This is a genomic window from Microbacterium petrolearium (assembly GCF_054782875.1).
The window spans coordinates 1-55,767 of sequence record NZ_BAAGRQ010000014.1 but is presented as its reverse complement, the minus strand read 5'-3'; the positions used below and the strand labels follow the sequence as shown (position 1 = coordinate 55,767).

51 protein-coding genes and 2 tRNA genes (1 of these 53 only partly in view) are annotated in these 55,767 nt (G+C 73.7%); 31 read left to right on the top strand and 22 right to left on the bottom strand.

What is annotated here, in order from left to right; translation table 11 throughout:
- A protein-coding gene (locus tag ACYVJ0_RS11185) for a DUF3027 domain-containing protein (protein WP_460817883.1) crosses the window boundary here: on the top strand, positions 1-67 show its 3' portion. It extends 707 nt beyond the left edge of the window; the window shows 67 of its 774 coding nt (coding positions 708-774); the start codon falls outside the window, past its left edge; its stop codon occupies positions 65-67.
- A 195-nt stretch (positions 68-262) separates the two neighbouring features.
- Here the strand turns inward: ACYVJ0_RS11185 and serC are convergent, their stop codons facing one another.
- Positions 263-1,372 (bottom strand): phosphoserine transaminase, encoded by a 1,110-nt coding sequence (gene serC / locus ACYVJ0_RS11180; RefSeq protein ID WP_460817881.1) that lies wholly within the window; start codon positions 1,370-1,372, stop codon positions 263-265.
- Between the two features lie 108 nt (positions 1,373-1,480).
- Here serC and ACYVJ0_RS11175 point away from each other — a divergent pair, with 108 nt between their 5' ends.
- From ACYVJ0_RS11175 to ACYVJ0_RS11155, 5 genes are all read left to right on the top strand, one after another.
- The gene (locus ACYVJ0_RS11175; RefSeq protein ID WP_449854783.1) at positions 1,481-2,179 is read left to right on the top strand and encodes a metal-dependent transcriptional regulator; all 699 of its coding nucleotides are present in this window, start codon (positions 1,481-1,483) and stop codon (positions 2,177-2,179) included.
- Between the two features lie 210 nt (positions 2,180-2,389).
- Positions 2,390-3,250: a M23 family metallopeptidase gene (locus tag ACYVJ0_RS11170; RefSeq protein WP_449854784.1), complete on the top strand. Its 861-nt coding sequence runs from the start codon at positions 2,390-2,392 to the stop codon at positions 3,248-3,250.
- 402 nt (positions 3,251-3,652) lie between these two features.
- Positions 3,653-4,150: an HNH endonuclease gene (locus ACYVJ0_RS11165; protein WP_460817878.1), complete on the top strand. Its 498-nt coding sequence runs from the start codon at positions 3,653-3,655 to the stop codon at positions 4,148-4,150.
- Between the two features lie 83 nt (positions 4,151-4,233).
- Positions 4,234-8,178 carry a Pls/PosA family non-ribosomal peptide synthetase gene (locus ACYVJ0_RS11160; RefSeq protein WP_460817877.1) on the top strand — a complete coding sequence of 1,315 codons (3,945 nt, stop codon included), beginning with the start codon at positions 4,234-4,236 and terminating at the stop codon, positions 8,176-8,178.
- The gene (locus ACYVJ0_RS11155; RefSeq protein ID WP_460817875.1) at positions 8,175-9,533 is read left to right on the top strand and encodes a M1 family metallopeptidase; all 1,359 of its coding nucleotides are present in this window, start codon (positions 8,175-8,177) and stop codon (positions 9,531-9,533) included. Before ACYVJ0_RS11160 ends, ACYVJ0_RS11155 begins: the two co-directional genes overlap by 4 nt.
- Here the strand turns inward: ACYVJ0_RS11155 and ACYVJ0_RS11150 are convergent.
- From ACYVJ0_RS11150 to ACYVJ0_RS11135, 4 genes are all read right to left on the bottom strand, one after another.
- Positions 9,490-10,029 (bottom strand): hypothetical protein, encoded by a 540-nt coding sequence (locus tag ACYVJ0_RS11150; protein WP_460817873.1) that lies wholly within the window; start codon positions 10,027-10,029, stop codon positions 9,490-9,492. The genes ACYVJ0_RS11155 and ACYVJ0_RS11150 overlap by 44 nt on opposite strands.
- An 18-nt stretch (positions 10,030-10,047) precedes the next feature.
- Positions 10,048-10,120, bottom strand: a tRNA-Arg gene (locus ACYVJ0_RS11145).
- A gap of 96 nt (positions 10,121-10,216) precedes the next feature.
- On the bottom strand, positions 10,217-10,561 hold the full coding sequence (locus tag ACYVJ0_RS11140) for a histone-like nucleoid-structuring protein Lsr2 (RefSeq protein WP_449854789.1): 345 nt from the start codon (positions 10,559-10,561) through the stop codon (positions 10,217-10,219).
- A gap of 137 nt (positions 10,562-10,698) precedes the next feature.
- The gene (locus ACYVJ0_RS11135) at positions 10,699-11,559 is read right to left on the bottom strand and encodes a LuxR C-terminal-related transcriptional regulator (RefSeq protein WP_460817871.1); all 861 of its coding nucleotides are present in this window, start codon (positions 11,557-11,559) and stop codon (positions 10,699-10,701) included.
- A gap of 199 nt (positions 11,560-11,758) precedes the next feature.
- Here ACYVJ0_RS11135 and ACYVJ0_RS11130 point away from each other — a divergent pair, with 199 nt between their 5' ends.
- Entirely contained in the window at positions 11,759-12,103 is a 345-nt protein-coding gene (locus ACYVJ0_RS11130; protein ID WP_449854791.1) for a DUF485 domain-containing protein, read from the top strand.
- On the top strand, positions 12,100-13,707 hold the full coding sequence (locus ACYVJ0_RS11125) for a solute symporter family protein (RefSeq protein ID WP_449854792.1): 1,608 nt from the start codon (positions 12,100-12,102) through the stop codon (positions 13,705-13,707). Before ACYVJ0_RS11130 ends, ACYVJ0_RS11125 begins: the two co-directional genes overlap by 4 nt.
- 124 nt (positions 13,708-13,831) lie before the next feature.
- Here the strand turns inward: ACYVJ0_RS11125 and ACYVJ0_RS11120 are convergent, their stop codons facing one another.
- Entirely contained in the window at positions 13,832-14,419 is a 588-nt protein-coding gene (locus tag ACYVJ0_RS11120) for a DNA-3-methyladenine glycosylase I (protein WP_460817868.1), read from the bottom strand.
- Entirely contained in the window at positions 14,416-14,943 is a 528-nt protein-coding gene (locus ACYVJ0_RS11115) for a methylated-DNA--[protein]-cysteine S-methyltransferase (RefSeq protein ID WP_460817867.1), read from the bottom strand. The genes ACYVJ0_RS11120 and ACYVJ0_RS11115 overlap by 4 nt, the downstream gene beginning before the upstream one ends.
- Positions 14,944-15,131: 188 nt before the next feature.
- On the opposite strand from ACYVJ0_RS11115, the gene ACYVJ0_RS11110 reads away from it, so the two are divergent.
- Together ACYVJ0_RS11110 and ACYVJ0_RS11105 are read left to right on the top strand one after the other, a co-directional pair.
- A complete protein-coding gene (locus tag ACYVJ0_RS11110; protein ID WP_460817865.1) occupies positions 15,132-18,827 on the top strand; it encodes an AAA family ATPase in 3,696 nt (1,231 codons plus the stop codon).
- Between the two features lie 4 nt (positions 18,828-18,831).
- Entirely contained in the window at positions 18,832-19,038 is a 207-nt protein-coding gene (locus ACYVJ0_RS11105) for a hypothetical protein (RefSeq protein ID WP_460817864.1), read from the top strand.
- Between the two features lie 69 nt (positions 19,039-19,107).
- Here ACYVJ0_RS11105 and mscL read toward each other — a convergent pair whose 3' ends face one another.
- Genes mscL through ACYVJ0_RS11090 form a run of 3 tightly spaced genes read right to left on the bottom strand, consistent with a single transcriptional unit; the run spans position 19,108 to position 20,434 of the window.
- The gene (gene mscL, locus ACYVJ0_RS11100; RefSeq protein ID WP_460817862.1) at positions 19,108-19,512 is read right to left on the bottom strand and encodes a large conductance mechanosensitive channel protein MscL; all 405 of its coding nucleotides are present in this window, start codon (positions 19,510-19,512) and stop codon (positions 19,108-19,110) included.
- 50 nt (positions 19,513-19,562) lie between these two features.
- Positions 19,563-19,814, bottom strand: coding sequence for an FmdB family zinc ribbon protein (locus ACYVJ0_RS11095; RefSeq protein ID WP_449854798.1), 252 nt, complete (start codon positions 19,812-19,814; stop codon positions 19,563-19,565).
- A 23-nt stretch (positions 19,815-19,837) separates the two neighbouring features.
- Entirely contained in the window at positions 19,838-20,434 is a 597-nt protein-coding gene (locus tag ACYVJ0_RS11090) for a 5-formyltetrahydrofolate cyclo-ligase (protein WP_460817860.1), read from the bottom strand.
- A 98-nt stretch (positions 20,435-20,532) separates the two neighbouring features.
- Here ACYVJ0_RS11090 and galU point away from each other — a divergent pair, with 98 nt between their 5' ends.
- The 4 genes from galU (at position 20,533) to ACYVJ0_RS11070 (ending at position 23,281) form a co-directional block, all read left to right on the top strand.
- Positions 20,533-21,420: a UTP--glucose-1-phosphate uridylyltransferase GalU gene (gene galU / locus ACYVJ0_RS11085; RefSeq protein WP_460817858.1), complete on the top strand. Its 888-nt coding sequence runs from the start codon at positions 20,533-20,535 to the stop codon at positions 21,418-21,420.
- Positions 21,421-21,443: 23 nt separating this feature from the next.
- On the top strand, positions 21,444-22,073 hold the full coding sequence (locus tag ACYVJ0_RS11080; RefSeq protein WP_449854801.1) for a GNAT family N-acetyltransferase: 630 nt from the start codon (positions 21,444-21,446) through the stop codon (positions 22,071-22,073).
- A gap of 100 nt (positions 22,074-22,173) precedes the next feature.
- Positions 22,174-23,124: a large exoprotein gene (locus tag ACYVJ0_RS11075; RefSeq protein WP_460817857.1), complete on the top strand. Its 951-nt coding sequence runs from the start codon at positions 22,174-22,176 to the stop codon at positions 23,122-23,124.
- Between the two features lie 81 nt (positions 23,125-23,205).
- Positions 23,206-23,281, top strand: a tRNA-Ala gene (locus ACYVJ0_RS11070).
- Between the two features lie 177 nt (positions 23,282-23,458).
- On the opposite strand, the gene ACYVJ0_RS11065 is transcribed toward ACYVJ0_RS11070, so the two are convergent.
- Positions 23,459-24,130 carry a type 1 glutamine amidotransferase domain-containing protein gene (locus ACYVJ0_RS11065; protein ID WP_460817855.1) on the bottom strand — a complete coding sequence of 224 codons (672 nt, stop codon included), beginning with the start codon at positions 24,128-24,130 and terminating at the stop codon, positions 23,459-23,461.
- A 155-nt stretch (positions 24,131-24,285) separates the two neighbouring features.
- Between ACYVJ0_RS11065 and ACYVJ0_RS11060 the strand changes: the two genes are divergently transcribed.
- On the top strand, positions 24,286-24,729 hold the full coding sequence (locus ACYVJ0_RS11060; RefSeq protein ID WP_449854767.1) for a DUF7832 domain-containing protein: 444 nt from the start codon (positions 24,286-24,288) through the stop codon (positions 24,727-24,729).
- Between the two features lie 4 nt (positions 24,730-24,733).
- Positions 24,734-25,339, top strand: a complete 606-nt coding sequence (locus ACYVJ0_RS11055; protein ID WP_449854766.1) for a class I SAM-dependent methyltransferase — start codon at positions 24,734-24,736, stop codon at positions 25,337-25,339.
- 10 nt (positions 25,340-25,349) lie between these two features.
- Here the strand turns inward: ACYVJ0_RS11055 and ACYVJ0_RS11050 are convergent, their stop codons facing one another.
- Positions 25,350-26,324 (bottom strand): LacI family DNA-binding transcriptional regulator, encoded by a 975-nt coding sequence (locus ACYVJ0_RS11050; protein WP_449854765.1) that lies wholly within the window; start codon positions 26,322-26,324, stop codon positions 25,350-25,352.
- Between the two features lie 121 nt (positions 26,325-26,445).
- Here ACYVJ0_RS11050 and ACYVJ0_RS11045 point away from each other — a divergent pair, with 121 nt between their 5' ends.
- From ACYVJ0_RS11045 to ACYVJ0_RS11030, 4 genes are read left to right on the top strand one after another with little or no spacing between them, the layout of a single operon-like run.
- Positions 26,446-28,071 carry an HAD family hydrolase gene (locus ACYVJ0_RS11045; RefSeq protein ID WP_460817853.1) on the top strand — a complete coding sequence of 542 codons (1,626 nt, stop codon included), beginning with the start codon at positions 26,446-26,448 and terminating at the stop codon, positions 28,069-28,071.
- A 36-nt stretch (positions 28,072-28,107) separates the two neighbouring features.
- On the top strand, positions 28,108-28,995 hold the full coding sequence (locus ACYVJ0_RS11040; protein ID WP_460817852.1) for a cell division protein FtsQ: 888 nt from the start codon (positions 28,108-28,110) through the stop codon (positions 28,993-28,995).
- Positions 28,996-28,998: 3 nt separating this feature from the next.
- Positions 28,999-30,726, top strand: coding sequence for an ABC transporter ATP-binding protein (locus tag ACYVJ0_RS11035; protein ID WP_460817850.1), 1,728 nt, complete (start codon positions 28,999-29,001; stop codon positions 30,724-30,726).
- Positions 30,723-31,556 carry an energy-coupling factor transporter transmembrane component T family protein gene (locus tag ACYVJ0_RS11030; protein WP_460817848.1) on the top strand — a complete coding sequence of 278 codons (834 nt, stop codon included), beginning with the start codon at positions 30,723-30,725 and terminating at the stop codon, positions 31,554-31,556. The genes ACYVJ0_RS11035 and ACYVJ0_RS11030 overlap by 4 nt, the downstream gene beginning before the upstream one ends.
- Before the next feature lie 19 nt (positions 31,557-31,575).
- On the opposite strand, the gene xylB is transcribed toward ACYVJ0_RS11030, so the two are convergent.
- From xylB to ACYVJ0_RS11010, 4 genes are all read right to left on the bottom strand, one after another.
- Positions 31,576-32,991 (bottom strand): xylulokinase, encoded by a 1,416-nt coding sequence (gene xylB / locus ACYVJ0_RS11025; protein WP_460817846.1) that lies wholly within the window; start codon positions 32,989-32,991, stop codon positions 31,576-31,578.
- Position 32,992: 1 nt separating this feature from the next.
- Positions 32,993-34,183: a xylose isomerase gene (gene xylA / locus ACYVJ0_RS11020; RefSeq protein WP_449854759.1), complete on the bottom strand. Its 1,191-nt coding sequence runs from the start codon at positions 34,181-34,183 to the stop codon at positions 32,993-32,995.
- 135 nt (positions 34,184-34,318) lie between these two features.
- Positions 34,319-35,542 (bottom strand): endo-1,4-beta-xylanase, encoded by a 1,224-nt coding sequence (locus tag ACYVJ0_RS11015; protein ID WP_460817844.1) that lies wholly within the window; start codon positions 35,540-35,542, stop codon positions 34,319-34,321.
- Between the two features lie 31 nt (positions 35,543-35,573).
- Entirely contained in the window at positions 35,574-36,599 is a 1,026-nt protein-coding gene (locus tag ACYVJ0_RS11010; RefSeq protein WP_460817842.1) for a LacI family DNA-binding transcriptional regulator, read from the bottom strand.
- 214 nt (positions 36,600-36,813) lie between these two features.
- Between ACYVJ0_RS11010 and ACYVJ0_RS11005 the strand changes: the two genes are divergently transcribed.
- The 5 genes from ACYVJ0_RS11005 to ACYVJ0_RS10985 all read left to right on the top strand — a co-directional run bounded on the left by ACYVJ0_RS11005 (position 36,814) and on the right by ACYVJ0_RS10985 (position 43,782).
- On the top strand, positions 36,814-38,106 hold the full coding sequence (locus ACYVJ0_RS11005) for an extracellular solute-binding protein (RefSeq protein ID WP_460817840.1): 1,293 nt from the start codon (positions 36,814-36,816) through the stop codon (positions 38,104-38,106).
- A 9-nt stretch (positions 38,107-38,115) separates the two neighbouring features.
- Positions 38,116-39,129 carry a carbohydrate ABC transporter permease gene (locus tag ACYVJ0_RS11000; protein WP_460817838.1) on the top strand — a complete coding sequence of 338 codons (1,014 nt, stop codon included), beginning with the start codon at positions 38,116-38,118 and terminating at the stop codon, positions 39,127-39,129.
- Entirely contained in the window at positions 39,126-40,004 is an 879-nt protein-coding gene (locus ACYVJ0_RS10995) for a carbohydrate ABC transporter permease (protein ID WP_449854754.1), read from the top strand. Before ACYVJ0_RS11000 ends, ACYVJ0_RS10995 begins: the two co-directional genes overlap by 4 nt.
- The gene (locus tag ACYVJ0_RS10990) at positions 40,001-42,481 is read left to right on the top strand and encodes a beta-xylosidase/alpha-l-arabinosidase (protein ID WP_460817836.1); all 2,481 of its coding nucleotides are present in this window, start codon (positions 40,001-40,003) and stop codon (positions 42,479-42,481) included. The genes ACYVJ0_RS10995 and ACYVJ0_RS10990 overlap by 4 nt, the downstream gene beginning before the upstream one ends.
- Positions 42,482-42,618: 137 nt before the next feature.
- Complete coding sequence (locus tag ACYVJ0_RS10985; RefSeq protein ID WP_460817834.1) at positions 42,619-43,782, top strand: ROK family transcriptional regulator; 1,164 nt, start codon at positions 42,619-42,621, stop codon at positions 43,780-43,782.
- A 24-nt stretch (positions 43,783-43,806) separates the two neighbouring features.
- Here ACYVJ0_RS10985 and ACYVJ0_RS10980 read toward each other — a convergent pair whose 3' ends face one another.
- Positions 43,807-44,721, bottom strand: a complete 915-nt coding sequence (locus tag ACYVJ0_RS10980) for an aldose epimerase family protein (RefSeq protein WP_460817832.1) — start codon at positions 44,719-44,721, stop codon at positions 43,807-43,809.
- An 86-nt stretch (positions 44,722-44,807) separates the two neighbouring features.
- Here ACYVJ0_RS10980 and ACYVJ0_RS10975 point away from each other — a divergent pair, with 86 nt between their 5' ends.
- The 5 genes from ACYVJ0_RS10975 (at position 44,808) to ACYVJ0_RS10955 (ending at position 51,028) form a co-directional block, all read left to right on the top strand.
- Positions 44,808-45,842: a LacI family DNA-binding transcriptional regulator gene (locus ACYVJ0_RS10975; protein ID WP_449854751.1), complete on the top strand. Its 1,035-nt coding sequence runs from the start codon at positions 44,808-44,810 to the stop codon at positions 45,840-45,842.
- A 61-nt stretch (positions 45,843-45,903) separates the two neighbouring features.
- Complete coding sequence (locus ACYVJ0_RS10970; protein WP_460817830.1) at positions 45,904-47,517, top strand: FGGY-family carbohydrate kinase; 1,614 nt, start codon at positions 45,904-45,906, stop codon at positions 47,515-47,517.
- An 11-nt stretch (positions 47,518-47,528) separates the two neighbouring features.
- Positions 47,529-48,230: an L-ribulose-5-phosphate 4-epimerase gene (locus ACYVJ0_RS10965; protein WP_460817828.1), complete on the top strand. Its 702-nt coding sequence runs from the start codon at positions 47,529-47,531 to the stop codon at positions 48,228-48,230.
- 27 nt (positions 48,231-48,257) lie between these two features.
- On the top strand, positions 48,258-49,763 hold the full coding sequence (araA, locus tag ACYVJ0_RS10960) for an L-arabinose isomerase (RefSeq protein ID WP_460817826.1): 1,506 nt from the start codon (positions 48,258-48,260) through the stop codon (positions 49,761-49,763).
- 2 nt (positions 49,764-49,765) lie between these two features.
- Positions 49,766-51,028 carry a D-arabinono-1,4-lactone oxidase gene (locus ACYVJ0_RS10955; protein ID WP_460817825.1) on the top strand — a complete coding sequence of 421 codons (1,263 nt, stop codon included), beginning with the start codon at positions 49,766-49,768 and terminating at the stop codon, positions 51,026-51,028.
- Positions 51,029-51,056: 28 nt separating this feature from the next.
- On the opposite strand, the gene ACYVJ0_RS10950 is transcribed toward ACYVJ0_RS10955, so the two are convergent.
- From ACYVJ0_RS10950 to ACYVJ0_RS10940, 3 genes are read right to left on the bottom strand one after another with little or no spacing between them, the layout of a single operon-like run.
- A complete protein-coding gene (locus tag ACYVJ0_RS10950) occupies positions 51,057-51,746 on the bottom strand; it encodes a glycosyltransferase family 2 protein (RefSeq protein ID WP_449854746.1) in 690 nt (229 codons plus the stop codon).
- Between the two features lie 36 nt (positions 51,747-51,782).
- Complete coding sequence (gene rfaE2, locus ACYVJ0_RS10945; RefSeq protein WP_460817822.1) at positions 51,783-52,589, bottom strand: D-glycero-beta-D-manno-heptose 1-phosphate adenylyltransferase; 807 nt, start codon at positions 52,587-52,589, stop codon at positions 51,783-51,785.
- Entirely contained in the window at positions 52,532-53,245 is a 714-nt protein-coding gene (locus tag ACYVJ0_RS10940) for a bifunctional heptose 7-phosphate kinase/heptose 1-phosphate adenyltransferase (protein WP_460817820.1), read from the bottom strand. Before ACYVJ0_RS10940 ends, rfaE2 (ACYVJ0_RS10945) begins: the two co-directional genes overlap by 58 nt.
- A 149-nt stretch (positions 53,246-53,394) precedes the next feature.
- Between ACYVJ0_RS10940 and ACYVJ0_RS10935 the strand changes: the two genes are divergently transcribed.
- Complete coding sequence (locus ACYVJ0_RS10935; protein WP_460817818.1) at positions 53,395-54,549, top strand: glycosyltransferase family 9 protein; 1,155 nt, start codon at positions 53,395-53,397, stop codon at positions 54,547-54,549.
- Here ACYVJ0_RS10935 and ACYVJ0_RS10930 read toward each other — a convergent pair.
- A complete protein-coding gene (locus ACYVJ0_RS10930) occupies positions 54,515-55,213 on the bottom strand; it encodes an SDR family oxidoreductase (RefSeq protein ID WP_460817816.1) in 699 nt (232 codons plus the stop codon). The two genes, ACYVJ0_RS10935 and ACYVJ0_RS10930, sit on opposite strands and share 35 nt — an antisense overlap.
- Positions 55,214-55,268: 55 nt before the next feature.
- Positions 55,269-55,767: D-glycero-beta-D-manno-heptose 1-phosphate adenylyltransferase (gene rfaE2 / locus ACYVJ0_RS10925; protein WP_460817814.1), on the bottom strand; the 499-nt coding region annotated here is incomplete at its 5' end.

Sequence of the window (55,767 nt, the reverse complement as noted above, 5' to 3'; positions counted from 1 at the left end):
CGAGGACGACCCGGACGAGGACTCCGGCGAGGCCGACGACTCCGACGAGGACGACGAAGAGGACTGACGTCGCCGCGTTGATGAGTCGCGGCCTCGGCTCGCTGCGCTCGCTCGGCCCGTCTCGGCGGCGGCCGCGTTGCGGCCTCCGCTCGACGAGCGGGGGCCGGTCGCGCTCGTCGACCGGAGCGCGCGCAGCGCGCGGAGCGGAGACGTGTCGAGCGGAGCGCCGCAGGCGCGGAGTCGAGACCCGCGGCGGCCCGCCTCAGCCCTGTGCGAGCACGTAGTCGAGCGAGCGGATCAGCTGACGCACGTCATCCGGCTCCACCGACACGAAGGTCGCGATGCGCAGCTGGTTGCGGCCGAGCTTGCGGTACGGCTCGGTGTCGACGATGCCGTTGGCGCGCAGCGTCTTGGCGACGGCCGCCGCGTCGACCGTCTCGTCGAAGTCGATCGTGACGACGACGGGGGAGCGGTGCGCGGGGTCGGCGACGAACGGCGTGGCCACGGCCGAGGCCTCGGCCCACGCGTAGAGCGCCTGCGACGACTCGCGCGTGCGGGCGTCGGCCCACGCGAGGCCCCCGCGGCCGAGGATCCACTCGAGCTGGCTGTCGAGCAGGTGCAGCGTCGCGAGCGCCGGGGTGTTGTACGTCTGGTTCTTGCGGGAGTTGTCCAGCGCGGTGGCCAGGCTCAGCGACTCGGGGATGTACCGGCCGCTCGCCGCGACCCGCTCGATCCGCTCGATCGCGGCGGGCGACACCGCGGCCAGCCACAGGCCGCCGTCCGATCCGAGGTTCTTCTGCGGCGCGAAGTAGTAGACGTCCGCCTGCGCGACGTCGAAGTCGATCCCGCCCGCCGCGCTCGTGGCGTCGATCACCGTGAGCGCCCCGTCGTCGCCGGCCACGCGGGCGATCGGGGCGGTGGCGCCCGTGGACGTCTCGTTGTGCGGCCACGCGTACACGTCGACACCCGCCACGGGCTCGGGCAGCGCGATCGATCCCGGTTCCGCCTTGCGCACATCGGGCGCCTCGAGCCACGGTGCCGCCGCGGCCGCGGCGAACTTGCCGCCGAACTCGCCGAAGGTGAGGTTCTGGCTGCGCTTCTCGATGAGCCCGAACGCCGCCGCGTCCCAGAACGCCGTGGATCCGCCGTTGCCGAGGATGATCTCGTAGCCCTCGGGCAGGCGGAACAGCGATGCGAGGCGCTCCCGCACGCTGCCGACGAGGTCCTTCACGGGTGCCTGGCGATGCGACGTGCCCAGCAGCGACCGCCCGGCGGCCGCGAGGGCGGCGACCTGCTCGTCCCTCACCTTGGACGGGCCGCAGCCGAATCGTCCGTCGGCGGGCAGGAGATCGGCGGGGATCGTGAGCGTCATGCGTCCATGGTAGGACCGGCCGCGCCGTGGCTCCGCGCGGGATGGGGTCCAGGGGAACCCACATGCCGCGCCGCATAGGATTGCCGGAGGAACCCCACGGAGGCCCGGATGACCGACCTGATCGACACCACGGAGATGTACCTTCGCACCATCCTCGAGCTCGAGGAGGAGAACATCGTGCCGCTGCGCGCGCGCATCTCCGAGCGGCTCGGCCACTCCGGTCCCACGGTGTCGCAGACGGTCGGCCGCATGGAGCGCGACGGGCTCGTGCACGTGGGCGAGGACCGTCGCCTCGAGCTGTCGGAGGCCGGCCGGCAGAAGGCCGTCGACGTGATGCGCAAGCACCGCCTCGCCGAGCGGCTGCTGTCGGACGTCATCGGCCTGGACTGGGCGTACGTCCACGAGGAGGCGTGCCGCTGGGAGCACGTCATGAGCGAGCAGGTGGAGCGCCGCCTCATCGAGTTGCTCGGCAGCCCCACCGAGTCGCCGTACGGCAACCCGATCCCGGGCCTCGATCTCATCGGGGGCGAGCCGGGCCGCGACTTCGACGAGGGCGTGATCGGCCTCGTGAAGGCGCTCGACGCGCAGGGCGGCCCGCTGCAGGGCACGGTGCGCCGCCTGGCCGAGCCGGCGCAGGTCGACCCCGAGCTGCTGCAGCAGCTGCGCGTGGCCGGCGTGGTCCCCGGCGCCTCGGGCGACTTCCGCTACAGCGAGGGGTACGTGCTCGTGCACATGGACGGCAGCGACGAGGCGCTCGAGCTGCCCGTCGAGATCGCCTCGCACGTCTTCCTCGTCGCTCCGCGCTGACCGGTCGAGGGCGCGCGGGCGCTCTCAGAATCGGAGCGTGACATTTTCGTTATCTTCCCGTAGGGTGGGGAAATCCCGAGGCCGGAAGGCCCCGAACCCGTTCTGCAAGCAATCGCCTCTCCGGCTCGTCCTTCTTGCAGGATGCACTGTCCGACGACGAGTGCTGACGAGCCGGCGCTGCCCGAGCGCGAGGCGACGGAGGAACACGTCTTGACCCAGAACCCCACGCCCGCAGGCTCACCCGAGGCCTCGGACACCCCCGAGAACGGCGCGATCGCGCCCGCGAAGATCAGTCGGCGCGACATCCGCCGCGCCGAGCGCACGCTGCGCGCGGAGAGCACCCCGAAGGTGCGCCCGCTGCGCGCGGCCGGCACGATGGCCGCGGTCCTCGCGCTCATCGCCGGCGTCGCCATCCCCGCCTACGCCGCCACCCAGGGTGGCGACGCGGAGCAGGTGACGGCCCACGACATCGCCGAGGCCGACGCGCAGTCGCTCACGGTGGAGGGCGGCGCGGCCGCCTCGCAGCTGAGCGCCTCGAGCTACTCGGCCACGACGGCGAGCGAGATCGAGAAGAAGAAGGCGGCGGCCGAGGCCGCCGAGCGCGCCAAGGAGATGGCCGCGGCGGCCGCCGCCGCGGCGTCCGCGCCCGCCTCCGTCTACTCCGGCAACGTCATGCCGTCCGCCCCGAGCGAGGGTGTCGTCTTCCCGCTCCCCGCCGGCTCGTGGACCTCCGGTCGCGGCCTCGGCGACTCGGGCTACCACATGGGCTGGGACCTGCTCGCCGCGACCGGCACGCCGATCTTCGCGGCCGCCGACGGCGTGGTCTCGCAGGCCGGCTGGAGCGGCGGCTACGGCAACGCCGTCGTGATCGAGAGCAACGTGGGCGGCAGCGCCACCAAGACCCGCTACGGCCACATGTCGTCGATCGCGGCCTCGGCGGGCCAGTCCGTCACCGCCGGCCAGGTCATCGGCTACGTCGGATCGACCGGTCGCTCCACCGCACCGCACCTCCACTTCGAGGTCTACGTCAACGGCGGCGTCGTCAACCCGCAGGGCTGGCTGCCGTACTGATCCGCGGCCTCGCAGGGCCCCGTCGGCAGCCGCCGGCGGGGCCCTCGTCGTCTCGGCGGCACCACCGGGCGAGCCGGGGCCGTCGACACGCCCGGGAATGTTCACCTCGCGGATGGCCCCGCGCGGCCCCGGCTGGGCTACTCTGATCCCGTCGCCGCGCGAAGCGGAGGGAGAAGCCGATGTCACGAACACCTCGCATCCGAACCACGGATGCGCTCGGGCGTTACGTGCTTCGGCATCGTGTGCACACGATGCGCGGGTCGTCCGCGTGCAGAAGGCGCTGTCTGTGAGACAGCGCCTTTTTTCGTCCCTGCGCGCCCTCGCATCGCTCTCCACCGCAGAGCGCGACGTCGCTGGATCGAGAGCCCGGAAGCCGTCCGGGACCCGTCGAAAGGACACGGCATGCGCACTCTGGTGTTGAACGCGGGCTATGAGCCCCTTGCGGTCGTCTCGTTCAAGCGCGCCCTCGTGCTCGTCATGAACGAGAAGGCGAGCATCGTCGAGCGGATCGAGGAGGAACCGATCTGGGGCACCCACGGGTCGTACGAGCGACCGGCGGTGATCGTGCTCACCCGCTACGTGCGCGTGCCGGGCGGCCGCCGCGTGCCCGTGACGCGCCGCGGGGTGCTGCGCCGCGACGGCCACCGCTGCGGCTACTGCGGCAAGCCGGCGTCGACCATCGACCACATCCTGCCGCGCTCGCGCGGCGGTGCGGACTCGTGGGAGAACCTCGTCGCGGCCTGCCTGCGCTGCAACAACGTCAAGAGCGACCGCACGCCGCAGGAGATGGGCTGGGAGCTGCGCGTCACGCCGCGCCCGCCCCGCGGCGGCGCGTGGACCGTGCGCGGCGTGGAGCGCAGCGACCCGCGCTGGGAGCCGTACCTGGCGCTCGCGGCCTGATCCGCGTTCACCCGCGCCCGGTAGAGTCGGCACGCGCGCCGTGCGGGCGCCCCCGCGGACGAGAACGAGTGAGGCCGGATCCCTTGAGCATCGACGACCCCGGCCCCTTCGACCGCGGCGCGCTCGCGCCGGACGAGCGGACGCTGATCGACATCCTCACGGAGACCACGGCCCGCCACCCCGACGCATCGGCGCTCGAGGACGAGGTCGGCGCGCTGAGCTACCGCGAGCTGCTTGCGCTCGTCTGGCGCACGGCCGCCCGGCTGCACGAGCAGGGTGTGGGGCGCGGCGACCGGGTGGGCGTCCGGATGCCGTCGGGCGACCGCGAGCTCTACATCGCGATCCTCGGGATCCTCGCCGCCGGGGCGGCGTACGTGCCCGTCGACGCCGACGATCCGCAGGAGCGGGCCGATCTCGTCTTCGGCGAGGCGGGGGTCCGCGGCGTCGTCGCGCCGGGCGGCTACGCCGCGGTCGACGCGCGGCCGGCCCCGCTGTTCGACGGCGACGACCCGCATCCCGCGACGAACGCGCTGCCCCTCGTGCCGCCGCCAGGTCCCGGCGACGACGCGTGGATCATCTTCACCTCCGGCTCCACGGGCGTGCCGAAGGGCGTGGCGGTGACGCATCGCTCGGCCGCTGCCTTCGTCGACGCCGAGGCGCGGCTGTTCCTGCAGGACGCGCCGCTCGGACCCGGCGACCGCGTGCTCGCCGGCCTCTCGGTCGCCTTCGACGCGTCGTGCGAGGAGATGTGGCTCGCGTGGCGCCACGGCGCGTGCCTCGTGCCCGCGCCGCGAGCCCTCGTCCGCTCGGGCGAGGACCTCGGCCCGTGGCTCGTGGGGCACGGGATCACCGTGGTCTCGACGGTCCCCACGCTCGCGTCGCTGTGGCCACAGGACGCGATCGAGAACCTCCGGCTGCTGATCTTCGGGGGCGAGGCGCTGCCGGCCGAGCTGGCCGCACGCCTCGCGAGCGAGGAGCGCGAGGTCTGGAACACCTACGGGCCGACCGAGGCCACCGTCGTCGCGTGCGCGGCGCGCATGGACGGCGACGCGCTCCGGGCGGGCGAGCCCGTGCGGATCGGCCTGCCGCTGGACGGCTGGGCGCTCGCGGTCGTGGACGGCGAGGGCGCGCCGGTCGCGGAGGGCGAGGTCGGCGAGCTCATCATCGGCGGCGTGGGACTGGCCCGCTATCTCGACCCCGCGAAGGATGCGGAGAAGTACGCGCCGATGCCGCGGCTGGGCTGGGAGCGGGCGTACCGATCCGGCGACCTCGTGCGCGCGGACGCCGCGGGGCTCGTCTTCCAGGGACGGGCCGACGACCAGGTGAAGATCGGCGGGCGGCGGATCGAGCTCGGCGAGGTGGAGGCGGCGCTGCAGGCGCTCACCGCCGTCTCCGCGGCCACCGTCGCGGTGCAGCGGTCGGAGGGCGGCGTGCCCCTGCTCGTCGGCTACGTCGTTCCCGACGCCGGGTTCGACCGGCAGACGGCGCGCGCCGAGCTGGCCGAGACCCTGCCGGCGCCGCTCATCCCGCTGCTCGCCGTCATGGACGAGCTGCCGGTGCGCACCTCCGGCAAGGTCGACAAGGCCGCGCTGCCGTGGCCGCTCGACGGCGGCGATCCCGCCGACTCGCGCCTCTCCGGCACGGCCGCGTGGCTCGCCGAGCAGTGGCTGGGCGTGATCGGCATCCGGCCGGCCGACGAGAAGGCCGACTTCTTCCAGCTCGGCGGCGGATCGCTCGCCGCGGCCCAGCTCGTCTCGCGCATCCGCGCGAGGGCGCCCGAGTTCACGATGGCCGACGTGTACGACCTGCCGCGCCTGGGGCAGATGGCCGCCGCGGTCGAGGCCGACGCCACGGACGACGATCCGGACCGCCCGCCCGTGCCGGCGGCGGCGCCCACGCCGCGGCGGATGCAGTGGGTGCAGACGCTGCTCGGCGCGCCGCTGCTCGCCCTCGGCGGGGCGCGCTGGATCGTGTGGCTCCTCGCGGCGTCGTGGATCCTGCAGCTCGCGCCCGGCTTCGCGTTCCTGCCGGACGCGCCGTGGTGGACGATCCTGCTCGGCATCGTCGTGTTCGCGACGCCGTTCGGGCGCATGGCCATCGCGGCGCTCGCCGCCCGGCTGCTGCTCACGGGCCTGCGCCCCGGCGACTACCCCCGCGGCGGTGCCGTGCACCTGCGGCTGTGGCTGGCGGAGCAGATCGCGCACCAGATCGACGCGGTCGGCATGGCGGGCGCGCCGTGGGTGACGTACTACGCCCGCGCGCTCGGCGCGCGGATCGGCGAGGGCGTCGACCTGCACACCATGCCGCCCGTCACGGGCATGCTGCGCGTGGGCGCCGGGGCGGCGATCGAGCCCGAGGTCGACCTCAGCGGGTACTGGATCGACGGCGACACGGTGCGGATCGGCGAGATCCGGATCGGCGCGGACGCGACCGTCGGCTCCCGCAGCACCCTCGCCCCCGGCACCCGCATCGGCCGCGGCGCCGAGGTCGCCCCGGGCTCGGCGGTGTTCGGCCGCGTGAAGGCCGGGCAGCGGTGGGCCGGGTCGCCCGCCGTGCGCGTGGGCGGCGCCTCGGCCCCGCTCGCCGTCGGCCGCCCCGCCGCGCCGCGCCGCTGGCTGTGGGCGTACGCCGCGTCGTCGATCGTGCTCGCGCTGCTCCCCTTCGCGGCGATGGCCGCCGGCGGGCTCGTCCTCGCGGCGGGTGTGCGCGGCGCCGACTCGCTCGGCGCCGCCGTGCCCGGGCTGCTCGCCTGGCTGGTGCCCGCCGTGATCGTCGCCGGCCTCGTCTTCGCGGGGCTCGTGCTGGCGCTCGTGCGGATGCTGTCCATCGGGCTCGTGGAGGGCGTGCACCCGGTGCGGGGTCGCATCGCGTGGCAGGCGTGGACGATCGAGCGCCTGCTGGATTCGGCGCGCACGATGCTCTTCCCGATCTACTCGAGCCTGTTCACCCCGATCTGGCTGCGGCTGCTCGGCGCGAAGGTCGGCCGCGAGGTGGAGGCGTCCACCGTGCTGCTGCTGCCGTCGATGACCACGATCGACGACGGGGCGTTCCTCGCCGACGACACGATGGTCGCGACCTACGAGCTGCGCGGCGGCTGGATGCGCATCGCGGCGGCGCGGATCGGCAAGCGCGCCTTCCTGGGCAACTCCGGCCTCGCCGGCGCCGGCCACCGGGTGCCGAAGAACGCGCTCGTGGCCGTGCTGTCGGTCGCACCGCTCAAGGCGAAGGCCGGCTCGTCGTGGCTGGGCTCGCCCGCCGTGCGGCTGCGCCGCGTCGTGAACGAGGCCGACCTGGAGCGCACCTACCGCCCGCGCCCCTCGCTGCGCGTGGCGCGGGCACTGTGGGAGCTGTGCCGGTTCGTGCCCGTCGTCGTGACGTGCGCGCTGGGACTCGGCGTGCTGCTCGCTCTCGCGTGGCTCATCGAGGCGCTCGGCCTCGTGCCCGCGCTGCTGCTGTCCGGCGTGGTGCTGCTGGCGGCGGGCGCGGTGGCCGCGGCCGTCACGACCGCGGCGAAGTGGGCGCTCGTGGGCACGATCCGGGCGGGGGAGCATCCGCTGTGGTCGAGCTTCGTGTGGCGCACGGAGGTCTCCGACACGTTCACCGAGATGCTCGCGGCGCCGTGGTTCGCCAACGCGGCGGCGGGCACGCCGGCGCTCGCCGTGTGGCTGCGCTCGCTCGGCGCGCGCATCGGGCGTGGGGTGTGGACCGAGAGCTACTGGCTGCCCGAGCCCGATCTCGTGCGCCTGGGCGACGGCGCCACCGTGAACCGCGGCTGCGTCGTGCAGACGCATCTGTTCCACGATCGGGTGATGAGCACCGACACCGTCACCCTCGAGGCCGGGGCGACGCTGGGACCGCACAGCGTGATCCTGCCGGCGGCCACGATCGCGCAGGCCGCGACGGTCGGGCCCGCCTCGCTCGTGATGCGCGGCGAGTCGGTGCCGGCGGGCAGCCGCTGGAGCGGCAATCCCATCGGCCCGTGGCGCGCCGTGAGGGCGCGCCGGTACCAGCCGGCGGAGCGCGCATGAAGCCCGATGCCTACACGCCGAACAGCGGCGACCCGAACGTGCGGGTGGAGCACTACGACCTCGCGCTCGACTACAAGGTCGGCACGAACCGCCTCAGCGGCACGGCGACGATCACGGGCCGCGTGCGCGAGCGCACGAAGTCGGTCGCGCTCGATCTCGTCGGGCTGCAGGTCAAGAAGGTGCGCACGGTGCGCGGCCTCGACGTGTCGTTCCGGCAGTCGGCCACGCGCACGCGGTTCACGTTCGGACGCTTCCTCGAGGAGGGCGAGTCGTTCACCCTCACCGTGACGTACGCCGGCTCGCCGCGACCGCGCGGCACCCGGTGGGGCACGCTCGGCTGGGAGGAGCTCGAGGACGGCGTGCTCGTCGCATCGCAGCCCACGGGGGCACCGACCTGGTTCCCGTGCAACGACCTGCCGCGCGACAAGGCCACGTACCGAATCGAGATCACGACCGACGCCGACTACGCGGTCGTCTCGGGCGTGCCGGGCACCGTCGAGCCCGCGCGGGGCCGCCGCCGATGGACCTTCGACCTCGACGTGCCGACCGCGACCTACCTCGTCTCGCTGCAGATCGGGCGCTACACGCGGCGCGAGGTGGCCCTCGGCGGCGTGCCGGGCGCGCTCGCCTACCCGCGCGCGATCGAGGCGCGCGTCGAGGCCGATTTCGCCGATCTGCCGCGCATGATGGCGGTCTTCGAGGAGGCGTTCGGTCCCTACCCGCTGCCGGGCTACACGGTGGTCGTGACGGAGGACGAGCTGGAGATCCCGCTCGAGTCGCAGGGCATGGCGGTGTTCGGCGCCAACCACATCGACGGCTGCGGCGGCCTCGAGCGGCTCATCGCGCACGAGCTGGCGCACCAGTGGTTCGGCAACAGCGTGGGCGTGGCGCGCTGGCGCGACATCTGGCTGAACGAGGGCTTCGCCTGCTACGCCGAGTGGATCTGGGCGGAGCGCTCGGGCGGCCCCACGGCGCACGCCCTCGCCCTCGGGTATCGGGCCGATCTGGCGGGGCGGCCGCAGGATCTCGTGCTCGCCGATCCCGGGGCGGACCGGATGTTCGACGACCGCGTGTACAAGCGGGGCGCGCTCGCCCTGCACGCGCTGCGCCTGACCGCCGGCGACGAGACGTTCTTCGGGATCCTGCGCGACTGGGCCGCCGCCCACCGCGGCGGCACGGCCAAGACCTCGCACTTCGTGGCGCTGTGCCGCGAGCGGGCGGGCGACGCGGCGGCGCAGGTGCTCGGCCCCTGGCTCGACGACGCCGCGCTGCCCGTGCTGCCGCCGGGGCCGCGCGTGCGCCCGGCCGTGCTCAGCGACGCGCTCGAGACGGGCGCGCCGCGATCGCGAGACTGACGACGAATCCGTCGGGCGCCGGCACGTCGTGCAACGCGATCGGCCCGTCCCGGCCGGGGATCCGCGCGCGCTCGCCGCGGATCCGCACGTCGCCCGGCGGCACGCGCAGCCCGCGGCCGTCGGCCTTCAGCGCCGCCTCGATCCGCGTCCATCCCCGCAGTGTCGGTGGGGGATCGAGGAGGTTCGCGAGGTCCGAGAGGACCGTGCCGGGTTCGCCGCGTTCGACGTCGACGCCGATGGCCTCCGCCTCGCGGGTGGGCGCCGCGGCGGCGACGACGAAACCGCCCGCGTAGGCCGCGCTCAGCGCGACCGGGGCCTCGAGCGCCACCGGGGCGCCGTGATCCGCGCCGCCGCAGCGCGGGCAGCGCCGCGCGATGCGCGTGCCGGACCAGGGGGCGAGCGCCGAGACGAGAGACGCGAGGAGGGCGTCCGCCGCGGCCGAGCGATCGGGACCGATCGCCGCGAAGTCCACGAGAGCCGGCCCGATGCGGTGCATTCGCTCCTCGCTCGCCTGTGCCCCTGACTGGACTCGAACCAGCGACGCACGGTTTAGGAAACCGACGCTCTATCCACTGAGCTACAGGGGCGTCGGTGTCCAGCCTAACCCGCCGCGCGCCGCCTCAGGGATGCGACAAAGGCCGGGCGGAGGGATCCGCCCGGCCTTTGCGCGTCTGCCGGTGCGATCAGTTCGCGGCCTCGTAGGCCTCGAGCACCGAGGCCGGCACGCGGCCGCGCTCGGAGACGGTGTAGCCATTGGCCTTGGCCCATTCGCGAATGGGGCCGTAGTCCTTCTGCCCGCCACGGCGGCGCTGCTGCTGCTTCGGTCCGGAGGACGAGCCGCCGCCCGCGCGGCGACCGGCCGAGATGTACGGTGCGAGCGCGTCACGCAGCGTCGCGGCATTCGCCTCGGTCAGGTCGATCTCGTAGCTCTTTCCGTCCAGAGCGAAAAGCACGGTCTCGCCCTCTCCGGGTTCGAGAACGGTTCCGTCGATATCGTCGACGAGCTGATGCACGATTTTGCGAGCCATGTGCCCGAGGATAACACCGGATGTGCTAATCGCCACCTCGCGGAATACCGGCGTGCCGGAAAAGGGAATTCCCCTGATGGAGGAATGCGCGATCAATTCGCGGAAATCCCCATTCGTGAGGGGAGTAGTGGCGGGTCTCAGGGGAGGAGGCCCGTGCGCCTCGCCCTCGCGACGGCGGCGTGACGCGTCGACGCGTCGAGCTTGGACATGGCCGACCCGAGATACGCCTTCACGGTGCCCTCGCGCAGGCCCAGTCTTTCGGCGATCTCGGCGTTCGTCGCGCCCAGCGCCACGCAGGCGAGCACATCCGTCTCCCGTCGCGACAGCCGCACCCCCGACTGCGGCGCGCTCGCCTGCGGTGCGGTCTCGCCCGACAGGCCCGCGAGTCGGCGCTCCACATCCTCCAGCCGCGCCCGCAGCTGCGGATCGGGCACATCGGCGGCGATGCGGCGCAGCTCGGCATAGCTCTCGCGCAGCTCCTCCTGCTGCGCGGCGCTGAGCGCGGGCGCCTGCGGCGGCGGCGCCGACTGCGCCAGGCGGCGGTCGACCTCGTCGCGGATGCGCAGCTCGGCCGCCAGCTCCTCGGCCACGCGCATCGCCGGGGCCGTGGCGACGCCGCCGATGTTCCACCGGCCCCAGGCGCCACCGTAGAGCACGCCGCGGGGCCGCCCGCCGACGACGACGGGCACCGCCAGCAGGGTGCCGATCCCCTCGCCCAGGATCCAGCGATCGTAGTCGTGCGTGATCTGCGTGGCCGTGCCGTAGTCGCCCGTCATCCGCGGGCGCAGCTCGCGCATCGCCCGCCCGCCGAGGCCGCGCTCCACGCGCACGGCCAGCCCGTCGAGGGCGTTGGTCTGGGCGCCGACGATCGCATCGACCGCGGCCGTATCGTGCTGCAGGAGGCCGCCGAACGCGACGGGGAAGCGCGTGCGGCGCGCGAGGTCGCGCACCGCTCGCTCCAGCAGCGGGTCGCGCGGGGATGGTGCCTCGGTTCTCACGAATGACCTCCGCTTCCGCGGCGCCATCGCCGCGTCCTCGGTCCGGTGTGCGCGGGGGCTCCCGCGTACCGACTTTCGGGGGTGACGGCCGTGCCGCCGCGTTCGTAGCGTCGAAGCTACCATCGGCGATGCCTGCGGCGCGCCGGTCGGCGACGCAAAGTCGCGGCGCCGTCACCCGACCATGTGGCAAGGAGGCCTCATGACCGAACCATCGACCGGTGCGAGGAGCACCATCGATTACATCGCGGAGGAGAATTCCCCGCGATTCCGGGAGCTGAAGCGTGCCCACCGCGGCTTCGTCTTCCCGCTCGCGGCGTTCTTCCTGATCTGGTATTTCGTCTACGTGCTGCTCGCCGGTTGGGCGCCCGACTTCATGGCGATCAAGGTGTTCGGCCAGGTGAATGTGGGCCTGCTCATCGGCCTCGGGCAGTTCGTCACCACATTCGCGATCACCATGGCCTACGTGTCGTTCGCGAACCGCCGGCTCGACCCCCAGTCCGCCGCCATTCGCGCGGACCTCGAGAAGCAGGAGACGCGCGCATGAACGTCGTCCACGCGGCCGCCGGAACGGCGGCGGCCGAGAACAACCCGATCCTGAACATCACGATCTTCGGCCTGTTCGTCGTGGTGACGCTGATCATCGTCATCCGCGCCTCCCGGAACAACAAGACGGCCGCGGACTTCTATGCGGGCGGGCGCGCCTTCTCCGGCCCGCAGAACGGCTTCGCGATCGCGGGCGACTATCTCTCCGCGGCCTCGTTCCTCGGAATCGTCGGCGCCATCGCCGTGAACGGCTACGACGGATTCCTGTACTCGATCGGATTCCTCGTCGCCTGGCTCGTCGCCCTGCTGCTCGTGGCCGAGCTGATGCGCAACACGGGCAAGTTCACGATGGCCGATGTGCTGTCGTTCCGGCTCAAGCAGCGGCCGGTGCGGATGGCGGCGGCGATCTCGACGCTGACCGTGTGCTTCTTCTACCTGCTGGCGCAGATGGCCGGCGCCGGCGGGCTCGTCTCGCTGCTGCTGGGCATCGACGACGAGATCGGCACGGCGGTCGTCGTGAGCGTCGTCGGCGTGCTCATGGTCGGGTACGTGCTCATCGGCGGCATGAAGGGCACCACCTGGGTGCAGATCGTCAAGGCGTTCCTGCTCATCGGCGGCGCCATCCTCATGACCGTCTGGGTGCTCGTGATCCACGGGTTCAACTTCAACGACCTGCTGTCGGCGGCCGTCGCGGCCTCGCCGGACGGCGAGGCGACGCTGAACCCGGGCCTGCAGTACACCAACCCGGTCGACTTCCTCTCGCTCGGCCTCGCGCTCGTGCTCGGCACGGCGGGTCTGCCGCATGTGCTGATGCGCTTCTACACGGTGCCCACGGCGAAGGAGGCGCGTCGCTCGGTGGTGTGGGCCATCTGGCTCATCGGCCTGTTCTACCTGCTCACCCTCGTGCTCGGCTACGGCGCGGGTGCGCTCGTGGGCGAGGAGACGATCCTCGGCTCGCCGGGCGGCGTCAACTCGGCCGCGCCTCTGCTGGCGCAGGCGCTCGGCGGCGCGGTGCTCATGGGCATCATCTCGGCCGTCGCGTTCGCGACGATCCTCGCGGTCGTCGCCGGCCTGACGATCACCGCGGCGGCGTCGTTCTCGCACGACATCTACAACGGCGTCGTCAAGCGCGGCAAGGCCACGGAGGGCCAGGAGCGCAAGGTGGCGAACATCACGATCCTCGTGATCGGCGTGCTCGCCATCGTCGGCGGCATCGCGGTGCTCGGGCAGAACGTGGCGTTCCTCGTGGCGCTCGCGTTCGCGATCGCCGCCTCGGCGAACCTGCCGACCATCCTGTACTCGCTCTTCTGGCGCGGCTTCACCACCCGCGGCGCCGTGTGGAGCATGTACGGCGGCCTCGGCACCGCGATCATCCTGATCGTGCTCTCTCCGGTCTTCTGGGGCACGCCCACGAGCGTGTTCGGCGAGACGGGCGTGGCGATCTGGCCGCTCAGCAACCCGGGCATCGTCTCGATCCCCGTCGGGTTCCTGCTGGGATGGATCGGCTCGCTCACATCGAAGGGGTCGGAGGACCCGCGGATCGCCGCCGAGATGGAGGTGCGCTCGCTCACAGGCCACGGCGCCGAGAAGGCGGTGAAGCACTAGTCACAGCGGTCGGGGCCCCGCGGAGCGACGCTTCGCGGGGCCCCGCCGCGTGCGGGCCCGGCAGGCCTTCGGCACCTGCGGGGTCCGCTCGCGCGTGAGGACGGGGCACACCGCGCGGACCCGCTCACCAGACGCCGCTCGTGCCGCGCCGGTGGCTGCCGACCAGGTGCGTGTCGACGATGCCGACGGCCTCCATGAGCGCGAACATCGTCGTCGGACCCACGAACCGGAAGCCGCGGCGCTTCAGCTCGCGCGACAGCGCGACGGACTCGGGCGAGGACGAGGGGATGTCTGCCGGGGTGGCGGGCGCCGGCGTCTCGGCCGGCCGGTGGCCCCAGATGAGCTCGACGAGCCCGCCGTCCTCGCGCAGCGCGACGGTGGCGGCGGCGTTCCCGATCGTCGCGAGGATCTTCGCGCGATTGCGGACGATCCGGGCGTCGGCCAGCAGCCGCTCGACGTCGTCCTCTCCGAACGCCGCCACGGCGTCGGGGTCGAACTGCCGGAACGCCTCGCGGAAGGCCTCGCGCTTGCGCAGGATCGTCGCCCACGACAGCCCCGACTGGAACGCCTCGAGGCTCAGCCGCTCGAACAGCCCGCGCTCGTCGCGCACGGGCATGCCCCATTCCGTGTCGTAATAGGCCCGCAGGAGCGGGTCGCGCGAGGCCCAGGCGGGGCGGGCGAGGCCGTCGTCGCCGATCACGAGATCCGTCACCTCGGCACCCCCTCCGGCGCGGGCGAGAGGGCCCCGCGCTCGAGGGCCACGAGGAAGCGCTTGTGCTCCGGGTGGCCGCCGTATTCGCCGAGCGTGCCGTCCGCGCGGATGACGCGGTGCACGGGCACGACGAGCGAGAACGGTGTGTCGCGGCAGGCCGTGCCGACGGCGCGATGGGCGCGCGGGCGACCCGCCATCGCCGCGACCTCGCCGTACGAGGCGGTCTCGCCGTAGGGGATCTCGCGCACCGCGCGCAGGGCCTCGCGCGCGAAGCCCGACACGAGCCGCCAGTCGAGCGTCAGCTCGAACGCCCGCAGCCGGCCGCGGAAGTATGCGTCGAGCTGCGGTGCGAGGTCGGCGACGACCGCCTGATACGGATCGGGGGAGATGCGGTGCGCGTGCGCGAGCGCGCTGAGGGCGTGCCCCGGGTCCTCGGCGACCCGCACGGCCACGAGCCCCTCGGCCGAGGCGACCGCGAGCACGACGCCCAGCGGGCAGTCGACGGTGCCGAATCGGAAGTCCATGCGTCCATCCTGTCGCGTGCCGCCGACACCGCGGACGGCCGCGGCCCGGGATGTGGACGACGCGCGCCGGCGCGCGGGCTGTGAGCGAACCGCGCCCGCGTCGTGCCCGGACACCCGCGGGAGCGGGAATACCGCGAAACTCCGCGGATCGCAACGTCGATCCGGCATCCGATGCGTAGCCTGACTGCGTGTTCCGAGCCAAGACGAGCGCCGCGGCGGTCCGCACCGCCGCGGACGTCACCCCCGCGGACCTCGGCGTCGCCGAGCCCGGGGTGCAGGTCGTGCACGCCGCCGACGCCGAGCGCGAGCGGCTGCGCCTCGCGGCCGCCGACCTGGGCGGGCCCTCGCCCCTGCTGAGCTACCGCGAGGCCCCCGGCTCCGGCATCGACATCACGAAGGCGCACCCCGGCAGCCTGCCGCAGTTCATCACGGGCAAATCGACGCTGCTGTCGAACCTCTTCCGCGACGAGGTCGCGCTGCGCACGGCGCGGCTCGCGGCCGAGCGCATCACGGCCAAGCACATCGAGCTGCGCACGGTACGCGCGCTCGACGCCGTGCGGCTGGCCGTGGGGCTGGCGTCCTGGCGGCTCGGCTCCGAGACGTTCAACGCGCCCCTGCTGCTGCGGCCGCTGGCGATCCGCCGCCACCACGCCGACTTCGAGCTGAAGCTGCACGGCGCGTTCACGGTCAACCCCGAGCTCGTGCGCGCCCTGCGGGAGCAGTTCGGCATCGAGCTGGACGGCGCCGCGCTGGCGGCGCTGGCGCACTCCGAGGGCGTGTTCAAGCCGCAACCCGTGATCGACCGGCTGCGCTCGGCCACCTCGCACATCGAGACCTTCACGGTGCGCCCCCGCCTCGTCGTCTCGACGTTCGCGGACGTCGGCGCAGCGATGGCGCGCGACCTGACGACGTTCGACCATCCCGTGCTCGAGGCGCTCTCGGGCCATTCCGAGGCGCTCGCGGCGTTCCGCAGCCAGCGCGACGTGCCGCACGTGCCCCACCCGGACGAGCGGGCGCCGGCATCCGACACCCTGCTGCTCGACGCCGACGCCGAGCAGGAGCGCGTGCTCGCGCGCATCGCGGCCGGCCAGTCGCTCGTCGTGCACACGCTGCCGGGCACGGGCGGCACGCAGACCGTCATCAACGCGGTCGGCGCGCTCGTGCGGGCCGGCAAGAGGGTTCTCGTCGTCAGCCCGCGCCGCTCCACCCTCGACGGCGTGCGCCATCGCCTCGCCGCGGTCGGGCTCGACGCGCTCGCCGTGTCGCCCTCGTCGCTGCGCCGCGATCTGATCCGCGCCATCGGCCGCAACGAGAAGGCCGAGCAGCCGACGGTCGCCGACATCGACGACGCCCTCGTGCGCCTGCGCACGGTGCTGCGCGACTACCGCCGCGCCCTGGTGCGGCCCCACCAGACCCTCGGGGTCTCGGCGCTCGACGCCACGCGCACCCTCACGAGGCTCGCGTCGCTGCCGAACCCGCCGTCGACGAGCGCGCGGCTGGGGCTGCGCACCCTCGAGCGGCTCTCGGGCGATCGGACGGACGCGGCCCGTACCCTCGCGCTCGCGGCGCGGCTCGGGGAGTTCCGGGTGGGCCCGGACGACTCGCCGTGGTACGGCGTGACGTTCGCGTCCACGCAGGAGGCGAAGGACGCGCACGCGCTCGCGGGCCGGCTGCAGGGCGTCGACGTGCCCCAGCTGCTCGAGCGCGGCTACGAGCTCATCTCGCAGACCCGCATGCGCCCGTTCACGACGATCGACGAGCTGGGGGAGTACCTGCGCCTGCTGCACGGCATCCGCGACTCGCTCGACCGCTTCAGCCCCACCGTCTTCGAGCGCCCGCTCGGCGAGCTCATCAAGGCGCACGGACCCCGCCGCGACTCGGTGAACATGCCGGCCGCCACGCGCCGCCGGCTGAAGAAGCTCGCGCGCGAGTACGTGCGCCCCGGCGGCCACGTGGTCGACATGCACGCCGCCCTCGTGCGCATCCAGCACCAGCGCACGCAGTGGCAGCACCTCGTCGACGTGGGCACGGTGCCGGAGATCCCCATCGGCCTGGCCGACGTGCACGAGGCGTGGAAGCGCGTCGTCGCCGACCTCGAGGAGCTCGACCGGGCCCTCGGGCGCGGCACGCGGCTGGCCGCGATGCCGGTGCAGCGGCTCGTGCGCACCCTGGGCGGGCTCGCGGCGGAGTCGCAGGTGTTCGACAACATCGTGGAGCGCGCCGAGCTGCGCACCAAGCTCGCCTCGCTCGGCCTCGAGCCCCTGCTGACCGAGCTGTCGGTGCGGCACGTGGACGAGGCGCGCGTGGGCGAGGAGCTCGAGTTCGCGTGGTGGCAGTCGGCGCTCGAGCACATGCTGCAGGGCGATCGCGCGCTGCTGGGCGCGAACACCTCGGTCGTCGACCGGCTGGAGCGCGACTTCCGCCTGGTCGACGAGGCGCATGCCGCCGCGTCGGGCCCGCTGCTGGCGTGGCAGCTCGCGGCGCAGTGGCGGATCGGCATCGTGGACGAGCCCGAGGAGTCGGCGGCGCTGCGGCGCGCGCTGATGCGCGGCGAGGTCGACGCCCAGAGCGTGCTGCGCCAGGCCCCCACGCTCATGCGCGTGCTCGCGCCCGTGTGGCTCGCCTCGCCGTACGAGGTCCCCTCGATCCCCGACAGCGAGGCGTTCGACGCCGTCATCGCCGCCGACGCGGCCGCCGTGAGCGTGACCGAGGTGGCGCCCGCGATCCGTCGCGCCCGCCAGGTCGTCGCCTTCGGCGATCCGGTCACGCAGCGCCCGACCCCCTTCGTCGTGCAGACGGGCGGCGAGGCCGAGGACGGCGCGGTGTTCGACGGCACCAGCCTGTTCGAGAGCCTCGCCGAGATCGTGCCGCTCGAGACGCTCACGCGCAGCTACCGCGCCGGCGGCGAGGACCTGGCGGCGCTCGTGAACGACGCGTTCTACGGGGGCGAGATCGTCTCGCTGCCGTGGGCGGGCTCGTACCTCGGCCGCGGCAGCCTCACGGTCGACTACGTCGAGGGCGGCAACGGCACGCCCGACCCCGTGACGGGGACGGTGGAGAGCCCGGATCCCGAGGTGAACCGCGTCGTCTCACTCGTCGTGGAGCACGCCGTCAACCGCCCGAACGAGTCGCTCATGGTCGTGAGCGTCAGCCGGCGGCACGCGGATCGGGTGCGCGCGGCCATCAACGAGGCATTCGCCGGTCGCAGCGACGTGGCCGACTTCGTCTCGCGCGACACGGCCGAGCCGCTCGCCGTGCTCACGCTCGAGGAGGCGGCGGCCGAGAGCCGCGACCGCGTCATCCTCACGCTCGGCTACGGCCTCACCAAGCACGGCCGCGTGCTCAGCGACTTCGGCGACCTGTCCACGCCCGACGGCGAGCGCCTGCTCACGATCGGGATGACCCGCGCGCGCCGGTCCATGGTGATCGTGTCGTCGATCCGCCCCTCGTCCTTCGACGACGGGCGCCTGCAGCACGGCGCGGCGACGTTCATGGGCATCCTGGGCGGGATCGCCACGCGCGGCCGCGAGGCGCGCCTCGAGGACCTCGCCGATCCGCTCACCCTCGCCCTGGCCCGCGAGCTGCGGCGCCTGGGCGTCGCGGTCGACGTGGACTACCGGGGGCTGCTGCCGCTCGTGGCCCAGCACGGGGGCAAGGCCGTGGTCGTGGAGTCCGACCCCGAGTCGCGCGGCGAGTCGCTGCGGGAGTCGCTGCGCCTGCGGCCGCACGTGCTGCGGCGACTCGGCTGGCACTACGTGCGCGTGCACGCCTTCGACCTGTACAGCGACCCGGCGGCCGTCGCGGCGCGCATCGCGGCCGTGCTGGGAGTCTCGCAGGACACCGCGAGGGCCGAGGAAGACACCCAGCCGCTCCACCTATCCTGAGCCGGTGACCGGATCGGACGCGGCGCGGCCGCGACAGCGCGTGGAGCGCGTGCGCGGATCGCGCCGTGCCCGGCTGACGCGCGTCGAGGGGACCCTGTCGGACTCCGATGCCGAATCGACCCTGCGCGGCGCCGATCCGGCGCCCCTCTCGAGCGGTGAGCGCGGGCCCAACGACGACCGCCTGCGCCGGGACCGCCCGCCGCACTGGTGACTCCGCCCGGGCGTCCGGAGACGACGAAGGCGCCGCCCGGACGGATCCGCACGGCGCCCCTCGCGATCGTCAGGCCTGCTGCTTGGCCAGCAGGTCGCGGATCTGGATGAGCAGCTCCTCCTGCGTGGGGGCGGGCTCCTCCTCCTCCTCGACCTGGATCTTGGCGGCGCGGCGCTCGGCGAGCTTGTTCATGGGCATCACGAGCACGAGGTACACCACGAGCGCGATCGACAGGAAGTTGATCACGGCCGAGATGATGCCGCCGATGCCGAAGTTCACGTCGTCGAACACGCCGGGGAACGTGATGACCCAGCTCTCCAGGTTGCCGCTCGGCACGAACGCGCCGATGAGCGGGTTGATCAGGTAGTCGACGAGCGCGGTGACGATGGCGCCGAACGCGCCGCCGATCACGACCGCGACGGCGAGCTCGATCACGTTGCCGCGCATGATGAAGTCTTTGAAGCCCTGCAGCATGTCTGTTTCCTCCCCCTCCCGGCCGTCTCGGCCGGGTCAGTGGGCGCCGGTCAGGATGCCGCCGGCGCCGGAGCGGATGCTCCGGAAGTCGATGATGGCGCGGACGAGCCGCTCGCGCCAGACGCCGCGCGGGAGTCGGTGCGGTAGAAGCCGGAGCCGTTGAAGGTGACGCCGATCGATCCGTACTGCTTGCGCAGCGGGCCGCCGCACTCGGGGCACTCGCTCAGCGACGGGTCGCTGAAGGACTGGACGGCGTCGAAGGCGTGCCCGCAGGACTTGCAGGCGTAGGCGTACGTGGGCATGCGTCCTCGCAGAGATGACCGGATCAGCGACGCCCGCGCGGGAATGCGAGCGTCCGGGTGGGGGTCACGACGCCGGAGACCGGCTGGTCGTGGACCTCGCGGGGAATTCGCTCCACCAATTCAGAATCATAGATCACCGCGTAGACGGGCGGGCGGTTCTCCATCGATCCCAGCGTCTTGTCGTAGTAGCCGCGCCCCCAGCCGAGCCGCCAGCCGTCCTCGTCGATCGCGGCGGCGGGGATGATCATGAGGTCGACGTCGTTCACCGCGATGGGCCCCAGCACCTCGCCGACCGGCTCCGGCACTCCGTAGGCGCCGATCACCTCGCCGCCCTCCGGCGACGCCACGGCCCAGTCCAGCAGCCCGTCCTCGCGCGTCACGGGCAGCAGCACGCGCACGCCGCGGTCGATCGCCGCGTTGAGGAAGGCGCGCGTGCCCGGCTCGGTGGGCGAGGAGAGATAGCACGCGATCGAGGCGGCGCCGTGCTCGGTCACGAGGGCCTCGAGCCGCGCCGCGATGTCGGCGGCCGCGGCGTCGCGCTGCGCATCGGAGAGCAGCTGACGCCGCTCGCGGAACTCGGCGCGCAGCGCGCGCTTCTCGTGCTCGACGGCATCCGTCATGCCGCGAGTCTACGGGCCCGCGTGCGCGCGACACCCGCGATCCGCCGGGCCTGGGGATCTTTCCCCGTCTCTCGGCATCGATCGCCTAGGGTAATGGCATGGAACCCGCGAAGATCAAGGCGGTCATGCCGGTCGCAGGACTCGGCACCCGCTTCCTCCCGGCGACGAAGGCCACTCCCAAGGAGATGCTGCCCGTCGTCGACAAGCCCGCGATCCAGTACGTCGTGGAGGAGGCCGTCGCCGCCGGCATCCGCGACGTGCTGATGATCATCGGCCGCAACAAGAATGCGATCGCCAATCACTTCGACTCGGTGCCCGAGCTCGAGGAGAGGCTCGAGGAGAAGGGCGACGAGGCCAAGCTCGGCCGCGTGCGCGCCTCGAGCGACCTCGCCGACGTCCACATGCTGCGCCAGGGCGAGCCCAAGGGCCTCGGCCACGCGGTCCACCGCGCCAAGGCGCACGTGGGAGACGCGGCGTTCGCGGTCATGCTGGGCGACGACCTCATCGACGAGCGCGACCCGCTGCTGCCGAAGATGATCGAGGTGCACGAGCAGCGCCAGGCGATGGTCATCGCCCTCATGGAGGTCGACCCCGATCACATCCACATGTACGGCTGCGCCTCGGTCGAGGCGACGGACGACCCCGATGTGGTGAAGGTGACCGACCTCGTCGAGAAGCCGGCCAAGGAGGACGCGCCCTCCAACCTCGCGATCATCGGCCGCTACCTGCTCACACCCGCGATCTTCCCCGTGCTCGAGCACACGGAGCCGGGCAAGGGCGGCGAGATCCAGCTGACCGACGCGCTCAAGGAGGTCGCGCGCGATCCGGGCAGCGTCGACGTGTACGGCGTCGTGTTCCGCGGCCGTCGCTACGACACCGGCGATAAGCTCGACTACATCAAGGCCATCATACGCCTCGCCGCCGATCGCGACGACCTCGGTCCGGAGCTCCGCCCGTGGATCAAGGAGTTCGCGGCGACGCTGTAGTCACGCCAGGACGGGAGAGCCGGATGGACGCTCAGCACGCGCGACAGCACGGGCCGATCTCCATCCGGCTCATCCGTCCCCGCGATGCCCGCACGCTGCAGCACGAGCTGCTCACGAACCGCTCGTGGCTGCGGCCCTGGGAGGCGACGAATCCGCACGGTGCCGTCTCGCTCGACATGCGCTTCGCGATCCGGCGGCTGCTGCAGCAGTACAAGGACGGCAACGGGGTTCCCCTCGTCATGGAGCACGACGGGCGCGTCGCCGGCCAGCTCAACGTCTGGGGCATCGCGCGCGGATCGCTCGAGTCGGCCACGATCGGCTACTGGGTGAGCGAACGCTACGCGGGCCTGGGGATCACCCCGACGTGCGTCGCCATGGCGACCGATCTGTGCTTCGAGGAGCTCGGGCTGCACCGCATGGAGATCTGCATCCGCCCCGAGAACGGCGCCAGCCTGCGCGTCGTGCAGAAGCTCGGCTTCCGCTACGAGGGCCTGCGTCGCCGCTATATCCACATCGACGGCGACTGGCGCGACCACTACGCCTTCGCGCTCGTGCGCGAGGACGTGCCGGAGGGCGTGCTGAACCGCTGGGTGGCGGGCCGCGCGCCCGTCGACGCGGCGGCGATCCCCCCGGCGGACCGCCAGCACAGCTGAGCCGTCCGGGCCGCGCGTCGGACGCGGCGCGCCCGGGTTCTGCGAGACACACGCCACCGCCTCACGGGCGATGCGGTCTCGGTCGCCTACCGTTGCGAACATGGATGGGGGCCAGGTGCTGGGCGGGGGCGTGATCGTCCTCGTCGCCGTCGCGCTCTGGCTCGTGTATCTTCTGCCCACGCTCATCAACCGCTCGCGCTACGACGCGGCCGAGCGCAACGCCGTGCGCCTGTCGCGGGCGCTGCGCGTGCTGGCCGAGACGACCGAGACGCCCGAGGAGGTGCGCGTCGAGCTGACCGCCCGGCAGGCGCACCTGCAGCAGAAGCTCGCCCGCCGCGCTCAGGCCGAGGTGGAGCGGCTGCGGCGGGAGCGGGAGCGGATCGCCGCCGAGGAGCAGCGGCTCGAGCGCGAGCGGGAGCGGCAGGAGCTGGAGCGCCGCCGCCGCGCGCTGGAGGCCGCGCAGCGGGCGCTGCACGCCGAGCGCCGCAGGGCCAGGGCGCGGCGCGGAGAGCGCCTCGGCGCGCTCGTCGGCGCGCTCGCGGGCGGCGCGCTCGCGGCCTGGGGAACGGTGGCGTTCGCGGCGGGACCGTGGCTGCTGCTGTCGGGCCTCGCGCTGGCCGCGCTCGGCGTGAGCGTGCTCAACCGCATGGCACGCGTCGTGCGTCGTGCGCGCCCCGTGCCCGTGGCGACGGCGCCGCCGGTGCGCCGCGCGGCCGCCGAACCGCAGCTGATGAACCCGAAGGACCGCGGCTGGACCCCGCGCACGCTGCCGGCGCCGCTCGTGGCGACCGCCGGATCGCGCGCCGCGACGACCGTCGCCGCGCAGAGCGCCCGCGACGCGCTGCTGCAGGCGGCCCGCGAGGAGGCCCTGCGGGCCCGCGCGGAGGAGCCGCTGCCCGCTCCCGTGTCGATCGCCGATGCCCGCCCCGCCGCCGCGCCGGAGACCGCCCCGGCGGCCGCGGAGTCGCCGTACGCCCGCATGGGCATCGTGGACGATGCAGAGATCGAGGACCACGTCCGCCGCCTGCTCGAGCGCCGCGCGGCCAGCTGATCCGGGCCAGTCCCGGGACGCGCCCGGGGTGCTCCCTGAACGGAGCGCCCGCGCGAATCTGGTAACGTATCTGAGGTTCACGGGCCCATGGCGCAGTTGGTAGCGCGTCTCGTTCGCAATGAGAAGGTCGGGGGTTCGAATCCCCCTGGGTCCACCACATGACAGAAGGGCACGTCCTCCGGGACGTGCCCTTCTGTCATGTATCAGGCAGAGCGATTCGAGGAGGAGTGCGGCGCCAGCCGCGCGACGGGGTCCCCCTGGGTCCACCACATGAAGAAGGCCCTCACCGATCGGTGAGGGCCTTCGTGCGACCCGGGCGGATCGGGTCAGCGCGTCACGCGCCGAGTCGCGCGAGGAGCGCGCGGGCGACGGAGCCGGACGACTGCGGGTTCTGGCCCGTGATGAGCGCGCCGTCCTCGATCACGTGGTCGGCCCACGCGTCGGCCGTGGCGACCTCGACGCCGTTGTCGCGCAGCGTGGTCTCGAGCAGCCACGGGGCGCGGGCCGCGAGCCCGCTCTGGATCTCCTCCTCGTCCGTGAACGCGGTGACGCGGCGGCCCGCGGCGGCGAGTGCGCCGTCCGCGCCGCGCGCCGCGAGCAGGGCCGCGACGCCGTGGCAGACGAGCGCGAGGGGCGTCGCGGTCTCGAGCGCGTCGGCGATGAGCGCGCCGGAGACGGGGTCGACGGCCAGGTCCTCCATGGGGCCGTGCCCGCCGGGGTAGAAGACGGCGTCGTAGTCGCCCAGCGCGACGTCCTCGAGGCGCAGCGGCTCGCTCAGCCGCACGATCTCCGCGAGCGCCGCGCGCGTCTCGTCGCTCTCGAGGGAGCCCTCGTCCGCCACGGGCGGGATGCCGCCGGGCGTGGCGAACACGACGTCGTGCCCCGCGCCCGTCAGCAGGCGGAAGGGCGTGAGCAGCTCCTCGGCCCAGTAGCCGGTGGGGTGGGTGGCACCGTCGGAGAGGGTCCAGGAACGGGCTCCGGTGACGACGAACAGGACGGTGGACATGGCGCTCCTCGGTGATGACGCGGTCGGCGCCCGGTCGGGCGCCTCACAGAGGCCAACGCCCCCGCACGCAGATTCTTCCGGCCGATCGAGTTCCGCCGCGCGTCGCGATACGCTCGGCGCGAGCGCGGGTCTCGCGGAACGGAGCTGGAGGAGCCATGGCGGACGGGATCGTCTACGACAGCGTGGACTGGCACCTCGGGGGCGACTTCCCCGACGACCTGGACGACGCGGCCGCGCGCACGCACATCGGCGTGTTCCTCGCGTGGATCGTGGAGCGCGGGCTGCTGGAGGAGGACGTCGCGCGCGAGAACGCCGACGAGGTCGCCGCCGTGCGGGCGGGGGAGCTGAGCGGCTCGGCCTTCCTGCGCGACTGCTGCGACGACGTGCTGAGCGCCGACGTGCTCTCGGAGGAGGGCGACGCGTTCGCGCGGGACTACTACGAGGCGCTCTACCTCGACGACTACGTCGACCTCTCGGACGACGACCTGCCGACGATCTACCACGAGCCCGATTCGCCCGAGAAGCGCGCGGAGGTCCGCGCGGTCCTGGATGAGCGGTTCGCCGAGTGGCAGCGCGACGGCGCGGCGGCGTTCGGCTGAGCCGATGACGCGCGAGACGACCGAGACGGCGCCGGCGACCGGCCGGCCCGCGTACACCGCCGCGCGCGACGGGGCGATCCGGCGCCTGCGCGGGCGCGTGCTCGAGATCGGCGCCGGCACCGGCGCGAACTTCGCGCACCTGCACGCCGACGTGGAGTGGATCGGGCTCGAGCCGTCCGCGGGGCGCAGCGGCGCCCTGGCCGAGAACGCCCGGCGCCACGGGCACCGCGCCGCGCCGCTCGTGACGGGCGCCGAGGAGATCCCGCTGGCCGACGCGAGCGTCGACGCGGTCCTGGCGACCACCGTGCTGTGCAGCGTGCGCGATCAGGCTGCGGTGCTCGACGAGGCCGCGCGCGTGCTCGTGCCCGGCGGACGGGTGCTGCTGGCGGAGCACGTGGCGGCCCCGGCCGGATCGGGCACGCGCCGGCTGCAGCGGCTCGCGCGCCCGCTCACGCGGCTGCTCGACCACGGCTGCGACCCGGTCCGCGACACCGAGAGCGCCGTGCGCGCGAGCGCCCTCCGGCTCGAGAGCGTGCAGCGATTCGCCGTGCCGGTGCTCGGCCGCCTGCGCATGCCGTTCGTCGTCATCGAGGCGATCAAGCCCGCCTGAGGGGCCGGTCTCAGGCGGGCGAGCGGCTGGAGTCGCGCAGGATGAGCGTGGGCGCGGCGACGACGCGGGTCGGGGCCTCGCCCACGGCCAGCGCGAGCGCCATCGCCATGGCGTCGGCGCCCATCCGCTGACGCGGCTGATCCACGCTCGTGATGCGCATGAGATCCGCCAGGTCGGTGTTGTCGTAGCCGACGACCGCGAGGTCGGCGGGCACGCGGACGCCCCGCGCGGTGGCGTCGGCGATGAGCCGCGCGGCGAGGCGATCGTGCGCGGCGAAGACGGCCGTCGGCCCGGCGTCGCCGGTCATCGCGTCCAGCAGCGCCTCGATCCCCCCGTCGCGCGAGTCGTACTCGCGGGGTGGCGTCGCGAGGGACCGATAGGCGGCGCGGCGGGCGGAGGCGGCGGGGCGGTCGGAGTCGTAGAGGTGCGCGATCCGCTCGTGTCCCGCGTCGATCAGATGCCGCAGGGCCAGGCGCGCGCCCGTCTCATCGTCGTTGGAGATCCATCCGGCATCCGCGGGCACGGAGGGCGGCCGGCCGACGACGACGAGCGGCACGCGGGACGACGCGTCGCACAGGTCGTCCTCGGTGAGGTGCCCCGTCACCGCGATCACGGCGTCGACGCCGAGGGAGATGAGGCCGGCGAGGCGCTCGCGCAGCAGGGCGCGGTCACGGCGGCCGTGGCTGAGGATCACGCCGAAGCCGGCGTCGCGCGCGGCGTCCTCGATGCCGTTGACGACGTCGGTCTGATAGGCGTTGCGCAGGTCCGTCAGCAGCACGCCCACGAGCTCGCTGCGCCCGCTCACGAGCCGCTGCGCCCAGCCGTTGCGTCGGTAGCCCAGGCTGTCGGCGGTGGCGAGGATGAGGTCCCGGCTGGCCTGGCTGACGCCGGGATCGCCGCGCAGCGCCGCGCTCACGAGCGACTTCGAGACTCCGGCGGCGTGCGCCACGTCCACGATCGTGGGGCGACGGTGTGCCGGGGTCATGCATCGAGTCTCGCATCCGCGCATCGCGCGGGGGCGCCGGTCTGCGGCGCGCCTGGAACGTTCCGGATCCGTTCACCTTCCGGACCGCCGCCGGTCACGATGCGCCCGTAGCGTCGCGTCCGTGACCTCCGCTGATCTCCTTCCGGCACCGCTCCGGAACGTTCCAGACGCCCTGCTGCTCGACTTCGGCGGCGTGGTGTTCGAAACCGCCAAGGACCCCGCCGGCAAGCGGCGCCTCGCCCAGAAGCTGCGCGAGCGCCTCGCCAGGGGCCTCATCGACGTGGAGACCGACCGCCTGCAGAGCTCGCTCACGGCGGGCCTGACGGCGCTCAAGCACTGGAAGCACGCCCAGAGCCGGCGCCTCGCGCCGCGCGAGCTGGCCCCGCGCGAGATCGTGGGCGACTTCCTGGCCGCCGACCTGCCGGAGCGGGCGCGGCTGCTGCTCGTCGCCGAGGCGAGCGACGTGCTGCTCGAGGTCACGACGACGCTGTCGGAGCACCGCGTGCGCCCCGGGATCCGGGAGCTGCTCGATCTGGCCGACGCGAACGGGATCCCCGTGGGCATCGTCTCGAACGCGCACTCCGGGCGCAGCCACCGCGCCGTGATGGCGCAGCACGGGCTGGACGGGCGATTCGCCGTGCAGTGCTACTCGGACGAGGTGGGCCTGCGCAAGCCGCATCCTGGCATCATCGAGCTCGCGGCCGAGGCGTGCGGGACGACGGCGGATCGCTGCTGGTACGTCGGCGACACCCAGGACCGCGACGTCGTGGCGGGGCGCCGCGCGGGCGTCGCGGCCGTGATCCTCACCCGCAGCCACCACACCGACGCGCCGCCGTTCGCGGTCGACGGCGAGGCCGACGCCGTCTACGAGGATCCGCGGGGCATCGTCGCGGCGCTGCAGGCGGCGCTCGCCGCCGGCGCGCGCCCGGCGCCCGCCGCGCCCGTCCCGCCGGCGGGGCGCGCCGCCCTGCTGATCGACCACGGCGGCGTGATCTCGGCGTCCGCGGCCGACGAGGAGCAGCTGGCCGGATTCGCGACCTGGCTGGCCCGGCTGCTCGCCGGCCCGGAGTCAGAGCTCGACGCGGCGGGCGTCGAGCGTCTCATCGCGCAGGCCAGGGCGACGCACCGGGCGTGGAAGGCCGCCGCCCGCCGCCGCTTCGACGAGGAGGGCGCCGCGCTGCCCGAGGCCGATGCCGTGGTGTTCTGGAGCGAATGGTTCGGAGCCGCGCTCTCGCCCCGGCGCCGCGCCGTGCTGCGTGCAGAGGCGCACGACGTCATGGCCCGCTACGGGCGCGCGAAGTCCCGGCGCACGCTGCGCGAGGGGGTGCGCGAGCTACTCGAGACGTGCCGCGACGCGGGCATGCCGGTCGTGGTCGTCTCGAACACCGTGAGCGGGCGCGCCGTGCGCGAGGAGTGCCGCGAGCACGGGCTCGACGCGCTCATCGGCGCCTACGTGTGCTCGGACGAGATCGGCGTGCGCAAGCCCGACACCCGGATCGTCGACGAGGCGCTTGCGATCGCGGGGGCCGACCCCGCGCGCACCTGGTTCCTCGGCGACAAGCCCGAGAACGACGCCCTCGCGGCCCGAGCGTGCGGCGTGGCCCGTCGCGTGCTCGTCCGCGGCGGATCCACCCCGGATCCCGAGCTCGACGCCGCCCTGGCGTCGGGACTCGCCACCGAGATCGTCGGAACGCCCGGCGATCTCGTCCCCCTCGTCCGCACCAGCCGGCTCGCGCCGGTCGCCTGATCCCGAGTACTTCCCCCTTACCCGAAGGAGACTGCAGTGACCACCACCGAAGCACGCCGCGGGCAGCTGCGCGGCGGAGGCTCCGCGGCGCCGTCCACGCCCCAGAACCTCATGGTCTTCGTCCTCTCGATGGCACTGTTCGGGCTGTCGAACATCATCCTCGAGGTCATCCCCGACATCACGATCGGTCCGGTCGACTTCTCCGTCAGCTACATGGTGTTCATCCCGATCACCCTCGCGGCACTGTTCAGCCCGTTCTGGGTGGCGCTGGGCGCCCCGCTCGGCGAGATCGTCTTCACCGACCTGCTGATGGGCGACTTCTCCGGCCTCGCCGAGGTCGAGGGCTTCATCCAGATGTTCCTCGCCATCTACATCGCCGGCTCCGTGATCCGCAATCCGCTGAAGCGCGGGCAGATCGTGCTGGGTGCGCTGCTGATCGTCGGCATCGACAAGTTCCTCTCGGCGGCCGTCGACCTGCTCAAGGTGTGGATCGGCGTCGAGGACGCGGAGTTCGTGCAGGGTCTGCCCGAGTCGGTCCTGCTGCTCGAGGCCATCGGCTTCGGCGTCGACCTCGTCATGTCGGGCATCCTGTTCGGCGCGATCCCCGCCATCTGGCTCGTGCCGGCCCTGTACCGCCGCATCGAGCCGATGCTGGGCCTCGCGCCGCGCGAGCCGGGCAAGCCCATCCCCGGCGGCGTGCCGCAGGCCGCCTGGTTCGTCGTGGTGGCCGTGCTCGCCGGCATCGCCTCGTTCTTCTTCGCCTTCCTCGAGGCGTGGGACGTGTCGGTCGGGGCGGTCGAGGGCGAGTTCCGCGACGTCTACGGCGACCAGTTCCTCTGGGTGAGCGTGGCCGCGATCGTCGTCGTGCTCGCCCTCGCGAGCATCCTGTTCGCCGTCTGGCGCAAGCGCCGCAAGGACGCCTGACCCGTGGCCGACCCGATCATCGAGGTGCGCGACCTCAGCTTCCGCTACCCGGGAGCCAAGGCCGACACGCTCCGCAACGTCACCCTCACCATCGAGCGCGGCGACTTCGTCGCGATGGTCGGCGGCAACGGCTCCGGCAAGACCACCCTCTGCAAGACGTTCAACGGCCTCGTCCCGCACTACTGGGCGGGCGAGTTCGCCGGATCGGTGCACGTGGCCGGCATCGACACATGGGAGTCGTCGGTGGCGCGGCTCTCCTGGTCGGTCGGCTACGTGTACCAGGACTTCCAGAACCAGCTCGTGCGACCGACCGTGCGCGACGAGGTGTCGTTCGGGCCGATCAACTTCGGCTTCGAGGACCACGCCGAGCGCACGGCCGAGGCGATGGCGGCCGTCGGGATCGCGCATCTGGCCGACCGGTTCGTCTGGCAGCTGTCGGGCGGCCAGGCGCACCTCGTCGCGCTGGCCTCCGTGCTGGCGCTGCGGCCCGAGGTGATCGTCGTCGACGAGCCGGTGGCGGAGCTCGACCCCGCCGCCGCCCACGACGTGTACGACCGGCTCACGGCGCTCAACCGCGAGCGCGGGATCACGGTGATCACGATCGAGCACCACGCCGAGTTCATCGCGCAGTACGCCCGCTCGGTCGTGCTCATGAGCGCCGGGGCGCCGGTGTGGCACCTGCCCGTGACGGAGGCGCTGACGCGCGCCGACGACCTTGCCGAGCACGGCATCCCCGCCCCGCAGGTCGTGGACGCGATGCGGCGGGTGGGGGTGCCGGGTGTCGCCCGCTCGGTCGGTGAGGCGGCCGAGGCCATCCGCGTGCGCGTCGACGAGCCGCCCCGCGCGGTCGCACCGCCGGCGGCATCCGTCGCGCCCGAGGCAGCGAGCGTGGTCGCCGAGGCGCGCGGCGTCTCGCACGGCTTCCGTTCCGTGGCGGGCGACATCCAGCCCGTCATCCGGGACCTGTCCGTCACGCTGCGCGAGGGCGAGCGGATCGCGCTCATCGGCGGCAACGGCTCGGGCAAGACCACGCTCATGCGGCTGCTCGCGGGCATCCACGTGCCGCGCGAGGGCGACGTCTTCCTCGACGGCGAGAACACGAGGTCGAAGCGCGCGGGCCGGCTCGCCGAGCGGGCGGCCTACCTGTACCAGCAGCCGGAGCGGATGTTCCTCAAGGAGTCGGTGCGGGCCGACGTGGCGCTCTTCCCGCGCAGTCGGCGCGATCCGGATGCCGAGGCGCTCACCGATCGGATCCTCGATCGCGTGAAGCTCGTGCCCTTCGCCGACCGGGACGGCCGTACGCTCTCGGGAGGCCAGCAGCGGCGCGCGACCCTCGCGATCGGGTTGGCCATGCGCCCCAGCCTGCTGCTGCTCGACGAGCCCACCGCGAGCCTGGACGTCGCCAGCCGGGACGACGTGATCGGCATGCTCGGCGAGCTGGGCGACCGGATCGGCTGCGCGGTGATCGCGACCCACGACATGCACCTCGTCGCGGAGGTCGCGACGCGCGTCATCGCGCTCGAGGACGGGCGCATCGTCGCCGACACGACCCCGCGCGAGCTGTTCGCCGACGAGGCCGTGCTCGCGAGGGCCCGCCTCGTGCCGCCGCAGGTGGCGCAGCTGGGGCGGGCGCTCGGGATGGACCCCCTCCCGGTGACGCTCGACGAGTTCGCCGCGTGGCACCCGCGGGCGCGGGCCGGTGCCCCCGCCGGCGGGAGGGTGACGGCATGAGCGCCGTGGCGCGCAAGCAGCGCGACGTGCTGAGCGTCGAGTGGATCAAGCTCGAGCTCATCCGCACCGCGTACTCCACGCGCGGCGGCCTGTTCGCGGCGATGGATCCCCGTGTCGTCCTGCTCTGGTACGTCGCGACGGCGCTCGCGCCGTGGTTCACGCACAACCTCACGACCATCGGCTGCCTGTTCCTGCTCGGCACGATCGCGGTCGTCCTGGCCCGCGTGGGTCCGCTCGTGCTCGGCCTGTTCGTGATCGGCCTCGGATTCGAGCTCGTCTACCTCGTGCTCGCCGCGACGATCTTCGGCGGCGACTTCACCACGTTCGTCGCCCTGACCGAGGTGACGGCGAAGATCGGCGTCGTGTCGCTCGTGAGTCTGGCGGCGTTCGTGTCGCTCGATCCCGAGAAGCTCTCGGACGCCCTGCTCGCCCTGCGCTGCCCGCCCGCGATCGCCTTCGCCGTGTCGTACGGGTACCGCATGATGCCGATCCTCGTCGAGGAGTTCTCGACGGTGATGGAGGGCTACCGACTGCGGCAGGCGCCGCCCGCGCAGGCCGGCCTGCTCGGCTGGCGCCACGTGGTGCACTGGGCGACGCTCGCCGTGCGGGCGTTCTATCCGATCTTCCTCAACACGGCCAAGTCGGTGCGCACCACGGTCGAGGCGCTCGAGGCGCGGGGCTTCACGTTCGCGACGGTCGACGACCGAGGCCGGCGCATCCGGATCGAGGGACTGCGCGTGCGCTGGCTCGATGTGCTCGTGCTCGCCGCGACCGCGGCGCTCGTGGCGGCCTGCTACGCCGCGGGCGCGCAGTGGCCCGTCTACCGCTGACGCGGCCGACGGGCCGCCGTCAGCGCCGCGCGGCGTACTGCTCGCGGATGACCGGGCGCGTGTCCGGCTCCGGAGAGGCGGAGAGCGACACCGGCCATGCCGGGCGCTCGCCGGTCAGCGCCCACGCCGCCTGCACGGCGCCGCCCGCGGCGACGTACTCGCCCGGCTCGGGCACGACGACGCGCGCGTCGAACACCTGCGCCGCGATCGCCGCGACCGCCGGGTTCTGCGCCGCGCCGCCGACGAGCAGGATCCGCTCCGCCGTCACGCCGTGCGCGCGCACGGCGTCGAGGCCTTCCGCGAGCCCCGACAGCATGCCCTCGACGGCCGCACGCGCGAGGTTCTCGCGCGTCGTGGCGGCGAGGGTCATGCCGAACAGCGTCGCGGTGGCGTCCGGCAGGTTGGGCGTGCGCTCGCCCTCGAAGTAGGGCTGCAGCACGAGGCCGCCCGCGCCCGGCTGCGCGTCGAGCGCGAGGCGCCCGAGCTCGCCGTGGTCGACGCCGAGGAGGGCGGCGATCCGATCGAGCACGCGGGCCGCGTTGAGCGTGGCGATGAGCGGCAGGTAGCCGCCCGCCGCGTCGGCGAAGCCCGCCACGGTGCCGCTCGCGTCGCGCACGGGCGCGTCCGTCACGGCGAACACCGTGCCGCTCGTGCCGATCGAGACGACGACGTCGCCGCTCGAGGCGCCGAGGCCGAGCGCGGCTCCGGCGTTGTCGCCGCAGCCGGGGCCCACGACGAGGCCGTCGGCGAGCGATCCCGCGCCGCCGGCCACCGACTCGGACGGCCCGAGCACGCGCGGGAGCACGATGCCCGACGCGTCGCGCCGCAGGGCCAGGCTCAGCAGCTCGCGGTCGTAGGCGCCGGAGGCCGCGTCGAAGTACGCCGTTCCGCTCGCGTCGGATCGATCCGTCACCAGCTCGTCCAGCACCGGCCCGAGGGGCGACTCGCCCTCGGGGCCGTAGCCGCGCAGCCGCCACGTGAGCCAGTCGTGCGGCAGCGCGACCGCGGCCACGCGCGCGGCGTTCTCGGGCTCGGCGTCGGCGAGCCAGCGCAGCTTCGTCGCCGTGAACGACGCCACCGGCACGAGGCCGGTGCGCCGGGCGAACTCCTCGGCCCCCACCTCGGCGGTGAGGTCGGCGGCGGCGCCGGCCGAGCGGGTGTCGTTCCACAGCAGCGCGGGTCGGATCACCCGCCCGTCCGCGTCGAGCGCCACCATGCCGTGCTGCTGCCCGCCGATCGAGATCGCCGCGACGTCGCCCAGGCCGCCGGCCTGGGCGAGCGCCGCCTGCAGTGCGTCCCACCAGGCCGCGGGGTCGACCTCGCTGCCGTCGGGGTGGGCGGCCCGCCCCGTGCGCACGACGGCGCCGGTGGCGAGATCCCGCACCACGACCTTGCAGTTCTGCGTCGACGAGTCGACGCCCGCGACCAGCGGCATGTCAGCGCGCGCCGAGCAGGTGCTCGGTCGCCAGCTGCTGCAGGCGCACGAAGCCGAAGCCGTGCCCGCCGAGGTAGGCGCCGGCGTCGAACTCCTCGAAGGCCGAGCGGTCGGCCAGGAGGTCGTCGTACGACTCGCCCTCGTTCAGCGTGGGGGCGCGCAGCTCGTCGACCTTCGCGGCCTTGAGCGCCTCCTGCACCTCGGGGTCGGCGCGGAAGGCGTCGGCCCGCTCCTTGAGCAGCAGGTAGGTGCGCATGTTGGCCGAGACGGAGTCCCAGATGCCCTGCTCGTCCTCGGTGCGGCTCGGCTTGTAGTCGAAGTGGCGCGGGCCCTCGTAGGCGGGGCCGCCGGCCGGCGAGCCGTGCTCGAGGAGGTCGACGAGCGCGAACGCGTTGTGCAGGTCGCCGTGACCGAACACGAGGTCCTGGTCGTACTTGATGCCGCGCTGGCCGTTGAGGTCGATGTGGAAGAGCTTGCCGTGGTACAGCGCCTGAGCGATGCCCGCGGCGAAGTTCAGGCCCGCCATCTGCTCGTGGCCGACCTCGGGGTTCAGGCCCACCAGCTCGGGGCGCTCGAGCGAGTTGATGAACGCGAGCGCGTGCCCGAGCGTGGGCAGCAGGATGTCGCCGCGCGGCTCGTTCGGCTTGGGCTCGATGGCGAAGCGCAGGTCGTAGCCCTTGTCGACCACGTACTGGCCGAGCAGATCCACGGCCTCCTTGTAGCGCGCCAGCGCCGCCTGGATGTCCTTGGCCGAGTCGTACTCTGCGCCCTCGCGGCCGCCCCACATCACGAACGTCTTCGCGCCGAGCTCGGCGGCGAGGTCGATGTTGCGCAGCACCTTGCGCAGCGCGAAGCGGCGCACCTGGCGGTCGTTCGAGGTGAAGCCGCCGTCCTTGAAGACGGGGGCGCTGAACAGGTTGGTCGTGACCATCGGGACGATCAGCCCGGTGTCGGCGAGGGCCTGCTTGAGGCGGTCGATCTGCGTCTGGCGCTCGGCGTCGGTCGAGCCGAAGGCGAACAGGTCGTCGTCGTGGAAGGTGAGACCGTAGGCGCCGAGCTCGGCCAGCTTCTCGACGGCGTGGACCACGTCGAGCGCGGGCCGCGTGGGTCCGCCGAACGGGTCGGTGCCGTTGTATCCGATGGTCCAGAGTCCGAACGAGAACCGGTCGTCCTTGGTGGGTGTGAGGGACATGGGGGACCCGCTTTCAGCGTCGTCGGTGAATTGTTGTGAAACAGAACATATCAAGGCCGGGGTGCCGCCGCAATGGGTTCACGGCGCGCCGCCGCGCTGCTCGCGCAGCGGCGTGCGGCGCGGGGATGACGCGGCTCAGAGCTGCACGGGCACCGGCCCGTCGGCGCTCCCGCTGAGCTCGAACTCCGCGCTCGCCGCACCGGTGGCGACGCGATAGCGGCCGCGCCAGCCCTCCACGCGCACGCGGCCGTCGCCGTCCGTGCGGAGCGGGGTGGGCGCGAGCCACCACTCGCCGCGGATGAGGGCGTGCAGCCGGTCGTACGACGGCTTGCGGCTGCCGTCGGCGCGCAGCAGCCCGATCGGCGCGCCGAGCCACGCGCCGGCGTCCGAGATGCCCCAGTACGTGATCGCCTCGACGGCGGGATGCGCCACGAGGGTCCGGTACATCCGCTCGAGCTCGTCGGCCTGCCGCTGTTCGCCCTCCGGCGTGGACGGCCACGCATCGACGACGTAGTCGTTGAGGTCCTCGATCTCCGGCGGCATGAGCCGGCCGGAGACGAGGCTCACCTCGGTGAAGTGCAGCGGCAGCCCGAACCGCGCGAACCGATCCGCCTTCGCCCGCAGCCACTCCTCGCCGCGGAAGCCCTGGTGCATGTGCGTCTGGAGGCCGATGGCGTCGATCCGCACGCCCGTCTCGAGCGCGTCCTCGATGACGCGCTCGTACCGCTCCGAGAGGTCGAAGTCGTTGATGAGCAGCGTCGCCGAGGGGTTCGCCGCGCGCGCCGTCTCGAACGCGAGCCGGACGATGCCGGTGCGGCCGAGCTGGCGCGCCAGGCGCGAGACGGCGTTGGGCACGCCGTCGGGCTCGTTCTCGAAGACCGGCATGATCGCCACCTCGTTGATGGCGTCCCACGCGTCGATCACGCCCGTGAAGTCCGCGACCTCCCGCGCCACGCGCTCGCGCAGCAGCCGCTCGGCCTCGTCGGAGGGGAGCGGATCGAGCCACGGCGCCTTCACGGTGTGCCACACGAGCGGGTGGCCCTTCAGGCGCACGCCGCGCTCGGCGAACCAGCGCGCGGCGGCGAGCAGCCGCGCCGTGTCGGGCCGCCCGCGCTCGGGTTCGAAGCGCCCCCAGTAGAACGGCAGCGTCGCCGTGTCGAACAGGCCCAGCCAGGCCTCGGCGAGCGGCGTCGCGTCCTCCTCGCCGCAGGCGTGGGGAATGAGGTCGAACCCGATGTTGCCGAAGCCGAACGCGTGCCGCGTCTGCTCGACGGTCGCCTCGTGGTGGGCGAGCGGCGCGCCGCCGCCGGTGGTGAGCACGATCTCGGCGGTGCCGGTGCGGTGGGGGATGACGTCCATGTCAGCTCCTCGGTGTCGGTGTCGGTGGGGGCTACCGCGGTGGGCGGGAGGTCGATCCGCGCACGACGAGCTCGGCGGGCATGCGGATGTGCTCGCCGTCGCGGCCGTCGAAGATGCCCAGCAGCATGCGCACGGCGGCCGCGCCCATCGCGTGCAGCGACTGGCGCACGGTGGTGAGGGCCGGCGTGGACGCGACGGCCTCCGGGATGTCGTCGAAGCCGACGATCGAGAGGTCCTCGGGGATGCGCAGCCCGCGCTCGGCGGCGACGCGCATGGCCTCGATCGCGGAGAGGTCGTTCGCGGCGAAGATCGCCGTGGGCGGCTCGGGCAGGTCGAGCAGTGCGGCCGCGGCGGCGGTCGAGTCGGCGGCGCGGTAGCCGCCGTCGACGACGAGGGCCGGGTCGAACGGCAGCCCCGCGCCCTCGAGCGCTTCGCGGTAGCCGCGCTCGCGCAGCTGCGCGGACTCGAGGTCTGCGCGGCCTCGCAGGTGCGCGATGCGGCGGTGTCCCAGCGAGACGAGGTGCTCGGTCGCGGCGCGGGCACCGCCCAGGTTGTCGGTGTCGACGGTCGCCGGGCCCATGGGGCCCGTGTGCGGATCGATCGCGACGACGGGCATGTCCGTCTCCGGCAGCGCCACGGTGGGGGTGACGATGATCGCGCCGTCGATGAGGGTGCCGCCCAGGCGCGACAGCGACCGCCGCTCCCAGCCGGTGTGCTCGCCCGCCGACACGCTTCCGGCGTACGCGAGGATGTCGTACTCGGTCCCCTGCAGCGCCGTCGAGACGCCGCGCAGCAGCTGCACCGCGAAGGGCTCGAACTCGGCGACGAGCACGCCGACGACCTGCGTGCGGCGGCGCCGCATCGAGGTGGCGACGAGCGAGCTCTCGTACCCGAGCTCGCGCACGATGCCGAGCACGCGCTTGCTCGTGGCGTCGGCGATGCCGTCGCGGCCGTTGATGACCTTCGAGACCGTGGCGACCGAGACCCCCGCCGCGCGCGCGACATCCGTGATCGTGATCCGCCGGCCGGGCCGCGGGCCCAGTGCGTTCGCCGTCATGATCCCTCACGGTAGCCCCATCGGAGGGCGGCGCGGCGCCGCCCCGCGGCATATTCACGCCGCGTCGGGGATCGATCCTACGGAGAGCGAAAACGTTATCGACAACGATTGACACGTCGCGCGACCGATGTCACAGTGGACGCGACACGCCTGGAGGACTCGACAACAGCGTCGAGCGGGTGCGTCGATCACTCAACGAAGAGGAGACCTGCGCATGAACGTTCGGAAGGCATGGACCGCCGCGGCGGCGGTCGTGGCCGTGGGGGCGCTCGGGCTGTCCGGCTGTGCCGGTGGCGACACCGGCGGCGGCGACGACGGCAGCGTCGAGATGACGATGTGGCACAACTCGACCACGGGCCCCGGCAAGGAGTTCTGGGAGGAGGCGGCCGCGGCGTTCGCCGAGGAGAACCCCGGCGTCACGATCAACGTGACCTCGGTGCAGAACGAGGACCTGGACGGCAAGCTGCAGACGGCCGTCAACTCGGGCGACATGCCCGACATCTTCCTGCAGCGCGGCGGCGGCAAGCTCGCCGACATCGTGGCGGCGGGGCAGGTCAAGGACCTCACCGGTGCGATCGACGACGACGTGAGGGAGGCGCTCGGCGAGGGGTCCTTCAACGCCTTCACGCTGGAGGACAAGATCTACGCGGTGCCGACCGCGGTGCTGCCCGGCGGCATCTTCTACAGCAAGGACCTGTTCGCGCAGGCCGGCATCACCGAGACGCCGACGACCATCGACGAGCTCGGCGAGGCCGTCGACAAGCTCAAGGCCGCGGGCATCCAGCCGATCGCGCTGGGCGGCAAGGCCGCCTGGCCCGCCGCGCACTGGTACTACTTCTTCGCGCTGCGCGCGTGCAGCGAGGACGTCATCTCGAACCTCACGACCAACCCCGACTTCACGGACGGCTGCTGGCTCGAGGCCGCGCAGAACCTCGAGGAGTTCGCCGGGACCGACCCGTTCCACGAGGGCTTCCTCACCACCGACCCGCAGGAGGGCGCGAACTCGTCGGCCGGTCTCATCGCCAACCACCAGGCGGCCATGGAGCTCATGGGCGCCTGGAACGTGGGCGTCATCGCCAGCCTGACCCCGGACGAGCAGCCGCTGCCCGACCTCGGCTGGTTCCCGTTCCCCGCCGTGGACGGCGGAGACGGCGACCCGACCGCCATGATGGGCGGCGTCGACGGCTACTCGTGCTCGGTCGACTCGCCGTCGGCGTGCGAGGAGTTCCTGAACTTCATCTCGGGCAAGGAGTGGCAGGAGAAGTACGCCGAGGCGTACCAGACGATCCCCGCCTCGTCCGAGGCACTCGGCGCCGTGACCGACCCGTCGCTGCAGCCGCTCATGGAGGCGTACGGCGAGGCCGCGTACGTCACCCTGTGGCTCGACACGGCGCTGGGCCAGAACGTGGGCAACGCGCTGAACACGGGCGTCGTCGACATGCTGGCCGGTCAGGGCGACGCGCAGTCGCTCGTCGACGGCGTCGTCACGGCGTCCGAGCGAGGCTGATCGCCGACCATGACCGACACCCAGGCACTGCGCTCCGCGCCCGTGCCTGAGAGGATCGCCGACACCGGGGCGGGCACCGCGCCCGCCCCGGTGACCGGCAGGCGGAAGCCGCGGGCCGACTGGCGCAAGCGCGGCGAGATCGCGCTCCTCTCGGGACCGGCGCTCATCGTCTTCGTCGCCTTCGTCATCTTCCCGGTGGTGATGGCCGCGTTCTACGGCTTCTTCAAGTGGAACGGCTTCGGCTGGCCCACCGAGTTCGTGGGGCTGCGCAACTACGTCCTCATCTGGGAGGACGAGACCTTCCGCGCCGCGGTCGGCCACAACTTCGCGATCGTGTTCCTGTCGCTGCTGCTGCAGGGCCCGCTCGCGATCCTGTGCGCCCTTCTGATGAACCAGAAGATGAAGGGCCGCTCGCTCATCCGCGTGCTCATCTTCGTGCCCTACGTCATCTCCGAGGTCGTCGTCGGCACGGGCTGGAGCCTGATGATGCAGGACAACGGCGCCGTCAACTCGCTGCTCGGCAAGCTCGGCCTCGAGTGGCTCCGGCAGTCGTGGATCGCGGATCCCGATGTGGCCATCTGGACCCTGATGCTCATCATCTCGTGGAAGTACATCGGCTTCGCGGTGATCCTCATGCTCGCGGGCATGCAGTCGATCCCGGAGGAGCTGTACGAGGCGGCCGCGATCGACGGAGCCGGGTTCTGGAAGACGCAGTGGAGCATCACGCTGCCGCTGCTGGGCCCCACCATCCGCATCTGGGCGTTCCTGTCGATCATCGGCTCGCTGCAGCTGTTCGACCTCGTCAACATCATCTGGGGCCAGTACGTGGCGGCCACCGCCGGCACGTCCACCATGGCCACGTACATGTACCAGAACGGCCACCTCGCCGGGAACTACGGCTTCGGAAACGCCGTCGCGGTGATGCTGTTCCTCATCTCGCTCACCGTCGCTCTCGTGTACCAGCGCTTCGTGCTGCGGCGCGACACGGCGGGAGCCATCACGGACGGGAGGGCCGAGCGATGACCGCGACCTCGGTGGCGATCCAGGCGATCGGCCGCAACAGGCGCCCCCGCGCGCCGAAGGAGAAGTGGGGCAGCCCCTGGGTGTACCTGCTGGCGGTCATCCTCATCAGCATCTGCATCACGCCGGTGCTGTACATCATCATCGGCGGCTTCCGCACGAACGCCCAGATCACCCAGGACCCGTCGGGCTGGCCGGCGCCGTGGCAGCTCGCGAACTACGGCGACGTGCTCGCGGGCAGCGAGTTCTGGTCGGCCACGTGGAACTCCACCCTCGTCGCGCTCGGCACGACCGCCGGCGCCGTGGCGCTCGGCGTGATGGCCAGCTACGTCATCGCCCGCTACGACTTCGGCGGCAAGGGCGTCATGTACTCCCTGTTCGCCGCGGGGCTGATGTTCCCCATCACCGTGGCGATCACGCCGCTGTACCTGCTCGTGCGGAACCTCGGGCTGGTGAACAGCCTGGGCGGCGTCATCCTGCCGCAGATCGCGTTCGCGCTGCCGACGACCATCATCATCCTCGTGCCGTTCCTGAGGGCGATCCCGAAGGAGCTCGAGGAGGCCGCCTCGATCGACGGCACCGGACGCCTCGGCTTCTTCTGGCGCATGGTGATCCCGCTGAGCCTGCCCGGCGTGATCACCGTGGGGATCCTCGCGTTCGTGGGCTCGTGGAACGGCTACATGCTGCCGCTGTTCATCCTCACCGACAGCTCGCTGTACACGCTGCCGCTGGGCGTGCAGAACTTCTCGTCGCAGTACTCCGTCGACACGGCCCGCGTGCTCGCCTACACCTCGCTGTCGATGCTGCCGGCGCTCATCTTCTTCAGCCTGTTCGAGCGCCGCATCGTGGGCGGCCTCACCGGGGCGGTGAAGGGATGACGCCGGTCACGCCCGCGCAGACGACCGAGGCGCCCGCGCTCGCGGCGCAGAAGAAGGAGAACGACGTGACCGACGCCACGCTCACCGCCACCGCCGCGCACCGGGGCGACGCCTCCGAGCGCGTGCGCGACCTGCTCTCGCGCATGACGCTGGAGGAGAAGGCCGCGCAGCTCGTCGGGTACTGGATCGACCAGGGCGGCGAGGTCGTCGCGCCGATGGCCGACGAGATGAGCACGGCGAAGGACGGCCGCTCGCTGGCCGACATCACGCGCGACGGCATCGGGCACTACACGCGCGTCTACGGCACCCGGCCCGTCGAGCCGGAGGAGCGGGCGGCGTGGCTGTGGCGCGAGCAGCGGCGGCTCAAGCGCGAGACGCGCCTGGGCATCCCCGCGATCGTGCACGAGGAGTGCCTCACGGGGCTCGCGGCGTGGAAGGCCGCCACCTTCCCCACGCCGCTGGCCTGGGGGGCGTCGTTCGACCCGGAGCTCGTGGCCGAGATGGGCGAGGCCGTCGGCGCCTCGATGCGCGAGCTGGGCATCCACCAGGGCCTGGCTCCCGTGCTCGACGTCATCCGCGACCCCCGCTGGGGGCGGGTCGACGAGTGCATCGCGGAGGATCCGTACGTCGTCGGGACGATCGGCACGGCGTACGTGCGAGGCCTGCAGGGCGCCGGCGTGCACGCCACGCTGAAGCACTTCCTCGGCTACTCGGGCTCGCAGGCGGGGCGCAATCACGCGCCCGTGCACGCCGGCCCCCGCGAGGTGGCCGACGTCTTCCTCCCGCCGTTCGAGATGGCCATCCGCGACGGCGGGGTGCGGTCGGTCATGAACAGCTACGCCGAGATCGACGGCGTGCCCGTCGCCTCCGATCCCGCCCTGCTCACCACGCTGCTGCGCGACGAGCTCGGCTTCGACGGCGTGGTCGTGGCCGACTACTTCTCCGTCGGCTTCCTCGAGGTGATGCACGGCGTGGCCGCCGACCGCGGCGAGGCGGGCGAGCTCGCCCTGCGCGCCGGCATCGACGTGGAGCTGCCCACCGGCGACGCCTACCTGGCGCCGCTGCTGGAGCGCGTGCGCTCCGGGCTGCTGGACGAGTCGTACCTCGACCGCGCGGTGCTGCGCGTGCTGTCGCAGAAGGAGGAGCTGGGACTGCTCGACGCCGACGCGTTCGAGGACGAGCCGCCCGCGTCGGTCGCGCTCGACGGGACCCGTCACCGCGACATCGCGCGCCGGCTGGCGGCCGAGTCGGTCGTGCTTCTCGCCAACGACGGCGTGCTGCCGCTGGCCGCCGACGCGCGGCGCGTGGCGGTGCTCGGGCCGAACGCCGACCGCGCCGACGCCCTGCAGGGCTGCTACTCCTTCGCCAACCACGTGCTCGCGCACCACCCCGAGTACGAGATCGGCATCGAGATCCCCACCGTGCGCGAGGCGCTCGAGGAGGCGCTCCCCGACGCGGAGGTCGTCTACGCGCGCGGCTGCGAGGTCGAGGGTGACGATCGGGAGGGCTTCGAGGAGGCCGTGGCCGCGGCGGCGGCCGCCGATGTCGCGGTCGTCGTCGTGGGCGACCAGGCCGGCCTGTTCGGCCGGGGCACCGTGGGCGAGGGCAACGACGTGGAATCGCTCGATCTGCCGGGCGTGCAGCGCGAGCTCGTGGAGCGCGTGGCCGCCACGGGCACACCCGTCGTCGTGGTGCTGCTGACGGGGCGCCCGTACGACCTGGCGTGGGCGCTCGACGCGCCCGCGGGCGCCGGGCCCGCCGCGGTGCTGCAGTCGTTCTTCCCCGGCGAGGAGGGCGGGCGGGCGATCGCGTCGATCCTGACCGGCGAGCAGAGCCCCTCCGGGCGGCTGCCGCTGAGCCTGCCGCGCTCCGCGGGTGCCCAGCCCTACGGCTACCTGCGCCCGGTGCTCGGCGGTCCCTCGGACGTCACCTCCACCGACTCGACGCCCGTGCGGCCGTTCGGATTCGGCCTGGGGTACACGACCTTCTCGTACACCGACCTCGACGTCGACGCGTCGGCGGCGACGGACGGGCGCTTCGCGGCGGCCGTGACGGTGTCGAACACGGGCGAGCGCGCCGGGGTCGACGTCGTGCAGCTGTACGGGCGCGACGTCGCCGCCTCCGTCACCCGCCCCGTCGCGCAGCTGCTCGGCTACGCCCGCGTGGCCCTGGAGCCGGGCCAGTCGCGCCGTGTGGCCTTCGACGTGCCGGCCCAGCGCTTCGCCCTCACGGGTCGCGACCTGCGACGCGTCGTGGAGCCCGGCGAGGTGGAGGTGTGGGTCGGCTCGCACGCCGAGGCGTCGCCGCGGGCCGCGCAGGCGCAGGAGTCCACGGGCGGCGTCATCGCGAACGCGCGGGCGCAGGCGGCCAGGGATGTGCCGGGGGAGGCGACGACGCGAGCGACCGTCGTGCTCACGGGCGACGTGCACGCCGTGGGCCCGGATGACCCGCGCACGGTGGCGGTGACCGTGCGCTGAACCGCCTGCGGCCCGACCCCCGCTTGCCCGAGGCGGGGGTCGGGCCGCGCCGTCGCCCCCGGCCGTGCCGTCGCGGGGTCCGTCCCGCCTGCCGATATCGTGGCGGGGACAACAAACCCGGCGGGACGAGGTGGCGGATGGTCGAGCGCGCGATGAGCCTGGAGGGCGTGCGCCGCGCCAATCTCGGCGAGGTGCTGCGGCTCGTGCACCACGAGGGTGCCCGCTCCCGCGCGATACTCACCGCCGAGACGGGGCTGAACCGCTCCACGGTTTCCGACCTCGTCACGGCGCTCGCCGGCGCCGGCCTCGTCGAGGAGCGGGATCCGGACCCGACCCGGCGGGTGGGTCGGCCCTCGCCCATCGTGGCCCCGAGCGACGACGTCGTCGCGATCGCCGTCAACCCCGAGGTCGACGCGCTCGAGGTCGGCGCGGTCGCGCTCGGCGGCCGGGTGCGCGAGCGCGTCCGCGAGGAGGCCGGCGGACCCGCGGGCGTCGACGAGGTGGCGGCGGCCGTCGCCCGGATCGTGAGCGGATGGCGCGCCGGGGCGCTGCGCGGCGCGCGGATCGTGGGAATCGGCGTGGCCGTGCCCGGTCTCGTCCGCGCGGCGGACGGGATGGTCCGGCTCGCGCCCCACCTCGGATGGCGGGAGGCCGACGTCGCGGGACGGATCGAGGCCGCCACGGGGCTGCCGGTCGCCGTCGGCAACGACGCGTCACTGGGCGCGCGCGCCGAGCGGCTGTTCGGCGCCGCGCGCGACCACGGCGACGTCGTCTACCTGAACGGAGGCCCGTCCGGCATCGGCGGCGGCGTCGTGATGCAGGGCGTCGCGATGGGCGGCGCGGACGGCTACGCGGGGGAGTGGGGTCAGAGCCGCCCGAGCATCACGGAGGCCGCGGACCGCCGGGTGCCTCGCGGCGTCCTGGAGGACGAGGTGAACAGGGCGAGGCTGCTCGACGCGGCCGGTCTCGGCGTCGCCGACGACGAGGCACTCGCCCGCGCGCTCGCCGCGTCGGCAGATCCCGCCGTGGCGGCCGAGATCGCGCGGCAGCGGCGGGTCCTCGCGGCGACGCTCGCGAACGCCGTCAACGTGCTGAACCCCTCGGTGATCGTGCTGGGCGGCTTCCTCGCCATCCTGCGCGCGCACGATCCGGAGGGCCTGCTCGCGGCGGTGCGGGCGCAGGCGCTCGCGGCGCCCGCCGAGCGCGTCGAGATCCGCGCCGCCGCGCTCGGCGCCGACCGCCTGCTCATCGGCGCCGCCGAGGCCGCGTTCGACCCCCTCCTGGCCGACCCCCTCGGGTGAGGGGAGCTGCTTCTGGCGGACCGGTCAGCGCGGGACGACGGTGAGCGACCAGGCGGCCGAGGCCGATTCGCCGGGCTCGAGCGTGAACACGCCGTTGCCGGCGATGCCGCGGTCGAACAGGTTGAAGCCGTCGTTGGCGTTCGTCGCGGGCTCGAGCGCGAAGAAGTCCTTGTCCGGCGGTGCGAAGAGGATCCGCTGCGTGTACAGCGCGTCGGCCTCGTGCACGATGTCCAGCGCCTCGTACCGGATCAGCGACGCGCCGTCGTCGGAGAGGCCGGTGAGGTCGTCGTCGATGTGCACGTCGCCCAGGCTGCGCAGCTCGCGGAAGTCGACGCGGGGCTCGACGGGGACGGGGGCGTCGTGCGGGATGCACTCGACGAGCTCGAACATCTCGGCGGCGGGGATGCGCACGCGCACCTCCTCGGCGTCGCCGTCCATGCGGCGCACGAAGTACGGGTGGTGGCCGAAGCCGGCCGGCACGGGCTCCTCGGCCTCGTTGCGCAGCAGCGTGTCGACGACGAGCCGGTCGCCGTGCAGCTCGTAGGTGAGCTCGGACGAGAACCGCCACGGCCACTTCTGCGGGGGCACCCCCTCCGAGTCGAAGCCGAGACGCAGGCGCTCCGGCGTGCGCTCGAGCACCCGCCACGGGTGGTTCATGGCCACGCCGTGCAGGGCGTTGCGGTCCTTCTCGTTGCGGTCCAGCTCCCACGTCACGCCCGCGAACGAGAACAGGCCGCCGGCCACGCGATTGGACCACGGGATCAGCGGATAGCAGGCCGTCGCCGACGCGGCGGCGTCCGGCTCGGGCGTGGGGCGGAGCACGTCGCGCCACTGGCCGTCGTGCCGCACCTGTCCGAAGGCCACGGATCCGCCCGTCCCGGGCAGGATGCCCACGCGCCAGTGATCGTTCTCCAGCACGTCGATCGGATTCTCGCTCACGTCGATCCCTTCCGGCGCCGGCTGCCCTGCGCGGCCCCGGGGTCCATCCTCGCGCACGGTGCGGCGCCGTGGCTACGCTGAGGCGCATGCCCCGCACCCGGCCGCCGTCGATGAGCGATGTCGCGGCCGCCGCGGGCGTGTCGCATCAGACGGTCTCGCGCGTGCTGAACGGTCATGCGTACGTGCGGCAGGACACGCGCGAGCGGGTGCTCGCGGCGATCGAGACGCTCGGCTACCGCCGCAATCAGGCCGCGCGGGCGCTCGTGACGGCGCGCACCGGCGTGCTGGGCGTCATGACGGCGGGCACCACGCAGTTCGGCATCGCCAGCGCGGTCCTCGCGATCGAGCGCGCCGCGCGCGCGTCCGGCTTCTTCGTGTCGCTCGCCTCGCTCGCCGCGCCCGACTCCGAGGGCGCGGCCCGCGTGCTCGATCGGCTCATGGATCAGGGCGTCGACGGCGTGGTCGTGATCGCGCCGACGCGGGACATCGCGCTCCTGATCGACGGGATCGCGCTGCCCGTGCCCGTCGTCGTGGTGGCCGCGCGCGGCGACGCGCCCGGGGCCGGCGCGGCGCGGTACGTGTCCATCGACCAGCGCGCGGGCGCGGCGGCGGCCACGCGGCACCTGCGCGAGCGGGGCCACGAGCGCATCGCCCACGTGCAGGGCGAGGACGACTGGTTCGACGCGATCGAGCGCGCGGGCGGGTACGCCGACGCCATGCGCTCGGCCGGAGCGCCGCCGCGCATCCTGCGCGCCGGGGGATGGAGCGCGCGGCACGGGCACGCGGTCGGCGTGCGCCTGGCCGACGAGGTGCGCGACGGCGCGGTCACGGCGGTCTTCTGCGCCAACGACTACCTCGCCATCGGCGTGGTCCACGCGCTCGCCGAGGCCGGGCTGCGCGTGCCGGACGACGCGTCGGTCGTGGGCTTCGACGACATCGACGGATCCGCGCACCTCCTGCCGCCGCTCACCACGGTGCGGCAGCCGTTCGAGCGGCTCGCCGACGAGGTGGTGCGGGCCATCGCGGGCGGGGAGGACGGCCGCGGCGCCGTGGCGCCGGAGCTGATCGTCCGCGGCAGCACGGCGCCGCCGCCGGGTGCGGGTTCCGCGCGGCGTGTGTGAGCGCTAACATGTCCGGGAGCCGGCATCGGCGACGGATGCAGACGACGACGGGAAGCGAGCGATGACGCAGCGAACCATCACATCGGCGCGCGAGGCCATCCGGGAGGGACGCGCCTCGCTCGGCATCGAGCTCGGATCCACCCGCATCAAGGCGTGTCTCGTCGATGCCGACGGCCGCACGCTCGCCTCGGGCCACCACGCGTGGGACAACGAGCTGGCCGACGGCCTGTGGACCTACCGGCTCGACGACGCGCGCGCCGGTCTCCGGTCCGCGTACGCGGCGCTCGCGGCGGAGGTCGAGCGGGAGCACGGCGAGCGTCTCGAGCGGCTCGCGGCCGTGGGCGTGTCGGCCATGATGCACGGCTACCTCGCGTTCGACGCCGACGGCGAGCTGCTCGTCCCGTTCCGCACCTGGCGCAACGTCAACACGACGCGGGCGGCCGCGGCCCTCTCCGACGCGCTCGATGTGAACATCCCGCTGCGCTGGTCGATCGCCCACCTGAACCAGGCGGTGCTGGACGGTGAGGAGCACGTGGGGCGCATCGCGCACATCACGACCCTCGCGGGCCACGTGCACGAGCTGCTCACGGGCGAGCGGGTGCTCGGCATCGGCGACGCCTCGGGCATGTTCCCCGTCGATCCCGCGACGGGCGACTACGACGCGGAGCGGATGCGCACGGCCGACGCGCTGCTCGCCGACGCGGGCGCGCCGCACCTGCGGCTGGGCAGCGTGCTGCCGCCCGTGCGCCGCGCGGGGGAGCCGGCCGGCGCGCTCACGGCCGAGGGCGCCGCGCTGCTGGACGCCACCGGCGTGCTGCGCCCCGGCGCCGTCGCCGCGCCGCCCGAGGGCGACGCGGGCACCGGCATGGTCGCGACGAATGCCGTCGCCCCGCGCACGGGCAACGTGAGCGTGGGGACGAGCATCTTCGCGATGGTCGTGCTCGAGCGGCCCCTGGCGGGCCGCCACGCCGACATCGACCTTGTCGCGACGCCCTCGGGCGAGGCCGTGGCCATGGTGCACTGCAACAACGGCGTCAGCGAGCTGGGCGAGTGGGCGGGCGTCTTCCACGAGTTCGCCGGCCGCGTCGGCTCGTCCGCCACGCGAGACGAGGTGTTCGGCGCGCTGCTGGGCGGCGCCCTCGATGCCGGCGCGGACGACGGCATCCTCGCCTACAACCACCTCTCGGGCGAGCCGATCGCCGGGCTCGACGAGGGCCGCCCCATGATCGTGCGCACCCCCGAATCGCGCCTGACGCTGGCCGGCCTCATGCGCGCCCAGGTGCGCGGCGCGTTCGCGACCCTGAGCATGGGCATGCGCACGCTGGCCGGCGAGGGTGTGCGGATCGACGAGATCAGCGCGCACGGCGGCATGTTCCGCACGAAGGGCGCCGCGCAGCGGCTGCTCGCCGCCGCGCTGGGCGCGCCGGTGGCCGTCTCGGACACCGCGGGCGAGGGCGGCGCGTGGGGCATGGCGCTGCTCGCGCGGTACGCCGCCGAGGCCCGCCGCGGCGAGGTGCCGCCGCTGTCCGAGTGGCTCGCCGCCCGCGTGTTCGGCGAGATCGGCGCCGTGCGGGTGGAGCCGACCGAGGCGGACCGCACCGACCACGAGGCGTTCCTGTCGCGCTGGGAGGCGGGCCTTTCCGCCGAGCGCGCCGCCGCCGAGGCCATCCGCTGAAGGGAGAGCACATGCCCGCCGTGAACGAGGTGCCCGCAGGGATGCGCGCCGCGGTCGACGCCGCGAAGGAGAGGGTGGCGCGGCTGCACGCCGAGCTCATCCGCTGGGAGCTGGTCGTCTGGACGGCCGGCAACGTCTCCGAGCGGGTCAAGGGCGTGGACGGGGCCCCCGACCTGCTCGTCATCAAGCCGTCGGGGGTGTCGTACGACGAGCTCGACGCCGACGCCATGGTGGTCACCGACCTCGACGGCGAGCTCGTCGAAGGCGGCCGCAGCCCGTCGTCCGACACGGCCGCGCACGCCTACGTGTACGCCCACATGCCCGAGGTGAACGGCGTCGTGCACACGCACTCGACGTACGCGACGGCGTGGGCCGCGCGCGGCGAGGAGATCCCGTGCGTGCTCACGATGATGGGCGACGAGTTCGGCGGACCGATCCCCGTCGGGCCGCTCGCCGTGATCGGCGACGACTCGATCGGCCGCGGCATCGTCGAGACGCTGGCGGGCCACCGGTCCCGGGCCGTCCTGATGCGCAATCACGGTCCCTTCACGATCGGCCGCGATGCGAAGGAGGCGGTGAAGACCGCCGTCCTCCTCGAGGAGGTGGCGCGGACGGTGCACATCTCGCGTCAGCTGGGGGAGCCGATGGCCATCCCGCCGCAGATCGTCGACTCGCTCTTCGACCGCTACCAGAACGTCTACGGCCAGCGCTGAGGCGCCGCGCACACGAAGGAGAATCGCATGACGAAACCCTATGCCGACAAGGAGGTCTGGTTCCTCACGGGGAGCCAGGGCCTGTACGGGGAGGAGACGCTCCGTCAGGTCGCCGAGCAGTCGCGCGAGGTGGCGAGGGTGCTCGACGCGCACGAGGTCGTGCCGGCGCGCATCATCTGGAAGCCGGTCCTCACCGATCCGGCCGCCATCCGCCGCGCCATGCTCGACGCGAACGCCGACGACGCCGTGCTGGGCGTGGTGGCCTGGATGCACACGTTCAGCCCCGCGAAGATGTGGATCGCCGGGCTCGAGGAGCTGCGCAAGCCGCTGTTGCACCTGCACACGCAGGCGAACGTCGCGCTGCCGTGGGACACGATCGACTTCGACTTCATGAACCTGAACCAGGCCGCCCACGGCGACCGCGAGTTCGGGTACATCCAGAGCCGCCTGGGCCTCGCCCGCAAGACGGTGGTCGGGCACGTCAGCGACGAGCGCGTCGCGGGCGAGGTGGCCACGTGGATCCGCGCGGCGGCGGGCCTGGCCGCGGCCCGCGGCATGAAGGTGGCGCGCTTCGGCGACAACATGCGCTTCGTCGCCGTCACCGAGGGCGACAAGACCGAGGCCGAGATCCGCCTGGGCGTGCAGGTGAACACGTGGGGCGTGAACGAGCTCGTCGCGCGCGTCGAGGCCGCCACCGACGCCGAGGTCGACGCGCTCGTGGCCGAGTACGAGCGGCTGTACGACGTGGCCGACGAGCTGAAGCCCGGTGGCGCGCGCCACCAGTCGCTGCGCGACGCGGCGGCCATCGAGGCCGGCCTGCGGGCTTTCCTCACCGAGGGCGGCTTCGACGCGTTCACCGACAGCTTCGAGGACCTCGGCGCCCTGAAGCAGCTGCCGGGCATCGCCGTGCAACGGCTCATGGCCGAGGGATACGGCTTCGGCGCGGAGGGCGACTGGAAGACCGCCGTGCTCGTGCGCGTCGCCGCCGTCATGGGCGCGGGCCTGCCCGGCGGGGCGAGCCTCATGGAGGACTACACCTACGACCTCACGCCGGGCGAGGAGCTCATCCTCGGCGCCCACATGCTCGAGGTGTCGCCGTCGCTGACGACGACGCGGCCGCGTGCCGAGATCCACCCGCTCGGCATCGGAGGCAAGGACGACCCCGTGCGCCTCGTGTTCACGGCCGACCCGGGCCCCGCGCTCGTCGTCGCCCTCAGCGACATGCGCACGCGCTTCCGCCTCACCGCCAACGTCGTCGAGAACGTCGAGGCGCCCGATCTGCCCAAGCTCCCCGTCGGCCGGGCCGTGTGGCACCCGCAGCCGGACCTGCCCACGAGCGCCGCGTGCTGGATGGCCGCCGGCGCCGCCCACCACACCGTCATGACGACCGCGGTGGGCGTCGACGCGTTCCGCGACTTCGCGCAGATGGCGGGCATCGAGCTGCTCGTCATCGACGAGCACACGACGACGGCCGGCTTCCACAACGAGCTGAAGTGGAACCAGGTCTACCACCACATCGCGGAGGGGCTGTGAGCATGGCGGATGCCGGCGCCAACTGGGCGGGCAACATCGCGTACCGGGCGCAGCGCGTGCTGCGCCCGGGGTCGCTCGACGAGCTGCGCGACGCGCTCGCCGGCGCCGACCGCGTGCGCGTCGTGGGCACGCGCCACTCCTTCAACGACATCGCCGACACCGACGGAGTGCAGGTGTCACTGGAGGGCATGCCCCGCGAGATCGAGCCGCTCGACGGCGGGGTGCGCGTGTCGGCGGGCCTGCGGTACGGCGACATCGCGCCCGTGCTGCACGCGCGCGGCCGGGCGCTGGCGAACCTCGCCTCGCTGCCGCACATCTCGATCGCCGGATCGGTGGCCACGGGCACGCACGGGTCGGGGAACGGCCTGCGCAGCCTGTCCGCGGCGGTGCGGGCGCTCACGCTCGTGACGGCCGACGGCCAGATCGTCGAGCTGCGCCGCGGTGATGCCGACTTCCCCGGCGCCGTCGTGTCGCTCGGCGCGCTCGGCGTCGTCACGAGCCTCGAGCTCGACACCGAGCCGGCGTACGAGGTGGTGCAGCAGGTGTTCGACGGGCCCCGTTGGGACGACGTCCTGGCGCGCCTCGACGAGGTCACCGCGCTGGGCGACAGCGTGAGCGTGTTCACCACGTGGGCCGATCCGGACGTCGCGCAGCAGCTGTGGGTGAAGCGGCGCGTGCCCTCGGGCGGCCTCGCGCCGCTCGACGGCGAGGTGCCGGCGGCGGTGGGAGCCGTGCCCGCCGACGGGCCCCGCCACCCCGTCCCGGGCGCCGACGCCGCGGCGTGCAGTACCCAGGGCGGCGTGCCCGGCGCCTGGTTCGAGCGCCTGCCGCACTTCCGCCTCGAGTTCACGCCCTCGGCCGGCGACGAGCTGCAGAGCGAGTACCTCGTGGCGCGCGAGCAGGCGGTCGCCGCGATCGAGGCGCTGCGCGGCATCGCCCCGACGGTCGCGCCCGCGCTGCACGTGTGCGAGGTGCGCACGGTGGCGGGCGACGACCTGTGGCTGAGCCCGTCGGGCGGGCGCGATTCCGTGGCGCTGCACTTCACGTGGCGCAGCGACGAGGCCGCGGCCCGGCGCGCCGTGGCGGCGGTCGAGGGCGCGCTGGTTCCGTTCGACGCGCGACCGCACTGGGGCAAGATCTTCGGCACGGATCCGGCCGACATCGCCCGCCGCTACCCGCGCTGGCAGGACTTCCGCGCGCTGCGCGAGCGGATGGATCCGCGGGGCGTCTTCCGCAACGGCTTCCTGGAGCGACTCGGGCTCTGAGTCGCGCGCGCCCTCGGGCGCGGCGCCCTCACCCGCGGCGCAGCCAGCCGCGGGCGTGGAGGTAGCGCAGGAACTCGTACTTCTCGCGGATGAGCCCGGCGAACTGGTTGCGGGTGTCGGGGATGAACAGGAACGTCGCGCGCGAGCGGCGCAGCGTCCAGCCGTTCAGGTGCGCGGCGACGTAGCTGAGCCAGACGTCCTCGACGAAGCGGAAGCGATCGGGGCACGCGAACAGCCGCTCGTCGAGGAACACCGCGGTGTCGATGATCATGCCGCACGTGCCGAGGTACTGCGCCCGGTGCCCGCGGCGCACCGGCAGGCGCAGCCAGTAGTGCGGCGGCAACGGGAAGCGGTAGGCCCACCAGCCGCTCGCGCTGCGGGGCCGCGCCTCGGCGTGCAGCGTGGCGATCGCCCGCGGGCCGAACAGCTGATCGTCGTCGACGAACACGACGTAGGGGTGGGCGGGCGCGAGCTCGCGCGCCAGGTGGAAGCGGCCGAAGCCGCCGATGTTCTCGTCGTGGTGGTGGAACCGCACGGTCAGCGGGCTCGCCTCCGCCGCGCGCTCCAGCTCGCCCGCGATGGCCGGATTGTTGTTCCACACGTGCAGCTCGACGCGGACCCCCGTCTGCGCCTCGAGCGCGCGCAGCGTGCGGGGGAAGTACTCCGGGCGACGCCACGTGCACATGACGACGGGGACGGTGGGGACCGAGTCGCTCACGGTCGCAAGGATAGCGGGGCGGATCCGGAGGGCGGATCAGCGCAGCGGCGCGCGCTGGGCGATGCGGGTGACGATCTCGCTCGTGGAGTGCGCGGGGATGAAGTCGAGGATCCGCACCGTTTCCCCGTACGCCCGCACGACGGCGGTCTCCTCGAGCATCTCGGGCACGTAGTCGCCGCCCTTCGCGTAGATGTCGGGCCGCAGGTCGGCCAGCAGCGCCGAGGGTGAGTCCTCGCGGAAGACGGTGACGTAGTCCACGCTCTCGAGCGCCTCGAGCACGCGCGCCCGGTCCTCCACGGGGGTGACCGGGCGGCCGGGTCCCTTGAGTCGGCGCACCGACGCGTCGTCGTTGAGCGCCACGACGAGCACGTCGCCGAGCTCCTTGGCCTGCCGCAGATGCGCGGTGTGGCCCAGGTGCAGCAGGTCGAAGCAGCCGTTCGTGAAGACCACGGTGCGGCCGCGCTCTCGCTCGCGCGCGAGGGCGGCGCGCAGGGCGTCGTGGTCGAGCGTGCCCGGCACCCCGGTGGCGGGCGTGTGCACGTCCGCCAGCGCGCACACGGCGGTGCCGGGGCGCGAGACGACCACGTCGGCGGCCCGCTGGGCGAAGTCGGCGGCCTCGGCGGGCGCGGCGCCCACGGCGAGCGCGTCGGCCGCGGCCGCCACGAACGTGTCGCCCGCCCCCGCGGCCTGGTGCTCGGGCGCGGGGCGCGCGCGGGTGCGGTGCGTCGCCGCCCCGGTCCCGCCGGCCCCGCGCTCGAGCAGCACGGTGCCGTCGCGATCCAGCGTCACGATCGCGCGCTCGGCGCCCGCCGCGTCGAGCACCTCGGTCGCCGCGGCGGCCACGTCCTCGGCGCGCGCCGGCCCTCGGGCAGGGCCCGCCCCAGCAGCACCGCCGCCTCAGCCGCGTTGGGGGTGACGAGATCGGGCCGCAGCGGGGCCCAGCGCGCGATGTCGTGCGCGTCGACGACGATCCGGGCCCGCGGGCGCCGCTCGGCCAGCCGCCGCGCGAGCTCGTCTCCCAGCAGCCCGCCGTCGTAGTCGCAGACGACGAGCGTCTCGTCGGGCTCGGGCGCGATCGCGGCCAGCAGCCGGTCGGTGTCCGCCCGCGCCGGGCGGGCGCGGTCCACGCGCACAAGGATCTGGTCGTCGCCGACCACGCGCGTCTTGCACGCCGTCGGCCGGCCGCCGTCGACGAGGAGCCCGGCCGTGTCGACGCCCGCCGCCGCGAGCCGATCCCGCAGGGCCGCGCCCTCCGCATCGTCGCCGACCTCGGCCACGACGCGCACGCGCGCCCCGAGGGCGGCGAGATTGGCCGCCGTGTTGCCCGCCCCGCCGGGGCAGTCCACCTGCTCGGCCTCCTGCACCACCGGCACGGGCGCCTCGCGGCTGAGCCGCCGGACCCCGCCGCGCAGCCAGCGGTCCAGGATGACGTCGCCCACCACGAGCACCCGTGGCGCCGCGGCGCCGACGTGGCGGACGATCCCGCTGAAGTCCCTCATGCCCACTCCCGTACCCGATCCGCCCGCCCCCTACACGTCTGCGCCGCGATCCCTTGCCGGCGCGAGGACCGCTTCGGAACGTTTGCGCGCGGGCGCCGCGGGGAACAGATCGGCAGAGGACACAGACCGACCGCGACAGGGGAGCGCGAGTGAGGACGACGCGGATGCCCGCCGAGGCGCCGCCGGCCGACGGCCGATTCGACGAGGTGCTGAAGATCGCCGTGCTGCGCGGCGGCGGTCTGGGTGACCTGCTGTTCGCCCTGCCGGCGCTGGATGCGCTGGCCGAGGCGTACCCGGAGGCCGAGATCGTGCTGCTGGGCACGCCGATGCACGCCGCGCTGCTGCGCGGCCGGCCGGGCCCGGTCGCGCGCGTGGAGGTGCTGCCGAAGACCAGGGGGGTGCACGGGGGCGAGCATGAGGGCGACCCGCGCGCCACGGGCGCGTTCATGCGACGGATGCGGGCCGAGGGCTTCGACCTCGCCTGCCAGATGCACGGCGGCGGGCGGTACTCGAACCCCTTCCTCCTCGCGCTCGGCGCGCGGCACACCGTGGGCACCGCGCCGCCGGACGCCGCGCCGCTCGAGCGCACGCTGCCGTACGTGTACTACCAGCACGAGGTGGTGCGCCGGCTCGAGACGGTCGCGCTCGCCGGGGCGCCGTCCGTGGGCCCCGAGCCGACGCTGGCGGTGACGCCGGCGGAGCGGCGGCGCGGCCGCGAGCTGACGGGCGCGGGACCCGGGCCGCTCGTCGTCATCCACCCCGGGGCGACGGACCCCCGGCGCCGGTGGCCGGCCGAGCGGTTCGCCGACATCGCACTGCGGTGCGCGGCGGACGGCATGCGGGTGGTCCTCGTCGGCGAGGGCGACGACGCCGATCTCGCCGACGCGATCGCCCGGCGCGCGGCCCGCGCCGCGGGGGATTCCGTGCGATCGCTGGCGGGCCGCCTCGCGCTGGGCGAGCTGGCGGGGGTGCTCGCCGTCGCCGACGCGTTCGTGGGCAATGACAGCGGCCCGCGCCACCTCGCGCAGGCGGTGGGCACGCCCACCGCGAGTGTCTACTGGGTGGGGAACCTCATCAACGCGGGCCCGCTCACGCGCGCCTCCCATCGGGTGCAGCTGTCGTGGACCACGCACTGCCCGGTGTGCGGGCGGGACGCGACCCAGGTGGGCTGGACCGCGCCCCGCTGCGAGCACGACGTCTCGTTCGTCGACGACGTGCCCGTCGACGCCGTCTACGACGACGTGCGGGCGCTGCTCGAGGGCGCGCCGGTCACGGCCACGACGGCTCCTCCTCGGGGCACATGACGAGCTCGCGGATCTCCACCCCCGCGGGCTGACGCAGCGCGAACACGATCGCGTCGGCCACGTGCGCGGGGTCGATCAGCGCGGCGTCGGGACCGGGCTTGTACTGCTCGTCGCGCCCGTCGAAGAATCGCGTGCGCATGCCGGCGGGGAACACGGTCGTCACGCCCAGCTGCCCCTTCGTCTCGGCCGCCAGCGAGCGCGAGAAGCCGAGCACGCCGAACTTCGAGGCCGAATAGGCGGTGGCGTCGCCGAACGCGCGCAGCGCGAGCGACGACGCGATCGTGACGACGCGGCCGTGCGAGGCCTTCAGTGCCGGCAGCGCCGCGCGCACGACCGCCGCCGTGCCGAGCAGGTTCACGGCCACGATCCGCTCCCACGCCTCGCCCGGCAGGCCGTCGAGCGGGGCGGGCCGGTCCACGCCGGCGGCGGTGACGACGGCGTCGAGGCCGCCGAAGCGCTCGGCGAGCTCCGCCACGAGCGACTCGGTCGCGCGGGTGTCCGACACGTCGGCCGCGAACGCGTCGGGCACCTCGGCGCCCGACACATCGAGGTCGAGCACGAGCGGGCGCCCTCCGGCGTCGCGCACGGCGCGGGCGACGGCGGCGCCGAGGCCCGAGGCGCCGCCGGTGACGATGACGTTTCCGAGGGTGCGATCAGCGGTCATGATTCTCCTTCGCTTCGGGAGGACGGATGCGGATGGGGGGACGGGGCGATCCGCGTCAGCCGACGCGGGCGAGCGCGCCGGCCAGCCGCGTGGTCGAGCGGCCGGGGTGGTACGGCACCGTGACGGTGCGACCGCCCCACTCGGCGATCACCGCCGTCTCGGGCAGGTCGTCGGCGGCGTAGTCGCCGCCCTTGACCCAGATGTCGGGGCGGATGCGCCGCAGCGCCTCGACGGGCGTGCTCTCGTCGAACACGACGACGGCATCGACGCACTCGAGCGCGAGCAGCAGGTCGCGGCGGTCGGGCTCGGCCATGATGGGGCGCTCCGGCCCCTTGAGGCGCCGCACGGAGTCGTCGCTGTTGAGGCACACGATGAGGCAGTCGCCGAGCGCCCGCGCGGCCGCGAGGGTGCGGGCGTGGCCGGCGTGCAGCAGGTCGAAGCAGCCGCCGGTCGCGACGACGGTGCCGCCGCGCGCCCGCACGGCGGCCGCCGCCGCGAGCGCATCCGACGCGCCGCCCAGCGGCAGGGCCTCGGCGGGCGCATCCAGCGCCGCC

Coding starts and splice junctions, on each gene's coding strand:
- ACYVJ0_RS11055 (WP_449854766.1), top strand. CDS start 24,734: ATGACGCGCGAGACGACCGAGACGGCGCCGGCGACCGGCCGGCCCGCG.
- ACYVJ0_RS11015 (WP_460817844.1), bottom strand. CDS start 35,542: ATGGACGTCATCCCCCACCGCACCGGCACCGCCGAGATCGTGCTCACC.
- ACYVJ0_RS11010 (WP_460817842.1), bottom strand. CDS start 36,599: ATGACGGCGAACGCACTGGGCCCGCGGCCCGGCCGGCGGATCACGATC.
- araA (WP_460817826.1), top strand. CDS start 48,258: ATGACGAAACCCTATGCCGACAAGGAGGTCTGGTTCCTCACGGGGAGC.
- ACYVJ0_RS10940 (WP_460817820.1), bottom strand. CDS start 53,245: ATGAGGGACTTCAGCGGGATCGTCCGCCACGTCGGCGCCGCGGCGCCA.
- ACYVJ0_RS11130 (WP_449854791.1), top strand. CDS start 11,759: ATGACCGAACCATCGACCGGTGCGAGGAGCACCATCGATTACATCGCG.
- ACYVJ0_RS10965 (WP_460817828.1), top strand. CDS start 47,529: ATGCCCGCCGTGAACGAGGTGCCCGCAGGGATGCGCGCCGCGGTCGAC.
- ACYVJ0_RS10975 (WP_449854751.1), top strand. CDS start 44,808: ATGCCCCGCACCCGGCCGCCGTCGATGAGCGATGTCGCGGCCGCCGCG.
- mscL (WP_460817862.1), bottom strand. CDS start 19,512: ATGCTGCAGGGCTTCAAAGACTTCATCATGCGCGGCAACGTGATCGAG.
- ACYVJ0_RS11080 (WP_449854801.1), top strand. CDS start 21,444: ATGGACGCTCAGCACGCGCGACAGCACGGGCCGATCTCCATCCGGCTC.
- serC (WP_460817881.1), bottom strand. CDS start 1,372: ATGACGCTCACGATCCCCGCCGATCTCCTGCCCGCCGACGGACGATTC.
- ACYVJ0_RS11095 (WP_449854798.1), bottom strand. CDS start 19,814: ATGCCCACGTACGCCTACGCCTGCAAGTCCTGCGGGCACGCCTTCGAC.
- ACYVJ0_RS10955 (WP_460817825.1), top strand. CDS start 49,766: ATGGCGGATGCCGGCGCCAACTGGGCGGGCAACATCGCGTACCGGGCG.
- ACYVJ0_RS11140 (WP_449854789.1), bottom strand. CDS start 10,561: ATGGCTCGCAAAATCGTGCATCAGCTCGTCGACGATATCGACGGAACC.
- xylB (WP_460817846.1), bottom strand. CDS start 32,991: ATGCCGCTGGTCGCGGGCGTCGACTCGTCGACGCAGAACTGCAAGGTC.
- ACYVJ0_RS10930 (WP_460817816.1), bottom strand. CDS start 55,213: ATGACCGCTGATCGCACCCTCGGAAACGTCATCGTCACCGGCGGCGCC.
- ACYVJ0_RS11150 (WP_460817873.1), bottom strand. CDS start 10,029: ATGCACCGCATCGGGCCGGCTCTCGTGGACTTCGCGGCGATCGGTCCC.
- ACYVJ0_RS11090 (WP_460817860.1), bottom strand. CDS start 20,434: ATGACGGATGCCGTCGAGCACGAGAAGCGCGCGCTGCGCGCCGAGTTC.
- ACYVJ0_RS11050 (WP_449854765.1), bottom strand. CDS start 26,324: ATGACCCCGGCACACCGTCGCCCCACGATCGTGGACGTGGCGCACGCC.
- ACYVJ0_RS10970 (WP_460817830.1), top strand. CDS start 45,904: ATGACGCAGCGAACCATCACATCGGCGCGCGAGGCCATCCGGGAGGGA.
- ACYVJ0_RS11065 (WP_460817855.1), bottom strand. CDS start 24,130: ATGTCCACCGTCCTGTTCGTCGTCACCGGAGCCCGTTCCTGGACCCTC.
- ACYVJ0_RS11165 (WP_460817878.1), top strand. CDS start 3,653: ATGCGCACTCTGGTGTTGAACGCGGGCTATGAGCCCCTTGCGGTCGTC.
- ACYVJ0_RS10995 (WP_449854754.1), top strand. CDS start 39,126: ATGACCGCGACCTCGGTGGCGATCCAGGCGATCGGCCGCAACAGGCGC.
- ACYVJ0_RS10990 (WP_460817836.1), top strand. CDS start 40,001: ATGACGCCGGTCACGCCCGCGCAGACGACCGAGGCGCCCGCGCTCGCG.
- ACYVJ0_RS11030 (WP_460817848.1), top strand. CDS start 30,723: ATGAGCGCCGTGGCGCGCAAGCAGCGCGACGTGCTGAGCGTCGAGTGG.
- ACYVJ0_RS11060 (WP_449854767.1), top strand. CDS start 24,286: ATGGCGGACGGGATCGTCTACGACAGCGTGGACTGGCACCTCGGGGGC.
- ACYVJ0_RS11000 (WP_460817838.1), top strand. CDS start 38,116: ATGACCGACACCCAGGCACTGCGCTCCGCGCCCGTGCCTGAGAGGATC.
- ACYVJ0_RS10985 (WP_460817834.1), top strand. CDS start 42,619: ATGGTCGAGCGCGCGATGAGCCTGGAGGGCGTGCGCCGCGCCAATCTC.
- ACYVJ0_RS11175 (WP_449854783.1), top strand. CDS start 1,481: ATGACCGACCTGATCGACACCACGGAGATGTACCTTCGCACCATCCTC.
- ACYVJ0_RS11125 (WP_449854792.1), top strand. CDS start 12,100: ATGAACGTCGTCCACGCGGCCGCCGGAACGGCGGCGGCCGAGAACAAC.
- xylA (WP_449854759.1), bottom strand. CDS start 34,183: ATGTCCCTCACACCCACCAAGGACGACCGGTTCTCGTTCGGACTCTGG.
- ACYVJ0_RS11075 (WP_460817857.1), top strand. CDS start 22,174: ATGGATGGGGGCCAGGTGCTGGGCGGGGGCGTGATCGTCCTCGTCGCC.
- ACYVJ0_RS11005 (WP_460817840.1), top strand. CDS start 36,814: ATGAACGTTCGGAAGGCATGGACCGCCGCGGCGGCGGTCGTGGCCGTG.
- galU (WP_460817858.1), top strand. CDS start 20,533: ATGGAACCCGCGAAGATCAAGGCGGTCATGCCGGTCGCAGGACTCGGC.
- ACYVJ0_RS11115 (WP_460817867.1), bottom strand. CDS start 14,943: ATGGACTTCCGATTCGGCACCGTCGACTGCCCGCTGGGCGTCGTGCTC.
- ACYVJ0_RS11155 (WP_460817875.1), top strand. CDS start 8,175: ATGAAGCCCGATGCCTACACGCCGAACAGCGGCGACCCGAACGTGCGG.